Raw genomic sequence first — 56,513 nt, 5'->3', positions numbered from 1 at the left:
AGACGCGGACCGTATCGGAGTCGGTGAACAGCGGCTCGTTCGTGGTGATGTCCTCTGCCTCGCGCCACTGCGACGGTGGCTCGACCACTCCACCGGCATTCGACAGCGCCCGCATCAGGGCGGCCCAAGACTGTGTCTCGGAGTCAGGAGTCTCAGAGTCTTTCTGGTCTTCGGCAGTGCCGAGAGGCGAATCCGCCGATGCCGAACCCGAGGCCTCGCCATCGGCTGCTGCGGCCGAATGCAGCAGTTGGGCGCGGGCATGGGCGGCCATCTCCGGCAGCGTCAGCGGAGGAAGCTCATCCTCGTGGGTGATCGCATAGCCGTCACCCGCATCGGTGCCCTCGGCCGAGCCTGCGGCGAGCACGTCGAAGAACGGGGACGGTTCGGTCTCCGCGTCGGTGACTGCGGTGACGATCGCTCGTTGCTGGGCCCGGCTGAGCGCGGTGTAGAACAGCTCACCCTCTTCGCGCAAGTTCGTCCGTTTCGCGTGTGCGTGGTAGCCGGGATCGCCGGTGACCGTCTCACCCGAGTCGAGCACCGCCGTGAGATCGGTGAGACCGAGGATTCCGCCGCGCAGCTTCGGATTCGGCCAGACGCCGTCGTTGACCTCGGCGATGATGACCAGAGGCACACGCACATGGGCCAGCGACGACGGAGTTCCCACCAGGACGTGATCGGCGAACCCGGCGGTATCGGCCAGAGAGTCCTGGGCGATGTCCTGGTCGGCGACGATGCCGGCGAAGGAGCGCGCGGTGAATCCACCGCGGTCAGCGATCTTCTCGGCCAAGGCGAACAGTCGCAGCACCGAGTCGAGATAGCCGTCGACTGCCGATTCCGGGTCGCGCAGCGCTTCGGTCTGCCATCTTTCCGCGACGCCGGCTGCATCCCAGATGCTCCACAGCGCCTGGTGGGGGTCGCTCGTGCCGACCTCCGCCGCGGCGTGGAGCATTCGTGAGATAGTGGCGAGTCCCTGAGGGGACGATTCATCGATGGGGCTGCGCAGTGCCTGCGCCAGCGAAGCCGTGCTGCTGGGCGCAGGGAACCGCCTGCGGACGGCTCGACGGAAGCGGCGGATCTGCACGGGATCGAGGCGGACGTAGATGCTGCCGGCCAGCGTCAGCGCGAGTTCCGCGATCGATTCGTCATCATCGAAATCCGGAGTGGCCGACAGCAGGTCCAACAGCGGTGCGGTCGCCGGGTCGACGTTGAGCGGCTGCATCAGGGTCGCGATCGAGACCCCTGCGGCTCGCAGCTCGTTGGCGATCACACGTGCGCTCGATGAGTTACGGCAGATGAGGGCGACATCAGACCACGCGTGTCCCTGTTCGACGAAGTTCGTGATCCGCCGGGCCAGATACCGATGTCCGGAGGCGCTGCCTTCGAACACGTGCGTCTCCACGGGCGCCTCGGCCGCAGCCGCAGGTGGGGCCTCGTCCTCCTCCGGACGCGGGCGCGGCATGTGACCGGTCGACCAGCGAGTGGTGATCCTGGCCCCGAAGCCGTCGATGACCTTCGCCAGCGCTGGGTCGACATCCCACTGACGGTCGAGGACGACCGTCTCGAACGCCGCATCGTCCGAGGCTCGGTCGATGATCGACGCGTCCGCACCATGGAATCGCCCGGTCACCGTCTCGGGAGAGCCGAACAGAGCGATCGCACTCCCCCGCGCCCGCAGCTGTTCGAGGATTCCCCAACTGGCGGCGGGGAAGTCCTGAACACCGTCGGCCAGGACCACGGTGGGCACCCGATCGGGAGCAAAGGTCCACGATCGGCCGGCGGTCACCTCGGCGGGTTCACGGAAGATCTCGAAGGCGGCAAGCGCCAGCACGGTCGCGGAGTCGATGCCCCCGTAGCCGGGCATGGACATGATGCCCAGGTATTCATCGAGGATCTCGGCCACGGCCTGCCACCGCGGATCGGGGTTGTCTGCCAGGGCACGGTCGAGGGCTCCGCGACCGAAGTCGAAGACGTGCTCGGAAGTCTCGGACGACGCCTCCGGCATACGTATTCCGAAGTCGAATTCCATCACGCGGTTGAGCGCGTCGCGGACCTCGGTGCGGAAGGCAGAGGTCGACCGCACCTCGGCCGTGATCTCCGACGGCCACGCCGGGCCGCGGGAGCGACCGAGTTCGTGACCGGCGAGGAGGTCGGCGAGGAACACATCCTGATCCGCCCCTGAGATGAATTCGAGGTCGTCCCCGGTCCGCGTCGTATGTGCAGCACGGGCGATCCCGTAGGCGAATGAGGCCAGACTGCGGGCCGGAGCCGAGGACAGGACAGCATCGGCGGGCAGCTGGAGACGATTGCGCAGCACATCTGCGTGGTCACGATCGGGAGTGAGCACGAGGACGGATGCCGGCTCGACCGTCGCCACCAGCTGTGCATAGACCGACTCCAGCAGAGTCGTCTTCCCGGTTCCCGGTCGCCCGATGATATTCAGGCAGCCACCGGAGAGCAGAGTGCTGCCCATTCGCTGCGTCATCTCATCCATACTGGTATTCCATCACGGCCGACTGACATGAGACTTCCGGGACCGGAACCGGCGCGTCGTCGAAGCCAGCGCGCATGCCCGGAGCACGGCCCGACTTCGCGTAGCATTGAAGAATGTCGAGTCCACAACAGAGATTGCCCCGTGACCAGCGCCGCGACCAATTGGTGGGTGTCGCACGCTCCGTTTTCGCCACCCGTGGATATCGGACGACTTCGATGGACATGATCGCCGAGGCTGCCGGTGTGTCCAAGCCCGTGCTCTATCAGCACTTCGATTCCAAGCAGGACCTCTACCTGGCTCTCATCGATTCCTCGGCGGCGCACCTCGACTCCCGTCTGGCCGAGGCTCTGGGGTCGACCACCGATCCGCTTGAGCAGATCCACGCGACCTACCGTGCCTATTTCGATTTCGTGGTCTCACACCGCGAGGAGTTCGTCATCATCTTCAATTCGGATGTCTACGAGCCGAAGGCCGAGCAGAAGCTGCGCGCGCTGCGTGAGAGTTCGGCGACACGCGTCGTCTCGGCGCTGAAGAACTTCGCCCGCCTCGGCGACGATGAGGCGCAGCTGCTGTGTCGGGCTCTCATCGGCACCGCTGAGGTCGTCGTCAAACAGATCGACTCACAGCGCGGTATCGACGTCGACACGGCCGTCGCACTGCTCACCCAGATGAGCTGGGGCGGTCTGCGGTCGTTCGCCGAACGCTGAGTTCCCACCCGCCCCTCAGCCCTCAGCGGAATCCGTGGGGAAGAAACCCCTGCCTGCGGACGTTAAGCTGAGCACAGTCCAATCCGTCATCGGTCACCGAGCATCGGCACAAGGAGCACCATGGAAATCAAGATCGGCGTCAAGCAGACACAGCGTGAGATCATCGTCGAAACGGATGAGGATGCGAAGGCACTCGTCGCCCGCATCGAAGAGAAGATCCAGTCCGAGGGACTGCTGACCTTCACCGACACGAAGGGCCGTCAGGTCTTCGTTCCCTCCGCTTCGCTAGGCTACCTCGAGATCGGTGCCGAGACCTCGCGTCGCGTGGGCTTCAGCGCCTGAGTCGCACGCCTGAACACCAGCAGGGCCCCGGTCATCCTGGCCGGGCCCTGCTGCGTCCGCCGTGGATCACAGGTCAGCCGCTGGAACCTCCGTCCGCCGAATGATCGCGGGCCCGCCGTGGAAGCCGGTGTCGGAATGCGGAGTCAGGCGACGAGGCCGAGCGCCGACATCCGCTTCGAATGGTTCGACGTCACCGCCGGGATCAGTTCGACGACGAGATCTTCGTCGAGCCCGAGGAACGGGTCGGTGAGCAGACTGCGGGCCCGGCCCAGGGTCTCAGCGACGAGCTTGCGCCCCCACAGCGCCAATCGTGAGGCCAACTGTGTGTCGACGGCCACTTCGGTGGTCAGTCGATTGCGCGCATATTCGCTGGCACGTGTATCATCGAGAATTGCAATAGCCAGGCTGTATCCGGGCTCCGCGAGTTCGTCCACCGCCGTGCGGTAGAAATCACTCATGATTCCGTCGAAGACGAAACCCTTCATGAGGCTTTCGTACCAGTCGCGAGGACGAGTCCTTTCAGCCAGAGTGCTGAATGTCGGTTCGAAATGCTGACAGAGCTCGATCACATCCTGGCCCATCTGATCGATGTGCTGTGAGAGCTGTTCGAAGTTCGCGAATGACTGAGAGGCCAGCCGCGCCAGGATGACCTTGTCATCCAGATCCGCTGCGGTCGTCGCGTTTGTGGCCATACGTTCGAAACCGGTCAGCTCGCCGAACGCGACAAGCGCGAGCGTTGCAGCATCATTACCGGCCAATGAGACAGAATCGGGCATGGTTCAAGACTACCGGTTCGCACCATGACAAGCGCAGACGCGCTAAAAGGAGTTTGGAATATGGCGGAGACGGAAGCGGATTTCGCGGAACTGGGAGTCGCCGGACCGATCGTGGCCTCGCTGGCCTCGGCAGGAATCACCCACCCCTTCCCCATTCAGGCGCTGACGCTGCCCGTGGCACTGTCGGGAGCCGACATCATCGGGCAGGCGAAGACAGGCACCGGGAAGACCTTGGGATTCGGCATCCCCCTGCTCCAGCGCGTCATCGGCAAGACTGAGGACTCGTCGGTCACCTCCGACCCCGACTCGACTCCCGACATCGTGGGCGATGCCAAGGAGCCGCGGCTGCCGCAGGCCCTCGTCGTCGTCCCCACCCGTGAGTTGGCCAAGCAGGTCGCGGCCGATCTCGTCACCGCTTCGGTGCAGCGCGATATCGATATCATGACCATCTACGGCGGCATGGACTTCGATCCGCAGATCAACCGGCTGAAGTCCGGCGTCGACGTCGTCGTCGGCACCCCCGGCCGCCTCCTCGACCTCTATGGTCGCGGGATCCTCAAGCTCCACCGCGTCCGCACCGTCGTCCTCGACGAAGCCGATGAGATGCTCGACCTCGGCTTCCTGCCGGATGTGGAGAAGATCATCAACGCGGTGCCCGCGCACCGTCAGACGATGCTGTTCTCCGCCACCATGCCTGGCGCGGTCATCACCCTGGCCCGCCGCTATATGAATCAGCCCACCCATATCCGCGCTCAGGATCATGAGGATCTGTCGCTGACGGGCAAGAACACGACACAGTTCGTCTATCGTGCCCATTCGATGGACAAGTCCGAGCTCGTCGCCCGCATGCTCCAGGCCGAGGGCCGCGGTCGCACGATCATCTTCACCCGCACCAAACGCACCGCCGACAAGCTCGCCGCCGAGCTCGAGGATCGCGGCTTCGCGGTCAAGGCCCTCCACGGGGACCTCGGCCAGTCACAGCGTGAGAAGGCCCTGAAGTCCTTCCGCGAAGGTAAGGTCGACGTGCTCGTGGCCACGGATGTCGCCGCCCGCGGTATCGACATCGACGATGTCACCCATGTCGTGAACTACCAGTGCCCCGAGGATGAGAAGACCTACGTCCATCGCATCGGCCGCACCGGTCGTGCCGGCAATTCCGGTGTCGCCATGACTCTGGTCGACTGGGATGACATGCCCCGCTGGCGACTGATCAACAAGGCCCTCGGACTCGATTTCGACGAACCCGCCGAAACCTACTCGACGTCCCCGCATTTCTTCTCCGACCTCGGAATCCCGAAGGGCACCAAAGGCCGCCTGCCGCGCCAGCGCTCCGATGCAGAGGACGAGAAGTCCGCCGGAGAACGCAAGGGCCGCGGATCCGACCGTCGCGGATCCGGCCGCAGCCGTTCCGACTCTCGCCGAGGCGGCTCGTCCGAACGTCGTGACGCCTCGTCGGCAACTGGTGAGGACGGCCGCAAACCGCGTCGCCAGCGCAATCGTCGCCGCACCCGCGGCGGTAAGCCGGTCAACCGTGCGCAGGGCGGACAGTCGGGTCAGGGCGGCCCGGCGTCCGCCGACTCCAGCGAGGACTGATCCGTCCGCGGGCGAGACCGAGTCCCCGCACAACCCGACGAGGGGCCCGACCGCGTGGTCGGGCCCCTCGTCGATGTCGATGCCGGTCCTGCTCGTCCTCCAGTCTGTCGGACTTCTCGCGCTCGTGGCCGGTCTGTCGTATGGGCTCAGCCTTGAATGTAGTCGACCCCACCAGGCCGTGACGCGGCGCGTTCGAGCAGCTTTGCGAGCATATGGTCGGAGGTGACGTGCTCGCCGAGACGATTGGGTTTGCCCGTGCCGTGGTAGTCGCTCGAGCCGGTGATGATGAGGTCATGCTCATGCGCCAGCCGCCGCATCGCTTCGCGCTCCTGCGGAGGATTGTCCCGGTGGTCGACCTCGAGCCCGTCGAGGCCTGCGGCGATGAAATCGGTGATCGCCGAATCAGGGACCACCCGGCCGCGCATGGCCGCGCGCGGGTGAGCGAAGACCGAGACTCCCCCGGCTTCGCGAATGAGTCCGATCGCAGTGATCGGGTCGATCGTCGGCAGAGACACATGGTATTTTCCCTGGCTGGACAGAATCGACGAGAACGCTTCGGTGCGAGTTTCAACGACACCGGCTGCCACCAGCGCATCGGCGATATGCGGACGTCCGATCGTGGCGTCTTCGCCGGAGACCGAGAGCACCGCATCCATATCGATCGGATAGTCTTCGGCCAATCGTTCGATGATGAGGTGTGTGCGGTCGAGGCGGGCCCGCCTCGTCTCCTGCACGACTTCGGCCAGACCCGTATCGTACGGGTCGTGCAGGTACGACAGAAGGTGCACGCTGATGCCCTCGTAGCGGCAGGAGATCTCCATTCCCCGCACCAGTCCGAGCCCGTAGACTCGGGCAGCATCTTCGGCAAGGGTCCAACCGGCGGTGGTGTCGTGGTCGGTGAGTCCGACGACGTCGATGCCCTCCATCGAGGCTTCTGAGATGAGTTCGGAAGGAGTCTGGGTCCCGTCCGAGAATGCGGTGTGCACATGGAGATCGATGACCATGGTCACAGTGTATCTGCATCTGTCGTTCCGACTTCCACATGTGCACTCCATGTCACTCCACCCGTCTAGACTGGCGGCATGACAGAGCATAATCCAGAACTCGCAGACTCGACACAGCACCTCTCAGACCGCGTGAACAATCGCTCGCATCGACCGAATTCCACCGCCTTCCGCGACTTCGTCGCCTCCGGTTGGGATCGCACACCTCTCAATGCCGAGGCCCTCGCCGCCGCCGGTTTCACCCCGGCACGCCGGGATGCCGTCTCGGCAGCCTTCCCCGGTGAGCGGCTCGTCGTTCCCGCCGGCGGACTCAAGGTCCGCTCGAACGACACCGACTACCGTTTCCGCGCCCATTCCGCGTTCATCCATCTCACCGGCCTGGAGGCCGATTCCGAGCCCGACGCCGTTCTCGTCTTCGAACCCGAGGGCGACGGCCACGACGTGACACTGTACTTCCGTCCTCGAGCCGGCGCCGACACCGAAGAGTTCTTCTCCGATTCCCGCTACGGCGAATATTGGGTCGGACCCCGTGCCGACCTCGAGGCCATGTCCCACATGACCGGCATCGCCACGGCGGACTCCGCCACCGTCGATGACGCCATCACGAAAGATCTCGGTGCCATCTCCGTCCGCCTCGTCCGTCAGGCCGATGCTCGCATCGACGGAGTCATCGACCTCGCTCGCACCCAGGTCCAGGCCGATCTCGAGACGTCCGAGGCCGGAGATGCGGAACTGGCCCAGATGCTCTCCGAGCTGCGCCTGATCAAGGACGACCACGAGATCGCGCAGCTGCGCGAAGCCGTCGCCATCACCCGAGCCGGATTCGACAATGTGGTGGCATCGCTGCCGACCGCACTCGGACACCGCCGGGGTGAGCGAATCGTCGAAACCGCGTTCGAAACCGCTGCCCGCTCCGACGGCAATGGAGTCGGCTATGACACGATCGCCGCCTCGGGCAACAATGCCTGCACCCTGCACTGGATCCGCAACGACGGCCAGGTCCGGGACGGTGACCTCATCCTCGTCGACGCCGGAGCCGAAGCGGATTCGCTCTACACAGCGGACATCACACGCACCCTGCCCGTCTCAGGGACATTCAGTCAGGTGCAGGCGAAGGTCTACGATGCCGTGCTCGAAGCCTCCGACGCCGCCTTCGCCGTGGCCGCCGAACACACCGACCGTCCCGTGAAGTTCCGAGAGGTCCACGAGGCGGCCATGGAGGTCATCGCGACGCGTCTCGAAGAGTTCGGCGTGCTTCCGGTCTCCGCCGCCGACTCACTGTCGCCCGAAGGGCAGCAGCACCGCCGGTGGATGGTCCACGGCACCAGCCACCACCTCGGCCTCGACGTCCATGACTGCGCGCAGGCGAGAGCGGAGATGTACCTGGACGCCACCATCGAGCCGGGAATGATCTTCACCATCGAGCCCGGGCTGTACTTCAAGTCCGACGACCTGCTGCTGCCCGAGGAGTTCCGCGGCAATGGTGTCCGCATCGAGGACGACGTGCTCGTCACCGCCGACGGAGTGGAGAATCTCTCGGCCGACTTCCCCCGCACCCGAACCGAGATCGAAGCCTGGGTGCAGGGACGGGACCAGGTCCGCTGATGACCCCGGGTGCCGCCCGCAGGCCGGGTTCGGACGCGCGCTCCGGTCCGGTCCGCGGGCGCGGAATCCTTGAGATCCCCGGCATTCGCCTCGGTCATGCCGGTGAGCTCACCGAGACCCGCCTGACCGGGATCACCACCGTGTTGCCCCCACTCGATTCGACCATCGGCGTCGAAGTCCGCGGCGGCGGTCCCGCCACCCGTGAGACCGATGTCATCGCGCCGGGCACGCATTCATACGGTGCCGATGCGATCGTCCTCACCGGCGGATCCGCGTTCGGTTTGGGCGCCGTGTCCGGTGTCGTCGACACCCTCGCCGAGGCGGGACTCGGATTCCCCGCTCCCGGACTCGCCGATGCGGTCATTCCGCTCGTCCCCGCGGCCGCGATCTACGACCTCGGCCGCGGGGACGGTTCCCTCGCCCCGCCGCAGCCGGACGAGGGCACACAGGCGGCACGCGCGGCGCTCTCCGGCCGAACGGGCGAAGTCCGAGGCAGCATCGGAGCAGGCACAGGAGCTCGGTCCGGGTTTCAGACCCTGCGGGGAGGACTCGGTTCCTTCGCCGTCCGTCTGCCCAGCGGAACCACTGTCGCGGCTCTTGTGGCAGCGAATTCACTGGGGACGATCGGCACACCGTCGGGCGGTCTGTGGTTGGACCCGCTGCTGCGGTCGGTCGGTCTCGATCTGCCCGGGGTCCGCGGACTTCCCGCCGCACCGTCACCGGGTTCGGGATCCTCGGCGAAGAACACGACGATCGCGATCATCGCCACCGATGCGCGACTCGATCCGGCCCAGACCACACGGATGGCCTCGGGAGCACACGCCGGCATCTCGCGAGCCGTGCAGCCGTCGCACACTCTCTTCGACGGCGATACGGTCTTCGGCATCGCCACCGGAGCCCAGGATCTGCCCGCCGATCGTGACGCCGCCACCCGAGAGCTCGTGATGATCTCCGCGGCGGCGGCCGATGCGCTGAGTTTGGCTTTCCTCGACGCCCATGCTTCGGTGACACCCGTCGACAGTGCTTGGGGGCAGCCGCCGACGCTGAGCGAGATCGCACCTGATTTCACCTCGGAGTTCAACACTCTCTGATTACGGAGACGGGGCCCGCCGTTCGGCGGGCCCCGCTCCTCTCAGTTCTCCGCAGTTTCCAAGCGCCATCATCCGACGGCCACGCGGAGCTGCAGCTCCTTCTTCAGCGCTCAGTCGTTGCGAGCCGACTGAGCCTCTTCGGAGTCGAGACCCTTCGGGTCTCGGACTTCCTTCTTCTGCTGCGCATCGAACCCATCCTGACGCAGCAGCTTCTGCGATTCGGTCTTCGCGGCCGCCTCATCCTCGACCACGGTGAACCGGATCGACTCGGTGAAGTCACGACCGTAGCGGTCGGTTCCGGTCACCTCGGCGGTGTGGGTGCCCAGGTCGAGGTTCGAGGGGATCTCGGTCCGCCACAGGTGCGAGCTCGACTGGCCCACATTGCCGGACGTCCGCAGGTTCTGTGACGCCGTGTACGGATCGGTGTATTCCCAGCCCTTGGCCAGGGCTTCGCCTTTGCCCGGCTGAGTGTGCTCGGACTGCTTCGGCGCCTTGCCGTCGAAGCTGACCTCGACTCGTGCGTCCGAGGTGCCGGCGAGGAAGCTCGAGGTCAGCCAGGTCTCACCCTGCTTGAGGTCCTCGCGGGTGACGACGCGTTCGGAGATCTCCTTCGGAGCAGTGCCCTCCTTGTCCGCGTCCTGCCACTCCTGGGCCTTCTGCGCCCAGTCACGCCACTCTGGCGAGTTCACGCCGAGCAGCAGCTGATGGTGGTCGGATTCGCCTCGCACGGTGTAGCGTTCGCTGCGCGAAGCACCGTCGTATTCGAGGGTGAGCACGCCCGGTTCCGAAGCGTCCTGAGTGAACGAGTACGGCAGCCCGTCGGCATTGAGTCCGCCGGAGTACCAGTCGCCGGAGACGGCACCGGCGACGATCTGCGTATTCGGCAGCTTCTCGATCCCGGCTGCAGCCCATTCCTTCCGCGTCTCGCCAGCGACGAGGTTCTCCTGAGTGTGCGTGTGTCCGCCGACGGTCACCGCGTTCGGGTAGTCGGCGATGACGCCGTAGAAGTCCTTCGCATTGTCGACGACGACCTCTTTGTGCGTGAGGATCGGCGCGTGGGTGGCGACGACGACCTGCGCGTTCTTCGGCACGTTCTTCAGATCGTTCTCCAGCCAGGTCAGCTGATCCTGACTGATCTTCTCCTTGTACTTCTTCCGGTTCGCCTTGCCCTCGTATTCGATGCTGTCGAGGACGACGAAGTGGGTTTTGCCCACGTCGTAGGAGAAGTACGAGGGACCGAACTGGTCACGGAACGTGTCGAGGGCGTGAGCGTCGTCGACCGCGTCGTAGTCCTGGTCATGGTTGCCCGGGGCCACGCGCACGGGTCCGTTCATCTGGGAGTAGATATCGCGCAGTTCATCGTTGAGGCTGAGGTCGTCACCGACGTTGTCGCCGAGCAGAAGCACCCCGCAGGCCCCGTAGTCGCTGCGGTCGGCGAGGTCGCCGACGGCACCGTCGCGGGCGTAGCCCATCTCGGTCGTGTCATACGCCTGGGTGTCGGAGGCGATCGGGCAGTTCTGCTCGCCCTTCGCCGAGGCCTGCGATTCGATCATCGGGAAGTTGACGGCCTTCGGCGTGTCCCCGGACGGTTCGATGCCGCCGTATTTGAGGTCACCGGAGCCTTCGGGCAGGTGGTTGTAGCTGAACTGTGCGACCTTGTCCTCATCGACGGGAACCTGCCAGCCGGAGGGCTGAGTGATCGAGACGGTCATGTTGTCTCGCACGGTCAGCTCGTAGCGTCCGTCTCCATCCGTCTGGACGACGTCGACTCCGTTGCTCACCGCAACACCGGAGATGCCCTTCTCATCACCATCGAGCTTCGAGTTCTCGTTGACGTCGTCGAAGACCTGACCGGTGAACTTCTTCGGATCGTCGGCCTTGCCGCGGTCGACCTGGACGTGGCCTTCGTAGAGTTCAGCCGGTGCGTCCGCGGCCGACGCCTTCGTGGGCGAGAGAAACGGGGCGAAGAGCGCGAGCGCGGCGCAGGCTCCCAGGCCTGCGGCGGCGATGCGCGGGCGGATTCGTCGTGTCTGCATGGATTTCTCCTGTATTCGACTGTGGCGGGTTCTGCCGAGAGATGACCCTAGGGAGGCGGAGCGACAACGAGATGAAGCAGACAGGACGGCTTGATGAATAGGAGAAGAGTCCGGGTGGAACCCGACACCCAGTGCGTCCACCTGCGGCGAATGTGATCTGGATTCAATTCCTGGAAGCGACCACTGAAATCTCCACCCACCACGTAGTCTGAGACCATGAGTGGTCCACCGAAAAGAGTCTTCGTCGCTCGACTCGTCTCCGCCCCCGTGTTCGACCCACTCGGCGATCAGGTCGGCCGTGTCCGCGACGCTGTCCTCGTCTACCGTGCGACGATGCGGCAGCCCCCCCGTGTCATCGGCCTCGTCGTCGAGGTGCCGGGACGGCGACGTGTCTTCGTGCCGATGGGCCGGGTCACCGCAATCGATTCCGGTCAGGTCATCACCACCGGTCTGGTGAATATGCGGCGCTTCGAGCAGCGCGAGTCCGAGACTTTGGTGATGAATGATCTGCTCGACCGGCGCCTGCGGCTGCGGGAGGACAACTCACCGGTGCTCATCGAAGACGTCGGCATCGAGCAGCAGGTGAACAAAGACTGGGAGGTCACGCGCCTGTTCGTGCGGCGCGTGCCCGAACGCAGCGCCTTCGCCGCGTTCCGCCGCCGTGGTGAGACCAAGCAGATCGATTGGACGGACGCCGACCATCCGGTGGATTCCGAGGTCGACCAGGAAGCCACCCAGCTCATCGCCGCCTATCAGGACACGAAGCCTGCCGACCTCGCCGATGTGCTCTTCGAGATGAACTCGGCCCGGCGCCTTCAGGTGGCCCGAGCCCTCGATGACGAACGTCTCGCCGATGTGGTCGAGGAGCTTCCGGCCGAGACCCAGATCGAGATCCTCACAGGACTCGACACCGAACGTGCCGTGACCGTGCTCGAAGAAATGGCACCCGATGATGCTGCCGACCTCCTCGGTGAGCTCAGTGATGAACAGGCCGAACGGTTCCTGACGCTGATGGAGCCCGACGAGGCCGAAGATGTGCGGACGCTGCTGGCCTACGATGACGACACCGCGGGCGGCCTGATGACGACCGAGCCCGTGATCCTGACCCCGGAGGCCACGGTCGCGGAGGCGCTGGCCCATGTGCGTCGGGAAGACCTGCCGGCTGCTCTGGCCGCTGCGGTCTTCGTCTGCCGGCAGCCGGTGGAGACCCCGACGGGCAAGTACCTGGGTCTCGTCCACATCCAGGAGATGCTGCGCCATCCGCCGCACGAGGCGGTGGGCATCATGCTCGACACCGAGGTCGAACCGCTGTCGCCGGAGACTCCCCTCGGCGAGGTGGCGAAGCTGCTGGCCGCGTACAATCTGGTGTCGGTGCCGATCACCGACGACAACGATCGCCTCGTCGGTGTGGTCACCGTCGATGACGTCCTCGACGAGCTTCTGCCCGAGGACTGGCGAACCACCGGTCGTGACGATCGCAGCAGGGGGTAGAGATGGCCGTCGATGATTTCGAGATCCCGAGGTCGAGCAAACGCCGACTGCCGAGCTTCACCGTCTCCCCCGAGACCTTCGGCCGCGGAGCCGAAGCCTTTGCCCGGTTCATGGGCACTCCGGCGTTCCTCGTCGGGATGACGGTGTTCTGTGCCGTGTGGCTGCTGTGGAACACCCTGCTGCCCGAGTCGTGGCAGTTCGACCCGAGGTCGCTGAACTTCACTCTGCTGACCCTCATCCTCTCCCTGCAGGCCTCCTACGCAGCTCCGCTGATCCTGCTCGCGGAGAACCGCAGCACAGACCGGGACCGCGTCGAGTTCGAACACGATCGGCAGCGCGCCGAACGCAACCTCGCCGACACCGAGTACCTGGCACGGGAGGTCGCGGCGCTGCGCATCGCCATGCGTGAGGTCGCCACCCGCGACTTCATCCGCTCTGAGCTGAAAGATCTGCTCAAGGAACTGGAAGAAGAGAAGCAGGACGGCCACCGCGCCGAGGATCTCGACTCCCAAGCCTCGGAACAGCGCCGAGGCGACCCTCGAGGCGGATGACGAGACGCCCGCCGAAGCGGTAGTGTTGATGGCCCGGGAGCACTGTTCCGGGAAGGAAAGGACGTGGGCATGACTGGTCCCTCTGAGGGCGCCGTGAGAGAGGCGCTGACCGGGGTCATCGACCCTGAGATCCGCCGCAACATCATCGAACTCGATATGGTCGAATCGATCGACATCGAAGGCGGCAAGGTCACCGTCACCGTTCTCCTCACGATCGCCGGGTGCCCGCTGAAGGACACGATCACCAAGGACACGGAGGCCGCAGTGGCCCGGGTCGACGGGGTCACCGAGGTCGTTGTCGTGCTGGGCACGATGAGCCCCGAACAGCGCAAGGCGATGAAGGAGAAGCTGCAGGGCTCCGGCACCCGCGACATCCCGTTCAACCGCCCGGAGTCTCTGACCAAGGTCTATGCCGTTGCGTCCGGAAAGGGCGGAGTCGGCAAATCCTCGGTGACGGCGAATCTCGCCGTGTCCCTGGCGGAGAAGGGGCTGCGCGTCGGCGTCGTCGATGCCGATATCTACGGCTTCTCCATCCCCGGCATGCTCGGACTCTCCGGAAAGCCGACCCGAGTCGATGAGATGATCCTGCCGCAGATCTCCCACGGTGTGAAGGTGATGAGCATCGGCATGTTCGTCCCACCGAATCAGGCCGTCGTCTGGCGCGGTCCGATGCTCCATCGCGCCCTGCAGCAGTTCCTCACGGATGTGTTCTGGGGCGACCTCGACGTGCTCCTGCTCGATCTGCCTCCCGGCACAGGAGATATCGCGATCTCCGTGGCACAGCTGCTTCCCGCATCCGAACTCCTCGTCGTCACCACACCTCAGTCAGCGGCCGCTCAGGTCGCCGAACGCGCCGGATCCATCGCCACACAGACGAAGCAGGCGTTGGCGGGAGTCATCGAGAACATGTCGTGGATGGAGATGCCCGACGGCACTCGGATGGAGGTGTTCGGATCCGGCGGAGGTGCCAGTGTCGCCGAGAATCTCACCGCCACCGTCGAACGCGAGGTTCCGCTGCTCGCTCAGATCCCCTTGGACACCCGTCTGCGGGAAGGATCGGATGCCGGCACCCCGGTCGTTCTCGGCAGCCCCGAGTCTCCTGCCGCGCAGGCCTTCGACGCTCTCGCAGAGTCGCTCAAGCGACGCAGTCGGGGCCTGCCCGGCAGATCTCTGGGCCTGAGCCCGGTGTGAGTCGGCGCCGTCGCCTCGGCACTGTGAGATCACCCCGGGTTCAGGTGGATTCGGGGTCGAACGGCGCCGCAGCCCCGCGGTCGCGCAGGGTGGCCTGGGCCTGGAACCGTTCGATGGGTGACCGCTCCCGGGTGGGGGCCGCCTCGGTGTCGGTCTGAGTCGACGTTGCAGCGCCTGCGGACTCAGTGGGCGACGATTCCTGAGTTGCACGTTCCTGACGTTTGGATTCGCGGATGGCCGCATCCTCTTCGACGAGGGCCTCACGCACGATCCGGCGCGGATCGTACTGACGCGGGTCGAGCTTCTGCCAGTCCACGTCCTTGAAGTCGTCGCCGAAATCGCGTCGGACGTTGTCCTTCGCGCCTTCGGCCATGCGGCGCATCTGTCGCACGAAATCCCGCAGCTTCTGAGCGTATTCGGGCAGGCGTTTGGGTCCGATCACGACCAAGGCCACAACGACCAGAATCACCATTTCGGTGCCGTTGATACCGAACATGATCTCAAGTCTACCGTGGACGGCGCTAGCATCGACTCATGGTCAGCACAGGTTCGACAATCCGATCCCGCCGGGAGGCCCAGTGGACGAGATAGCCGTCGAACGGGTGCTGCGCATCGTCGAACTCGTTCCCGCCGCTCGTGTCGTCGCCTACGGCACGGTCGGTGCCGTCGCCGACTGCTCACCCCGCTACGTCGGTCGGGTGATGCGGGAATTCGGGTCGAACGTCACGTGGTGGCGAGTCGTCAACGCGGCCGGGATCCTGCCGCCGGAGATCTTCGCCCGAGCCCGCATCCACTGGGATGCTGAGGGCACTGCGCACTCACATGCGCGCGTCGAACGCGAAGCGTTCCTCGATGTCGACGAACTCGATCGGCTGTGGCGCGCCCACGGAATCGAACCCGAATGCGGTTAGACTTGGGAGAACTCAGCACCAGAAGGGAGGGGCCGGTTGGCACGCGAAAATGCAGGTGATCTCACCTTCTCGGAACAGTTCAACGGTCCCGATCCGCTGCTCGACGCCGCTCGCACCCATTCACATGAGTTCGGGATCGCGCCGGTCTCCCAGACCACGGCGAAGACCCTGACTCTCCTGGCGCGCCTCCTCACACCGGTCGCAGCTGTCGAAGTCGGCACCGGAGTCGGAACATCGACCCTGTCGCTGCTGCGCGGAATGCCCACCGCCGGGATACTGACGTCGATCGACACGAATTCCACGACCCAGAGCGCCGCGCGGGATCTCGTCGACATGGCCGGGATCAGACCTGGTCGGCTGCGTCTGATGAGCGGCCGCGCCGAAGAGGTGCTCAAGCGACTCGCCCCGTCGGCCTATGACATGGTCTTCATCGACGTGGAGCCGGGCAGCCTGGAGAGGATGATCGAGCCCTCTCTGCGGCTGCTCGACGCTCAGGGGCTGTTGGTCATCCACAAGACTCTGCTCAAGGGCGCCGTCGCCGATCCCGTCGATCGCAGTCCTCGCACTCAGGCTGCCCGCAGCTCGCTCAATCGCATCGCAGAACAGGAAGGCCTCGAACGGGTGCTGCTGCCCATCGGCGAAGGGCTGCTGCTTCTGCAGAAGGCCCGGTGAAGCGAGCACAGCAGAGACTTACAGGTAAGTCTCTGCTGTTCGTGAGTCTCCGCTCGGCCGTATGCTGCGGCCGTCGGCTCAGAGCCCCAGTGTTTGGGCGAGGGTGTCGTGGAGTCCGGTGGCTTCGTCTCTGCTGAGTTCGATCACCAGGCGGCCTCCGCCTTCGACTGGAAGCCGCATCACCATGCTTCGGCCTTCTTCGGTCACTTCCAGAGGTCCGTCGCCGGTGCGGGGTTTCTGGGCTGCCATATGGGCTCTTCCTTCCGTTGTCATGCAAAGACGGTTCACACCAGGTGGACCGAATGATGTACTTAAGATTATTCCATGATCCGCGCGTTCCCGGTAACTCTTCGCAACTCTTCCACCCTGCGGGCAGTCACGGCGCAGATCGGCTGACGGTCACGGAGGCAGGTCGGCGGGCGGAGTGAAGTGCCACAGATAGGCGACCCACACGATCTGAAGCAGGATACAGGCGACCAGCAGCACGGCCCGATAACCTCGTGAGCGTACCAGCGCCAGTGTCAGCGCCAACGGGAACAGCGGCAGCAGCAGCCGCAGGGTGGAGGTCTGCGGATTGAAGAAGATGAGCAGGTACAGCCCGTAGCCGAGGCAGAACAGCTGCAGCGTCCGACCCATATGCGCTCCCGCCGGTGAGAAGATCAAGGCGAGCATTCCGGCGACGACGATGACGAGCAGCACCGGTCCGAGCGGACCGATGAGGCTGATCGACCGGGCCACCCACTGGACGACGAAGCTGGTCTCGCCGGTGTGCCAAGCCGCCTCGGTGTCGGTATAGGCGGTCAGCGATCCGGTCGCCCACCACGCATGGATCGGGTGGATGAGTGCCGCTGCGCAGGAGGACACGCCCAGCGTCCAGGACCGGACCACCTCGCCGGTCGGATACGGATCGCTGCGGCGGCGAAGGAAGCGGTCGATGAGGTGGAAGAGCATGAAGAACGAGAACGCGACGCCGATCGGCCGCGACAGATCCATGAAGGCCACGACCGGGATCGCGGTGAGGTACCGGCGCTCGACGACGAGGAAGAGCGCCGTCGCCTGCAGCAGAAGGGTCAGAGATTCGGCATATCCGGTGGAGAAGATCGCGGCGGGCGGGAAGAACATGACAAGAGCCAGTCCCGTCAGCGCCTGGCCGGCATCGACGTACTTGCGGAAGAGGTGGAGGATGACGATCGACGCCAGCCCCGCGGCGATCGTGGACGCGATCGGCGAGATGACCTCGTAGCTCAGCCCCGTGAGGTCTGAGACAGTGGCGACGATCGAGGGATGCAGCGGATAGAACGCCCATTGGTTCTCCGCGACAGATCCGGATTCGTCGACCGGCAGAACGCGAGGATACCCTTCGTCGGCGACACGCACGTACCAGCCGCCGTCCCAGAAGTTGAGGAAGTCATTAAGCGTCGTCGTCACCGGTGACGACGACCAGTTCGCCGGGTCCTGACGTTTGAGGACCGCGGCGAAGATCGACATGCTCACGACGCGGGAGACGAAGTACACGGAAACCGCCTGCAGCCACACGGGCAGGCTCATGAACAGAGCGCTGAGGCGGCTGCAGCGCGAGGAATCGAAGACTTCGGGGGCGAGGGTGATTCCGGGCAGATCTGGGGGGCGACTCATCGTGGTCCGGCAGCCGTTTCCGGTCCGTCAGAGGCAGCTGCGGATTCGAGTTCGATCAGGCGTGCGCGCAGCATCGACATGGCCTCGTCGACGTCGTCCATCCGGTAGCCGCGCAGGGCGGGCCGGAATCGCACCGATTCCAGGTCCTCGCCGGTGAACTCCGCAGGCAGCCCGGTCCAGCGCTCTTCGGCCTCGTCGATGGTTTCGGAAGAGAAGACGTTGAAGGTCGCTGCGACGACGAATACGAGGACGAAGACCGCGGCCGCGACACCGATGACAATCCACAGAGGCATGCCCCCATTTTCGCATAGGCGCCTGCGCGGAATGCTCAGCGCAGGCCGCGCACGGTGTGTTTCGGTGCCGCTTCACCGGTGATCGCCACGGTCACGTCGATCGCGTCGGCAGTGGCTCTCACGTCGTGTGTGCGGATCAGCGCCGCTCCCTTCTCGATGGCCAGCGCGGTTGCGGCGATCGTCCCGTACAGTCGATCCTGTGGACCGACCTCGCCGATGGACTCTCCCACGAAATCCTTCCGTGAGATCGCCAGCAGCACCGGGTAGCCGGTGGCGGTGAACCGTTCGAGTTCGCGCAGCAGCCGCAGCGAATGGTACGTGTTCTTCCCGAAGTCCGGAGTGGGGTCGATGATGATCCGGTCTTCGCGGACCCCTGCCGCACGGGCCGCCTCGGCGAGCTCGATGACGCCGGAGACGGTGGAGTCGACGACGTCACCGGCCTGCAGACCATAGCGGTTGCGGTGGGCGTCGGTGCGCGGATCCAATCCGCCTGTGTGGGAGCAGACGATGCCGACATCATTCCGGGCGGCCACCTCGGCGAGCTTCGGGTCGACCCCTGCCCAAGTGTCATTGAGCAGTCCCGCGCCGGCCCTGCAGGCTGCCTCGGCCACCTCATGGCGCCAGGTGTCGACGCTGATGAGCACGTGCGGGTGGGAGCCCGCGACGGCTTCGATGGTCGGGCACACGCGGTCGATCTCCTCGGCCACGGAGATCTCCCGACCGCGGCCGGCGCGCACACCTCCGATATCGACGATCTCGGCACCGGCGGAGGCGGCGGCCCCCACCGCAGCGATCGCCTCATCGAGGGTGGCGGCAGATTCGTAGAAGGAATCGGTGGTGCGGTTGATCACGGCCATGATCGCCGGGGTTCCGCGCCGGGCCCGGGACAGCTCGAACCGTTCGGCCTCCGGCTGGCCGGCGGCGTCACCCCTCACGGTCGGCCGTTCGCAGATGACGACACCGCGGAGTCCGTGCGGTGTCCCGGTCCGATCGCGGCAACGACTTCGTCGATGTCGTCGGTGAGCGTGAACATGTCCAGATCCGCTTCGCTGATCGTCCCAGCGGCCAGAAGGGTGTTCTGCATCCAATCGACGAGCCCGCGCCAGTAGTCAGCGCCGACGAGCACGATCGGGAATGACGTGATCTTGCCGGTCTGGACCATGGTGAGGGCTTCGAACAGCTCGTCGAGTGTGCCCAGGCCGCCGGGCATGACGACGAATCCGCGCGAGTACTTGAGGAACATGGTCTTGCGGACGAAGAAGTAGCGGAAGTTCACGCCGAGTTCGACGTGCTCGTTGAATCCGGTTTCGAAGGGCAGCTCGATGCCCAGCCCGATGGACACTCCCCCGCCCTCACAGGCACCGCGGTTGCCGGATTCCATGATTCCGGGTCCCCCGCCGGTGATGATCGCGTTGCCGCTCTCCGCAAGGCGGCGGGCGATCTCTCGGGTGTCCGCATACGCCCGGGTGCCGGCTTTCAGACGGGCAGACCCGAAGATCGACACGGCCGGGCCGATCTCGGCCAGCGAGCCGAATCCTTCGACGAACTCGGCTTGGATGCGCATGACCCGCCACGGGTCCTCATGCACCCAGTCGGTGCCGGACTTCGATTCGAGGAGACGCTGGTCCGTCGTCGTCTTCGGCACCTGGTCACCGCTGAGACGCAGCGGGCCCTTGCTGTAGTAGCCAGGGTCGCCGGTAGGGTCGTCCGTCGAATCGTCTGTCGGGTCGCCGGTCGAATCGTCTGTCGATCTGGTCATCTCATTCACCGGCCCTGAAGGTAGCTGCGCAGAGTTGCGGTGGCCTGGTCCACCTCGGCGACTCTCACATGCTCATCCGACTTGTGAGCATACAGCGGGTTGCCGGGACCGAAATTCACCGCCGGAACTCCCAGTGCGCTGAATCGGGACACATCGGTCCAGCCGAGCTTCGGGGCCGGGGAGAGTCCGAGCGTATCGATGAAGTCCTGGGCGATGGCCCTGTCGAGTCCGGGGCGCGCACCTTCTGCGGCATCGGTGACGACGACGTCGAATCCGGTGAAGAACTCGCGCAGGAAGGACTCTGCCTCGGCGGCGGATTTGCTCGGAGCGAAGCGGTAGTTCACGGACACGACGCATTGGTCGGGCACGACATTGCCGGCGACTCCCCCGCGGATATTCACCGCGGACAGGGATTCGCGGTAGTCGAGGCCGTCGACCGTGACGGTGTCGGTCTCGAATTCGGCGAGACTGGTGAGCACCTCGGCGGCGGAGTGGATGGCGTTGACGCCCATGAATGCACGTGCCGAGTGGGCGCGGACTCCGGTGGTGGTGACGTCGACGCGGATGGTTCCGTTGCAGCCGCCTTCGACGGAGGCGTTGGAGGGTTCGCCGAGGATCGCGAAGTCACCGGTGAGCCAATCGGGGTGATTGCGGGAGACGCGGCCGAGCCCGTTGCGTGAGGCATCGACCTCTTCGTGGTCGTAGAAGACCCAGCTGACGTCGCGATTAGGTGCAGTCAGCGCGGCCGCCGTGGCCAGCTGCATCGCCACTCCGGCCTTCATGTCGCAGGCGCCCCGACCCCAGATGACCTCATCAGCGGGGTAGTTCTCTCCGGTCATATGGGTGCGCACAGGCGGAAGATTGTCCTCGACGGGAACGGTGTCGAGGTGGCCGGCGACGACGATGCGCTCGGCCAGCCCCAGGTCGGTGCGCGCGATGATGGTGTCTCCGTCGCGGAGGATCTCCAGGTCCGGGCCCGGCCCTGCGCTGATCCTCTCCAGCACGTCGACGACGGCATCTGCGAGGACGGTTTCGTGCCCCGACACGGATTCGATGGCGCACAGACGACCGGTGAGTTCGGCCGGGTCGCCCAGTGCGGCGAACAGGTATTCACCTAGGTCTACGGCGGGCGCGAATATGGCATCAGTCTCAGCAGATGGATCGACAGTCATGTCTCTTAGCCTAGTACGGCGCCACCGTCTAGGCTTGAGGCATGACAGAACGCATTGTTTCCGCACGCGGACTCGCCACGATCCATTCCGACACCGTCCTCTCCGTCTGGTACCCCGCCTTGAGCACCGGTGATACCCACGACACCGCCGAGGCGGCCGCCACCGCCCGCGCCGCCGACGACGGACTCGACGCGCTCGGGGGAGCCGATGAGGCCCGCGGCACCCGGTCAGAAGTCGTCACCACCACAATCGATCTCGACGCCGGTCCCGCCTCGGCGGCCGATGCCTACCTGCGTCTGCACGCACTGTCCCACCGCGTCGTGACCCCCAATGACGTCAACCTCGACGGCATCTTCGGGCATATCGCCAATGTCGTGTGGACCTCCTTCGGCGCCTGCTCGCCCGAGGACTTCGAGGCCACTCGCGCCAAACTGCTCGCCCGCGGTCCCGTCGCCGTATACGGACTCGACAAGTTCCCGCGGATGACGGACTTCGTCATCCCCTCCGGTGTGCGCATCGCCGATGCCGACCGTGTCCGTCTCGGCGCCCATCTTGCTCCCGGCACCACCGTCATGCACGAAGGCTTCGTGAACTTCAACGCCGGCACCCTCGGTTCGGCCATGGTCGAGGGCCGCATCTCGCAGGGCGTCGTCGTCGGCGACGGATCGGACATCGGCGGCGGAGCTTCGATCATGGGCACGCTCTCCGGCGGCGGCACTCATCGCATCTCCATCGGCTCGGGCAGCCTCCTGGGTGCCAATGCCGGAGTCGGCATCTCCATCGGCGATGACTGCATCGTCGAAGCCGGTCTCTACATCACTGCAGGCACCCGCGTGACGGTCGCCGGCGAAGGCGATGCCGTGGTCAAGGCCGCCGAACTCAGCGGGAAGAACAACATCCTCTTCCGCCGCAATTCGGTCACCGGCGCCGTTGAGGCGATCGCCCGCGACTCCAAGGGCATCGAGCTCAACCCCGACCTGCACTGAGTCAGACGCCGCACTGCCGCTGAGGGCGCGTTCACATCATGTGGACGCGCCCTCAGCGCATTCACTCCTCGCCGACGCCAGGCATCCCACATGCTTCGCGACGAGTCACCCTGCCGGCGGCAAAACACCGTGCGAGTGCCATATCGCCCGGTTACTACAGGGGATTGCGGAACGAAAGGTGATGAATGCACAAGCAGCTGTATGAACAGTCACCAGCGGTGAGAGTTGCTGCCAGCGGCAGAAGCAACGTGGTGCCTTCGACAGTTCTTCGCCGGGAAGCCCCGCATCACCCACCCGTACTTGCATACCACAGTGTTCCTGCAGGTGGATGTGGCAGGAAGGATGATGGATGCGTCAGCACCTGTAGGACAAGCCTCCTGCGACGCGAAGTGGCACTACCGGTGCGGGATGGGGAAAGAGCGGCTGCACGAGACGGCAAGTGAATGCGCAACGGCGCCGGGCAGAAGATTCTGCCCGACGCCGTTGCGTCTGCCGGGACTCAGCGTTCGCTGATGTCCTTGTAGTTCCGGTTGTATTCGCCCGTGTAGATCTGGCGGGGACGGCCGATCTTCGTCTCGGGGTCCTTGATCATCTCGCGCCACTGAGCGATCCAGCCAGGCAGACGACCGACCGAGAACAGCACAGTGAACATATTCGTCGGGAATCCGAGGGCCTTGTAGATGAGGCCCGTGTAGAAGTCGACGTTCGGGTAGAGCTTGCGCTCGACGAAGTAGTCGTCTGCCAGCGCGATCTCTTCGAGCTGCTGAGCCAGCTCGAGCAGCGGGTCGCCGCCGGAACGGGCGAGAACCTCGTCCGCGGTCTTCTTGATGATCTTCGCGCGCGGATCGTAGTTCTTGTACACGCGGTGGCCGAAGCCCATGAGACGAACGCCGTCTTCCTTGTTCTTCACGCGTTCCATGAACTTCTTCGGTCCGTCATCGGAGGCCGCGATCTGTTCGAGCATCTCGAGCACGGCGGAGTTCGCGCCGCCGTGCAGCGGTCCGGCCAGGGCGTTGACGCCGGCCGAAATCGACTGGAACACGTTGGCCTGCGAGGAGCCGACGAGACGAACCGTCGAGGTCGAGCAGTTCTGCTCGTGATCGGCGTGGAGGATGAAGAGCTGATCCATGGCCTTGACTGCCAGCGGATCCGGTTCGTATTCCTCAGCGGGAACGCCGAAGTTCACGCGCAGGAAGTTCTCGACCAGGCTCAGCGAGTTGTCCGGGTGGATGACCGGCAGCCCCATGTTCTTCCGATGCGCAAGTGCAGCGATGGTCGGCATCTTCGCGAGCAGACGGAAAGACGACGTGTCGATCTGGTCTTCGTCAAAGACATCGAGGTCATCTTGGTAGAACGTCGACAACGCCGCGACGGCAGCTGCAACCATGGGCATCGGATGAGCGTCGTACGGGAACGCACGGAAGAAGCGCCTCAGGTCCTCGTGGACGATGGTGTGCCCGCGCAGGCGAGCGTCGAAGGCATCATATTGTTCCTGAGTCGGCAGCTCACCGTAGATAAGGAGGTAGCAGACTTCGACGAAGTTCGACTGTTCCGCGAGCTGTTCGATCGGGTACCCGCGGTACTGCAGCTCACCGTTGTCACCATCGATGTAGGTGATGGACGACGAGGTGGTTGCAGTGTTGGCAAACCCTGGATCGTATGTGACCGCGCCGGTCTCTTTGAGCAGAGAACCGATACGGTATCCGTTGTTGCCCGCTGTTGCTGACACCTCGGGCAGTGTCAGCTCCGTATCAGCGATCCTGAGGTTCGCCTCCGAAGTCATTCGATCTCCTCACCGTTGACCGACCCCAAGAACTTCCTGAGGTGTTTTGCACAGTTCTTTCACAGACTACCGACAACTGCGGGAATCAGAAAATCACTGCACGCTTCATTTACTGGTTGGTAATACTTCTGACCAGGGCAGATAACTGTTTTTCGCCCTGCATGAAGTCTGAGCAGGAACTTTGCGGACGCTCGGAAACCGTCGACTTCCCCGCGCCGTGCCCCGCGCTCGCAATCATCTCGCGGCGGCCCGAAGCCGCTCGGCAGCGGCTCGAATGCGTTCGTCGGTGGCGGTCAGCGCAATTCGCACATGGTCGGCGGCTGCCGCTCCGTAGAACTCGCCTGGACCCGCCACGATGCCGAGTTCGGCGAGGTCGGCAAGGGACTCCCAGCAGTTCTTGTCCGCGGTCGACCACAGGTAGAGACCGGCGGTCGAATGGTCGATGCGGAATCCGTACGCTTCGAGACCAGTTCGCAGCTGCTCGCGCCGCGACCGGTAGGTCTCCTTCTGCGCCAGCACGTGCTCGGTGTCTCGGAGCCCTGCGACCATGGCTTCCTGAATCGGGAACGGCACGATCATTCCCGCGTGCTTGCGTGAGCGGGTGAGATCGGAGATGAGCTCGGCGTCGCCGGCGACGAACGCCGCGCGGTAGCCGGCGAGGTTCGACTGCTTCGACATCGAGTACACACTCAGCACGCCGGCGTTCGACTCCCCTGCGGCCTTGAGCACACTCGGCGCCGGCTCATCGGATTCCCAGTTGAGCAGTCCGTAGCATTCGTCCGACGCCACGACGACTCCGGCGCCGCGAGCACGGCGAACCACCTCGGCGAGGGGGTCGACGTCGAGGACCTCACCCGTCGGATTGCTCGGGGTGTTGATCCACAGCAGACCGACGCCGTCCAAGGAGGCTCCGTCGACGACCTGAGCTGCGTCGATGCGGCGGCATTCCACCCCGGCGATGGTCGCCCCCATCTCATAGGTCGGGTAGGCAGCGGAGGGGCAGGCGACGGACAGTCCTCGCTCGCGCAGTCCCAATAGGGTCGGCAGCCAGGCCACGAGCTCCTTCGAGCCCACAGTCGGCAGGATCTCCGTGGCGGGATCGAGCCGAACCGAATGCCAGTTCTCGTACCACCAGGCGACGGCTTCACGAAGCTGTGCTGATCCTGCGGTCGTCGGGTAGCCGTGCGCATCCCCTGCGTCCGACAGCGCACGCCGGATCACCTCGGGGGTGGGGTCGACCGGAGTGCCGATGGAGAGGTCACACACTCCCTCGGGATGCTCGGCGGCCCGGTGACGGTATTGCGTGAGACGGTCCCAGGGGTAGTCCGGGAGGTTCAGTCCGAAGGCGTTCGTCATCGGTCAGTCGTCGTGGTTCTGCGGCGGCAGAGCGGAGATGATCGGATGGTCCTTGCCGGTGTTGCCGAGCTTCGCGGCACCGCCGGGCGAACCGAGGTCATCGAAGAACTCGACATTGGCCTTGTAGTACTCCTCCCACTCATCGGGCACATCGTCCTCATAGAAGATGGCCTCGACAGGGCACACCGGTTCGCACGCACCGCAGTCGACGCATTCGTCGGGGTGGATGTACAGGCTGCGTTCGCCCTCGTAGATGCAGTCGACGGGGCATTCGTCGATGCAGGCCTTGTCCTTGAGGTCGACACAGGGCTGGGCAATGATGTACGTCACTGGGCTGACTCCTCGAAAGACTCACAGATGGTGCGCATGTACCTCCCACAATACGCCTCCTCTCGATTCCCGTGACCACCGGTCCCAGGTGATTCGCATTGCATCTGACCTCGCCGCTGCCGCCTGCGCCCGACCGGGACGTGCGTGTCATAGGGTGGAAGGGCATCAATTTCGCGGAGGAAGGCCAGAAGTGGACGATCTGCAGCCCGGCAGACGAGTGGTCGTGCGGTATTCCCTCGACCCCGGTGATACCCATTCGACGTCGGATGCCCTCGGCGTGGTCACAGCCGTCGACGAGGCGGGGCTCGAGATCGATACCAAGCGCGGTCCCCTGCGCATCGCACGCGACCAGATCCTTCTCGTCCACGAGGTGCCCCCGGCTCCGACGAAGGCCGGGCCCACGCATGAGGTCGTCTCTGCCGTGGATCTGCGGCGCATCTCGGCCGCCGCCTGGCTTCCTCACGACGTGTCCTGGCTGCACGTGGAGAATCTGCGCAACGAAGGCACCGAGGCGGCCGCCGAGGTCAGCCTGCTGCAGAAGGGCTGGCTGCTGCGCCATTCGGAGTCCGCGACCCGCCGAGCCAATTCGTGTCTGCCCATCTCCGACACCGGTCTCGGGTGGGAGCAGGGGCTCGACGCCGTCGAGGAGTGGTATCGAACCCGAGGCGAGCCCGGTCGCGTTCAGATCTATTCGGCCGACGATTCGGCCGCACTGGCTCCCGAGTGCGACGGGCTCGCTCCCCTGCTCTCGGCCCGCGGCTACACCCCCTCAGAGGCCACCCTGCTGCTCACCGGCGCCACGAGCGAGGCAGCCGGCGGCGTGTCTTCCCCCGCCGAGGCGGCCGCTGCCGGTCTGCTCATCGACGTGAACGATGCACCGTCCTCCGAGCACTTCGCCGCGTGGACGTCGCAGCGCAGCCCTGGTGAGGAACCGGGTTCGGCTGAGGCGTTCAAGACACTCATCGAAGCCGATCAGCCGTGTGAGTTCGTCACTGCCTACGCCGAGCATCCCGACGGATCCCGATCGATGGTGGCGGCATGCAGAGTGGTCGAGCGCAGCAAATGGGGAGTCATCACCAACCTCATCACCCGTCCCGATCTGCGGCGCCGCGGTGCCGGGCGCTCGGTGGCCGCAGCTGCGGCGGCGCTGCTCGCTCAGCGCGGGGTTCGGTCCTACCTCGTCGACATCGAGTCGAGCAATGAGGCATCGTTGAACCTCTTCGCCTCTCTCGGCGCGACTGTCCGCCATCGGTCCTGGTACGCCGAAGCTTACTGACCGGTCAGCCGGCCGGAATCCTGCTGCGAGGGCTCAGCCCTGGCATTCGACCTTGTTCACCGGCCGGTAGACCGTGGTGAATCCGTCCTTCGTGGTCTGACCCGAACTGATGTCCTTCATGGTCCGGGTGATCCGGATCGACCAGCCGCCCTTCGGCGACTGCGGGGTGCACGACGGTCCGCTTTCGGTGATCGAACCCGGTGAGGTGTGGTTGAACCGATCCGAGGCGCCGGCCGACACATCGTACTTCTTGACGCCGAAGACCTTCGCATGGACCTCTCCGTCCTTGAGGTACATGTCGAGAACGACCGGGGTCTTCGAGTTGTTCGTGAACTTCATATCGATCGAGGACCAGTCGAGGGTCGACTCGCGGCCCTCCGGATAACGGGAGATATAGCGCGAATGCGCCTGGTGTTCGTCGAGGTCGAATCCGGCGAAGAACGCGGCATTGAACAGTGTCGTCGACACCTGTGAGACTCCGCCGCCGTAGTCTTCCTTCATCTGACCTTCGGAGATCACGCCGGCAGGCTTGTAGCCGTTCGCCGCTGTGCGCTGGCCCAGAGCTTCGTTGAGGGAGAACTGCTCGCCGGGCTGAAGCACGGTGCCGGAGACCTTCTTCGAAGCCACCCGCAGGTTGGTATCGCGGTTGGGTTCGGAGTTGTACCCGGTGGAGAAGTGAGACACAGTGTCGGAGACATCGGCCTTCTTCGCATCTTTCGTGGTGAATTCGGGTTTGACGGAGGCCAGGGTGACGCTCGGTTTGTCTTCCTTGCCGTTGATGGCGTCGGTGACCGCTCCGGTCAGCTCCTTGGCCTTGATGCCGATGCCGTCGCGAGAGGGCACGACCTCGGGCTTGCCGTCCTTGATCTCGAAACTCGCGTCCTCGGCCGGTCGCCCGATGTCCTTGTTCGCAGCCAGCACGGATTTCTGCAGAGCTTCCTGGTCGAAGACGGGCGTGAGCTTCGAGTCCTCGGCTTCGAACGTCAGAGTCTTCGCAATGGTCTTCGGGGACACGGTGAGGTCACCGCCCTTGACCTCGGAGTCCGCATCCTTCCCAGGCTTCGCCGTGATCGTGAGGTCCTTGCTCACGGCGTCTTTCGCGAATCCGTCGGCCATGTCTTCGGCTTCGGCCGTGGTGATGTCGGGTTCGACGCTCGTCGGGCTGACCGGCAGAGCATCCTCGGTGCGTAGCCAATGATCGTCGACGGCGGAGCGCACGGCGGCGGTGTCGACGGTCTGCCCGCTCGTGCCGTCCTTGACCTTCGGGGTGGTCTTGTCGAACTCGAGTTCGGCGTCTGTCGGTTCGACGGCCAGTGATTCGGTGACCGTCGCCGTTGCCTTGTCGAACTTCTCCTCATCGACCTTGATGACGGGGTCGACGTCGTCATCACCGAAGAGCCGGTGCCAGATGACGGTGGGATCGAGGCTGAAGCCGGTGATGCGCTCGACTGTCGCTTCCGCGTCGAAGGTGATTCCGGCCTTCTCCGGGTCGAGCTTAGCGGTCGGCTCTCCGGCCTTTAAGACGATGGCCTTCTCCGCATCATCGCGCAGATCATTGCGCAGGGTGGTCTCGGCGTCTGTCGCGGACTTGCCGCCGATGTCGATTCCGGCCACGGTCGTACCCGGTGCCAGCATTCGCCCGCTGAAGAAGCCGATCACTACGTAGACGGCGGCAAGCACGAGAACGGCCATGAGGATGATGGGCCAGATCTTCTTCTTGCGGGCATCGCTGTCGGACGGGTCGGGCCCGCCTGCGTTCGAGGTTCCATCGGAAAAGGTATTGGTCGGCATCATTCTCCCGAGGGTGTCGATAACGACTGATTCGGTGCGGTTCGCACGAGTCTAGCGAGTGCGATCGTGCCCGCGCACGTTGATGAAGGAGAAGGCAGCGGCCAGGACCATCGGTCCGAGCAGCCACACAACGGAACGCAGCAGTCCGGTGACGATCATATCTGCGCCGGGCAGCCACTTCGGCTGGCCGAAGACGAAGGACAGTACGGCGATGATCACGGCGGCGACCAGCATCGGGGCGCTGCTGCGATACATCGTCTTCAGATGCCACAGGCCCGCCGCGGACAGAGCCAGGGCCAGCACGAGTCCCCAAGGCAGGATGATCGGGGTCTCGCCGAGGTTGACCACAGTGACGTTGAGATGCTGCATGGTGCCGAGGAAGGCAATGAGCAGGCCGAGCACAGCGGAGTGGAGGTAGGCGAAGATCCCCGGTTTCCGCGGTGCGCGACTCCGTCGCAGGGGCTGAGCCGCTGTATTCTCCTGAGCTTCGACCGCTGCGATGTCGAGGCCGGTGAGCACGTGCGGGGCCGGTCCGGTGTTGAGGATCTCGGACGGGATCGGAGTGCCTGCCCCGATCGAGAAGTATTCGCGGTCGCCGATCCTCTGACCGACACCGTTCGACAGGGCGAAGAAGCCGCCGGACACGCTCACCTGGGTGCGATGAGCCTCGAGTGCCGCCCGTTTGGCCGACAGCACCGAGGCGACGTCCTGGTCGACGACGATCTGACCGACCGGTGGTTTGGCCGGGATCGTCTCGGCGGCAGCGAAACCGGTCTCGGCGAACCCGTCCTGGTTGGGGTCGAACGATCGGCGGGCCACCTCGGTGGGGGTGTCGACGCACAGGAGCCGACCGGTCCGCCACTCGGCGAGGTCGACGGCCAGACTCGTGGCCTCGTGCACGCGCACATGATCGGGGTGGCCGTAGCCCCCGTTGGCGGCGTAGGTGATGACCGCATGCGGTTCGAAGGCATCGATGACGGCGGCGATGTGTCGGGCCACCGTCGTGATGTCAGCTGCGCACAGGGCATCGTCGGTCATCGACACCGCTGGTCGGGCGTGCCCGTCCGGTCCCCATTCCATGCCCGAATCCTCGAAGGTGCGCGTGGTCCCGCCGAGGAACGCGTGCAGTCGCACCCCGAGGGCGCGCATCGCCTCGGCGATCTCCTGCTCCCGGGCCCGGGCGAGACCGGCCCGGTCGCCCTCGAGCTGCTTCAGCTCTGCGGGGATGACCTCGCCGCCCTCACCGCGGGTGGCGGTGAGCACCATGACCTCGGCACCCTCGGAGACCAATGCGGCGATCGTGCCGCCCGTCGTGATCGTCTCATCGTCGGGATGAGCGTGCACGAGGAGGACGCGTGGCGTAACAGTCATTGGTTCCTGGGTGCTCGAGGTCATTCGGTGCTGCCGGATCAAGGATTCCGGCTCAGGCGTTCTGGCGGCGCATCTTCGCGTAGAGCTTGGCGCGTTCCTTCTGATCGAGTTCGACCTTGCGGATGCGGATGGCACCCGGGGTGACCTCGACGCACTCGTCCTCACGAGCGAACTCGAGGCTCTCCTCGAGAGTCAGCTTGCGCGGCGGAGTGAGGTTCTCGAAGCTGTCAGCCGATGCCGAACGCATATTCGTCAGCTTCTTCTCCTTCGTGATGTTGACGTCCATGTCGTCGGCGCGGGAGTTCTCGCCCACGATCTGGCCCTCGTAGACCTCGGAGGTCGGTTCGACGAAGAAGGTGCCGCGGTCCTGCAGGTTGATCATCGCGTACGGGGTCACCGTTCCGGCGCGGTCGGCCACGAGAGAGCCGTTGATGCGGAACTCGATATTGCCGGCCCACGGTCCGTATCCGGCCGAGATCGTGTTCGCGATTCCGGTGCCGCGGGTCTCGGTGAGGAACCGAGTGCGGAAGCCGATGAGGCCGCGGGCGGGAACCTTGAACTCCATCCGCACCCAGCCGGTGCCGTGGTTCGTCATCGTCGACATGACGCCCTTGCGTGCAGCCAGCAGCTGAGTCACAGCGCCGAGATAGTCCTCCGGCACGTCGACCGTGAGCTCTTCGAAGGGCTCGTGGACCTTGCCGTCGACCTGTTTGGTCACGACCTGAGGTTTGCCGACCGTGAGTTCGAATCCTTCACGGCGCATCTGCTCGACGAGGATGGCCAGAGCCAGCTCACCGCGACCCTGGACCTCCCAGGCGTCAGGGCGTTCGGTCGGGACGACCTTGAGCGAGACGTTGCCGACGAGCTCCTGGTCGAGGCGGTCCTTGACCATGCGGGCGGTGACCTTCGTGTTCTTCTCACGGCCGGCCAGCGGGGAGGTGTTGATACCCACGGTCATCGAGATCGCCGGATCGTCGATGACGATCGCCGGCATCGGCTTCGGATTGTTGATGTCGGTGAGCGTGTCACCGATCATGATGTCGGGAATGCCGGCCACGGCGACGATGTCACCGGCCGAAGCCTCCGTGGCGGGCACTCGGTCGAGGCCCTGGGTCTCGAGCAGCTCGGTGATCTTCACCGAGCTGATCTCGTCACCGCGTGCCCAGGCGACCTGCTGGCCCTTCTTCAGCGTGCCGCCGAAGATGCGCAGCAGCGCCAGACGACCGAGGAACGGCGAGGCATCGAGGTTCGTGACGTGTGCCTGGAGAATGCCGTCGGAGTTGATCTCCGGTGCCGGGATCGTCTCGAGGATCGTCTTGAACAGCGGTTCGAGGTCGGGGTTGTCCGGGACCGCTCCATCGGCGGGCTGTTCGAGGGAGGCGGCACCTGCCTTCGCGGAGGCGAAGACGACAGGAACGTCGAGGACCGAGTCGACGTCGAGGTCGGGGACTTCGTCGGCGAGGTCGGAGGCCAGTCCCAGGAGCAGATCCTGGGCATCCTCGACGACTCCGTCGATGCGGGCATCGGCACGGTCGGTCTTGTTGATTACGAGGATGACGGGCAGCTTCGCGGCCAGCGTCTTGCGCAGGACGAAGCGGGTCTGCGGCAGCGGACCCTCCGATGCGTCGACGAGGAGGACGACGCCGTCGACCATGGACAGCCCGCGTTCGACCTCTCCGCCGAAGTCGGCGTGGCCCGGGGTGTCGATGACATTGATGACGATGGGGTCCTCGCCGGCCGAAGGACCGTTGTAGAGGACAGATGTGTTCTTCGCGAGAATGGTGATGCCCTTCTCACGTTCGAGGTCGCCTGAATCCATGACGCGTTCGGCGAAGTCGCCGTGTTCGCTGAACACACCGGTCTGCCGGAGCATGGCATCGACCAGCGTGGTCTTGCCGTGGTCGACATGTGCGACGATTGCTACGTTTCGGCGGTTGTCCCGTCGTGTGATGGCTTCAGTCATCTAGAACCTTTTTGAGATAGAGAGATCGGTCCAGCCCGGACCCAAAAGACAATTGTACGGCCACCCGCACGCTCTCGCGTGCAGGTGGCCGTCAGCTGGGGCGAACTCAGGCGTTCATCGTGGCCTCGAGGACCGCGTCGCGGGCCTCGCGGCGCTTGCGCTGCTCCTTCGGGTCCGGAACCGGAACCGCAGACAGCAGACGCTGTGTATAAGGGTGGACCGGATTGGACACGACCTGTGAGGACTTGCCGATCTCGACGAGGTAGCCGTGGCGCATCACCGCAATACGTTCGGCGATGCGTTCGACCACGGCCAGGTCGTGGCTGATGAACAGGCACGCGAAGCCGTACTCCTGCTGCAAACCTTCGAACAGGTCGAGGACCTTCGCCTGCACGGACACGTCGAGCGCCGACGTCGGCTCATCGGCGATGAGCAGCTTCGGTCGCAGAGTCAGAGCACGGGCGATGCCGATGCGCTGGCGCTGACCGCCGGAGAGCTCATGCGGATAGCGGTTGCGCATCGAGGTCGGCAGTTCGACCGCGGTCAGCAGCCCCTCGACCCGCTTGCTCAGCTCCGGGCCCTTCAATCCCTCATGGAGATAGAGCGGCTCACCGATCGACTCCCCGACCGGCAGTCGCGGATTGAGTGAGGAGCCGGGATCCTGGAATACGATTCCGACTTCCTTGCGCAGAGGCCTCATCTGCTTATTGCTCAGGCCTTTGATGCTCGTGCCGTTGACGACCATATCGCCTTCGACCGTGGGCAGCAGCCCCAGAGCTGCGCGCCCGATCGTGGTCTTGCCCGAACCGGACTCTCCCACCAGGCCCACGACTTCGCCCGGGGCGATCATGAGGTTGATGTGGTGAGCGGCACGGAAGGCCTTCTTCCGACCGATCGCGGGATACTCGATCGCGGCGTCACGCAGCTGCAGTGCCGAAGGCTTCGAGAAGTCCGCCTGCGAACCGGGATGGTAATACGTGTCCGTGGAGTCCATCTCGATGTCGGGGCGATCCGGTTCGGTCGCCTGGGCACGCGCCTCGGCCACGGCCATATCGGCCGCCCCGGCCTCGGAGAGAGCGTCGCCGCCTTCGCCGGCCTCCGGCCGCCCCACCGGGTCATCTACGTGCGAGACCTGGTCGGAGCTGATATCGGACAGCGAGGCTCTGACATCGCCGACACTGCCGCCGAATACTTCGCCTTCGTTACCCGCGCCGAGGTGGGGCACAGCCTCGAGGAGCTGCTTCGTATACGGATGCTGCGGATGATAGAAGATCTCCTCCGCGGTGCCCGACTCGACCACCTTGCCGGCGCGCATGACGATGATGCGGTCGGCCATATCGGCAACCACGCCCATATCGTGCGTGATGAGGATGATCCCGGCATCGAGCTTCGACTTCAGCTCACGCATGAGCTTGAGGATCTCGGCCTGCACCGTGACGTCGAGCGCCGTGGTCGGCTCATCGGCGATGAGCAGCTTCGGCTGACAGGCCAGAGCCTGCGCGATCATGATGCGCTGACGCTGACCGCCGGAGAGCTGGTGCGGGAACGAATGGAACCGGTCTTCGGGATCCGGGATCTCGACGAGCCGCATGAGCTCGAGGGCTCGTTCCTTGGCTTCCCTGGGTCCGATGTCGAGGTGGACGCGCAGCGTCTCCACGATCTGGTACCCGGCGGTGTAGACCGGGTTGAGCGCCGTCATCGGCTCCTGGAAGATCACGGAGATGTCGTTGCCGCGCACGGCCTGCATCCTCTCCGGCGGCATCCCGATGAGCTCACGTCCGCCCAGCTTCGCTGAGCCCGTCGCGCGGCCGTTGCTCGGCAAGAGGCCGAGCAGGGACATGCTCGACTGCGACTTGCCGGAACCGGATTCGCCGACGATCGCGAGCACTTCACCGGCGTTCACGGTGTAGTCGAGGTGCTCGGCGGCCATCCACCATTCGTCGCTGACCCAGAACTGGACTCCGAGGTCGTTGACCTCGAGGATCGGGGAGCCCTTCTTCGGTTGGGTATCTGCTGTCTTCCCGGCCATCACTTCGCCTCCTTCTGTGCCATGCGCTCGGCCTTTTTCATCTTTCTCCAGCTCGGGATCGTCTTCATCCGCGGGTCGAACGCATCGCGCAGGCCGTCGCCGATGAAGTTCACGCACAGAGCGATGACGATGATGAACAGGCCGGGCCACCAGAACAGCCACGGGCGTGTGGCGAAGGAGGTCTGGTATTCGCTGATGAGCTGACCGAGCGAGATGCCGGGCGGTTTGATGCCGAAGCCGAGGTAGCTCAGGGAGGCTTCGAGGACGATCGCCTGGCTCATGATCAGTGTCGTGTTGACGATGATGACGCCCATGGCGTTGGGCAGCATGTGCTTGAACATGATTCGGAAGTCGCTGGCTCCGGCCACACGGGCCGAATCGACGAACTCCCGTTCGCGCAGAGACATGAAGTCACCGCGGACGAGTCGCGCGAGGCCGACCCAGAGGATGCAGCCCAGCGCCACACCGAGCAGCGGGCCGTTCGCTCCGCCGACGAGCACACCGAGGATGGAGCCGACCACGATAACCGGCAGGATGACGAAGCCGTCGGTGATGCGCATGAGCACCGAATCGACCCAACCGCGGTAGTAACCGGCGACCGCGCCGACAACTGTGCCGATGATCAGGCACACGATGCCGATGATGAACATGACGACCAGGGAGATCTGCGTTCCCTTCATCACCCTGGCGAAGTTGTCACGACCGATCTCATCCTGTCCGAACGGATGGTCGCCGAGCGAGAAGAAGTTCGCCAATGACCACGTGGGGGCACCCCCGGGGTTGACCACGGGCCCGGAGGCCGTATGGCTGAACTTCCACCAGCCTGGCACAGCACCGAAGCCCTGTGCGCTGAAGGCGAAGATCGCCACCAGCACGAGGACGACGATCGAGATCATCGCGCCTTTGTGGCGAAGGAACTTGCGCAGGACGATCTTGCCCTGGGAGAGACCTTCGGTCTCCTTCGACTCGATCGCATTGTCCCCGACTTCGTCGAGGGCGAGAGCGTTCTGTTTGTCGTTGTTGGTACTCATGCGTTCACTCGGATTCTCGGGTCGAGGACGGCGTAGAGGAAGTCCGCGACCAGGTTGGCGATGATGGCGAGCAGGCCGGTGATGAGGATGTAGGCCATGACCGGATCAAGCTCCGCGTTGCGCAGCGAGTCGATGAAGAGCTTGCCCATGCCGTTCCAGCCGAAGATCGTCTCCGTGATGACGGCGCCGCCGATCATCGTGATGATGTCGACAGGGATGACCGAGGCCAGCGGCAGCAGCGCATTGCGCAGTGCGTGGCGCATGATCACCGTACGTTCGTTGAGGCCTTTGGCTCGTGCCGTGCGGATGTAGTCCTGTCCCATGACCTCGAGCATCGAACCGCGGGTGTAGCGGGTGTAGGAGGCGAAGGAGATGAGGACCAGCGCGATCGACGGGAGCAGCAGGTGAGTGAACGAGTCGAGGTTCGTGATCCAGAAGTCTCCGTCGATGTTCGGCGCCGACGCGCCGATCGTCGCGATCGGACGATTGTTGATGGCCGGGTCATCGGAATACTTCTGCCAGCCCTGAAACACTTTGTCGGCGAAGATGAGCACGGCCACGATGATGGCGGTGAAGCTCGTTGTGCGTGCGGTGTCCCAGGGATCCGGACCGCGGAACGCCAGACCGATGCCGATCGCGACGGCGATCGCCACGATGAAGAGCCCGAACATCCACAGCCAGTTCATGTCGACGTAGTAGAAGAGGTTCATCAGCGGCCAGTACAGGAGCGCGCCGACGACGACTGTGGTCAGCGAGGCGTAGAGCACCCGGCGGTTCTTCAGCCCCGTCGACAGATACGTCATGACGATGGCTGCGCCGGCTCCGATGACGATCACACCGAGGAGGCCGATCGACGGGTGCTGCATCCAGCCGCTGGCGAGGATGTAGTAGATGGTGGCGAAGGTGATGAGGGCTGCGGCGAGGAAGGTGATGATGCGGCGCTTCGCGCTGCCGCCGAGCGCACCCATCCAGAACAGTCCCATGGCCACACAGCCGATGATGATCGGCCACCAGGATTCCAGGGTCGGATCGTTGATGAAGTTGTTGATGTCGATCGCCCCGTACTGCTTGAGCAGCACCGCCACCCAGAAGACGGGCAGCGAGTAGAGGAGGAACGAGACGAAGGTGATGAAGTAGTCGAAGCCCGAGTACTGGCGGATCGCCGAGATCATGCCCACGGCGATGCCGAGGATGATGGCCACGATCGTCGAGGCGGTGATGAGCTTGATCGTGTTGATGATCGCACCCTGGAGCTGGTCGGTGACCTCCTGGCCCGACTTCCAGGCGATGCCGAAGTCACATTGGCCGATGGCGCAGCCGCCGACGCCGGCCAGCCACTTGAAGTAGCGGACGATCGCGGGGGTGTCGAGGTCGAGGAGCCTGCGACGCGACTCGTAGAGGGCCTCGATGTTCGGTGAGGTGCTCGCACGCAGGTCCCAGAAGAAGTCGAGGGCGACGTTGAGCAGCAGGTAGAGGACGAAGGTGACGACGAGCAGCACGAGCGCCGTCGACAACAGTCGTCGGAGGATGAATCTGATCATAATGGGGCTTCCGTTTCAATCTTCCGAAAACGCCGCTGTGGGGACCACACAGTGATCCCCACAGCAACAAGGCTGGAGAAGAACCGATCGCGTCAGACGCGGATCAGTTGACTTCCCACTCCCAGTAGTTCCAGAAAATTGTCGGCGAAACAGTAGTCGACTTGGCATTCTTCAGCTTGTCCCGGTAAATGACGAGCTCTGGATGCTGGAACAGCGGTGCGCCGAAAGCGTCCTCGGTCAGCTGCTTTTCCAACTCGGTGGACAGCTTCGCATGCTCGGATTCGGGAGCTCCGACGATCTTGTCGAGAATTTTGTCCGTCTTCTTGTTCGAGTAGCCGCCGTAGTTGTTCTGAGCACCGGTGCGGTAGTTCGCATCGGAATCAGTGATACCGGTCGACTCCGATTGCCAGCCGAACAACGAGACGTCGTAGGTACCGTCGCCGAGGCGGGTGCCCCAGTTGACATCGCCGACGTCCTTGATCTTGAAGCCGGCCTTCTCGGCCGATTCCTTGATCAGCTGGAACTCCTGCTGACGACGCGAGTTCGTATTGTCGTACATGACGCGAACTGTCGGGCTGGAGACTCCGGCCTCCTTGAGCAGCTTCTTCGCACCGTCGACGTCGACTTCCTTGAGGTCTTCCATACCGTTGCCCTTGACGATCTCGTCGTACATTGGGGAGCCGGGAACCTGATTGAAGGAGTCACGAGTGACGGCCTTGTCATTGAGGGGCTTGATGATCTTGTCGACGATGTCCTGACGAGGGACGGTCCTGAGGAAGGCCTGACGAACCTTCTTCGCCTTGTCCTCGTCTCCGCCGTTGGCGGCCGGGTCGAAGGGTCCCTTGTTATCGAAAGTGAAGTCGACATGCTCATAGGTCGCACCATCGGCAGAATCGACGTTGACGCCGTCGATGTCTTCCGCGGCAGAGAGCACGTCCGCGGTCGCCTGCGGCTGGGTGAAGTCGACCTCGCCGTTCTCGATCGCCTGAACCATTGCCATCGGATCTCCGTTGTAACGGACGGTCACGGTGTTGACCTTCGGCTTGGTCGGGCCGGTGTACTTGTCATCGAGTTCGAGGGTGACGTACTGGCCCTCTTCGAACTTCGTCATCTTGTACGGGCCGTTATGCACGAGCAGGTCCTCGTCCTCCGGCATCGAGGTGAAGTCGAACCCCGTGTTCCAGGTGTTCGAGATCTTCGAGAGCTTCTCGGTGTCCTTGTCCTTGATGGCCTTGAGGATCGCTTCCTTGCCCTTATCCGGGTCGTCGATCCCGAGAGCCTTCTTCGCAACAATATGGGAGGGAACTCCCACTCCGTTGGGCCCGATGCCGGCGAATCCGGTCTGCCAATCTGCGAACGGCTTGGAGAACTCGAAAGTGGCTTCCTTACCGTCGTCAGAGATCTCGGGGAAGTCCTTGACGAGTTTAGGGCCGATAGACGCCGAGTCGAAATAGACCGTCTTCGCGTCGTTCTCCTTCACCGATCCGTCGTCTTTGTTGTTCGATTCGACGGTGTTGAAGTTCGACGACGTGGCCGCCCAGGTCAGAGCGAGGTCCGCTGCGTCGACAGGGGTGCCGTCCGACCACTTTGCGTCGTCGTTGAAGGTGTATTTGATCTTCAGCGGGTCATCGGAAACCTTCTCAAGGTTGCCGAGGGCACCGTCCTGGACCTCGAGGTTGTCGTCGTAGTAGCCGAAGTTGTCATTCATCATATAGGTGAGAATGGCGTTCGACACAGCGTTGCCGTTGGCAGTCTGTGTGTTCATCGATCGGAACGATTCGTTCCAACCGATGTTCAGCTGGGAGTTCTTCGAAGACTCTTCGTCATCGCCTCCGCCAGGGGGTGTGCAGGCGGTGAGCACCATTGCGGCGGCAGCCACAGAGGCACCAGCCGCGAGGAAGCGCTTGTTCACGTTCTCTCCTTGTTGTTCTAGGGCGAGTCACCCTCGTACTTGCACCCCAAGTCCGGAGTGCATTCCGGTCACAGGCAACGGGTCGGCAGGGGCCGAGACACGTGTGACCGCGTTCATGTTTTTCACATGGAATGCATCAAAGTTAATCCACCGGTGACTGTGACGGAGTCCACATAATGAGCAAATTTCCGAATCGTTACCGTTTCGAGACCAATAGAACAGACAACTTTTGTTCAGTCTCAATGGATAGGATGATCAGGTGGCTGACAATGAGACAGATCGCAATGAAACCGAGCCGACCGTCGTGCGGACGACGAGTTCGACGGCCCTCTTCTTTATCGTCGGCGGCCTCTGTGCCTTCGGTGTGCTCTCGATCGTGTTCGGCGATTTCACGCTGCGTGGTCTGGCCGCCGCGGGTATCCCGCTGGCCGTCGGCACCTTGGTCTTCGTCTTCTATCGGCATCCCCGCGTCGAGCTGCACCGACAGCAGCTCGTCCTGGTCAACCCTCTGCAGACCGTGACGATCCCGTGGAATCTCGTCGACGGCTTCGAGACACACTTCGGTCTGAGTGTGCGCACTCATGAGAAGAAGTTCGCCTCATGGCCGCTGGCCGGCAAGGGCAAGAAATGGGAGAAGGATGAACAGGGCAGGCGTCAGCTCGTCGAGGACCCGAGCCCGGCCGTCGATGCCGTGCTCGATCGCTATGCGGCGCTCAGCGACGCAGAGCTGGCCAACCCCAGCGGACAGCGTGTCATCGAGACCAGGTGGAACATCGGCATCATCGCCGTCGGTCTGTCAGCCATCGCCTGGGCGCTCATCGGCTTCGCGGCGCTGCCGAGCTGAGGTCACCAGCCGCGTTCACGCCACTCCCCCAGTTTCGGACGTTCCTCACCCAGGGTCGTCGAGTCCCCGTGTCCGGGCAGGACGAGAGTCTCGTCCGGAAGTTCGCCGAAGACCCGCTCCTCGAGGTCGTCCATGAGAGAGGTGAAGTCCTCCGCTGACCAGGTCTTGCCCGGCCCGCCCGGAAACAGCGAATCACCGGAGAACAGGATCGTCTGACCTCCGTCGCTCAGAAGCAGTGCGATCGAGCCGGGAGTGTGCCCGCGCAGTGCGATGGCCTGAAGGACGAATCCGCCGAAGTCCCCGACATCGAGGTGATCGACAGGGTGCGCGATCTCCACTCCTTCCGCCTCGGTGATGGCAGCCGCGTCCGCGGCACCGGCGATCGTCATCGCCTCCGGATAGTTCGCCGAGGTGGCCGGCAGCGCCCGAATATGATCCCAGTGCTGGTGGGTGGTGATGATCGCCCGCAGCGTGGGTTCGGCCTCGGTGTCCTGTGCGCTCAAGCCGATGAGTTCGGTGATCGCCTCGGCGTCATCGGCGGCGTCGATGAGCACCTGGGAACCTGTCTCTTTGGCGGTGAGCAGATAGACGTTGTTCGCCATCTCGGAGACCGCGATAGAGCGGATGATGACGTGCTCGGTTTCGATCGTGTTCATTTCCACGCTCCTCAATCTGTGCTGTATGCTGCGAACTGTTCAGGGACAGGTCACCAGGCTCCGCGGGTGTACTGCGGAGGGTAGGGTCCGGGTTCGACTCCGAGGACGTGGGCGGCGCGCTGCGGCCACGAGGGTTCGCGCAGAGCGGCTCGGGCCATGAAGATCGCATCAGCCTGTCCCGTGCCGAGGATGGTCTCGGCCTGCTTCGGATCGGTGATGAGTCCGACGGCGCCCGTCGGCACCCCTTCGGCACGAATCGCGGCGGCCAGGGACACCTGATAGCCGGGACCGATGGGAATCCGCACCGGGTAGTTGCCGCCCGAGGAGACGTCGATGAGGTCGGCCCCGACCTCCGACAGTGCACGACTGACCTCGGCGGCTTCAGCGACGTCGAATCCGCCCTCGGTCCATTCGCTGGCCGAGAGGCGCACGAACACCGGCACATCGTCACCGACTTCGGCTCGCACGGCCGCATAGACCTCGTGAAGCAGACGGGACCGGCCGGCAAGGTCGCCGCCGTATTCGTCGCTGCGCTGGTTCGACAGCGGCGACAGGAAAGAATGGAGCAGGTAGCCGTGGGCGGCGTGGAGTTCGACGAGGTCGAATCCGGCGTCGATCGAACGGCGGGCCGCAGCTGCGAAGGCGGCGACCACCTCGGCGATGTCGTCCTTCGTCATCTCCACGGGCTCGGCCAGCTGCGGATAGGCGATGGGGCTGGCACCGAATGTGGGCCACCCGCCCTCCGACTCGGGAACGCTGCCCTTCGGTTCTCCTGAGAAGGGTCGATAGGTGCTGGCTTTGCGGCCGGCATGGGCGAGCTGGATGCCGATGACAGAACCCTGCGAATGGACGAAGTCGACGACGGCCGACCATGATTCGGCTTGGTCGTCGTTCCAGATCCCGGCGTCCTGCGGTGAGATTCGGCCTTCGGGGACGACGGCGGAGGCTTCGGTGAGGATGAGCCCGAATCCGCCCTGCGCCCGAGCGCCGAGGTGGACGAGATGCCAGGAGCCGGGCATTCCGTCCTCGGCTTCGCAGGAGTACTGGCACATCGGGGCCAGCCAGATGCGATTGGGAATCTCGGTGCCGCGCAGTGTCAGCGGTTCGAACAGCTCAGTCATGCCACCAGTCTGCCAGTTCCGCCCGAGCTCAGACAGTGATCCCGAATACCGGAACGGCGAGCAGGTACACGGTCGCGGTGATGAGGACGATGCCGATGACATTGAGCCACAGGCCGCCCTTGACCATCTGCGCCACGGTGACATAGCCGGAACCGAAGGCGACCGCGTTCGGCGGGGTGGCGACCGGCAGCATGAAGGCACACGTCGCGGCCAAGGCGACGGGAATCGTCAGCAGCAGCGGGTCGAGGTCGAGTCCCATGGCCACTCCCCCGACGACGGGAACGAACGTCGCCGCCGTCGCAGTGTTCGACGTCAGTTCCGTGAGAAAGAGGATGATGGCAGCGAAGATGGCGACGACGAGGACCGTCGGCAGAACTCCGAGACCACTCGTGGTCTCACCGATCCATTCGGTCAGCCCCGAGTCAGAGAACTGAGCGGAGAGCGCGAGTCCGCCCCCGAAGAGCAGAAGGACTCCCCAGGGCAGCTTCTCCGCGGTGTCCCAGTCGAGGAGCCGCACGCCGCGGTTCGCCCCACCGGGGATGACGAAGAGCAGCAGGCCAACGGCCATGGCGATGCCTTCGTCGCTGATCGGCGGTTCCTCGAAGATCAGAGGCAGCGAGATCCAGCTGACGGCTGCGAGAACGAACATCGCGAGCACGAGCTTCTCACCTGTGGACATCGGGCCGAGTTTGGCCAGTTCCTCACGGATCAGTTCACGTCCGCCGGGAATTTTGTCGATCTCCGGTTTGAACAGCACCTTGACCAGCAAGAACCAGGCGATGGCCATCATCACCACCGACAGCGGCACACCGACGATCATCCACTGGCCGAAGCCGATGGAGATGTCGTGGGTGTCCTTGAGGTAGCCGACGAGGAAGAGGTTGGGAGGAGTGCCGATGATGGTGCCCACCGACCCGATCGATGCTGAATAGGCGATGCCGAGCATGAGGGCGGTGCCGAAGTTCGACTTCACGACCGCGCCGATGCCTGTGTCATCGCCGCCGTCGCTCGGGTCCTCGGCTGCGCCGTCGGTTGCTCGCCCGTCCTTGCTTGGTGCGCCTGCGTCGCCGCCCAGGGCTGTGCCGATGACTTTCGACACGATCATGAGCACCGACATTCCGATCGGCAGCATCATCACCGCAGTCGCCGTATTCGAGACCCACATAGAGATGAACCCAGTGGCGATCATGAATCCGGCGATCATCGGCCCCGGCCTGTCGCCCATGATGCTCAGCGTCACGAGTGCGATGCGGCGGTGCAGATTCCACCGTTGCATGGCAAGGGCGATGAGGAAGCCGCCGAGGAAGAGGAAGATGATCGGGTTGCCGTAGGAGGCGCCGACGGTCTCCATCTCCACGTCCGTGCCGAGCACGGGGAACGCCACGAGCGGGACGAGGGACGTCGCCGCGATCGGCAGCGCTTCTGTCATCCACCAGGCTGCCATGAGCACCGCGACTGCCGCAGTCAGTTTGGCTCCATGACCGACGTCGGCAGGCATGATCGCGTAGATCAGGGCGGAGAAGATGAGGCCGAGCAGGAATCCGGTCCAACGGATTCGGAGGGTGGTACGGCTGATGCCGGGTTCTCGTTCCCCGGGAGAGCGCAGATCGATCTCGGTGGATGTGAACTCAGCGGAATTCGGGCGCGGGGACATTCTCACTCCTCTTCGAGCAGGTGTGCCTGTGCTTTCGCACAGCCTACTCCAGATGTGATCCCGCTACCGGGAGAATCGCCCGCGCTCCGTGAGCGCATGGATGCTTCGCGGCCTTTCGCCGCAGTGGCTCCTACAGCTGGCCGCAGAACTCCTGGATGTGGTCGACAACGATATCGGGGTGTTCGACCATCAGCAGATGAGCTGCGTCCGGGATCGTGACGAAGTGCGCGCCCTCAATCTGCTCGGCCATCGCCGACATCGCCTCCGGGGTGCAGCCGGGATCCTGGGCGCCGGCCATGACCAGTGTCGGGGTGGTGATCGAGCCGAGCTTGCCGCTCACGTCATAGGTCTTCAGCGCCGACGCGGCCGCGATATAGGCCTCGTCGTCGACCAGGGCGAGGTCGGACAGGATGAGGTGCCCGGTGGCGATGTCCTCGCCGAGGAATCCGGCGGCGAACCATCGATCGGCGGTGTCATCGACGAGGCTCTTGGTTCCGTCGGAGCGGACCTCAGCGATACGTTCGTTCCAGGATTCCGCGGTCCCGAACTTCTCCGCCGTCGCACAGGCGACGAGTCCGGTGAGTGTTTCGGGATGGTTGAGTGCCAGGCTCAGTCCGACGGCCCCGGAGATCGAGACTCCGCAGTACGTGAAGGACTCCACCCCGAGTTCGGCGAGGGACTCGACGACACCCGAGGCCAGCTGCTCAACCGTCAGCGGTGGCGCCGCCTCGGCGAGGGAATCCCCGTCGGGAACGGTGTGTCCGGGAAGGTCGGTGAGGTAGATCTGGAAGTCGTCGGCCAGGCGCGCGGCGACGGACGTCCACAAGGGCATACGGGTGCCCAGAGCGTTGCCGAAGACGAGGACGGGGGAACCGGGATTGTCGTTGAAGGCACGGACGGCGATGCGCATGGAGGCTCCTTGAGAACTTCAGGTGCGAGAGGATTTCGACTGGATCGACGGAAATCGACGAACTGGATTCGACGGGGAAGCTGCGTCGGGATCGGTTAGGAGTCTGTCGTTGACAGCCTACCGCCGGAGTACTCGAGATAACAGCTCGGGCACAGCGACTCGTAGGTCACGGAATTGCCGTCGATGGCGACCTGATCGCCGTCGAAGATGAACGCTCCGTCGACGAGACGGCCGTTGAACATCGCCTTGCGACCGCAGCGGCAGATCGTCTTGAGCTCTTCGAGGGTGTGGGCGATCTCGAGCAGCCGCGCTGAACCGGGGAACGCCTTCGTCTGGAAGTCCGTGCGGATTCCGTAGCACATCACCGGCACCGAGGCGGTGGTGGCGATCCGCATGAGCGAATCCACTTGGACGGGGCTGAGGAACTGCGCTTCGTCGATGAGCAGACAGGCGACCGGGATCTTCGGGGCGTCGATGGACTCGATGAGAGCATCGTGGTCGACGTAGTCGGCATGTTCGGCGTAGATCCGCTCGACGTCGCCGTCGGCGGGGATGACGAAGTCGACCTCACGGGTGACGCCCAATCGGGACACGATCTGAGATGCGCCCTTGGTGTCGATCAGCGGCTTGGCCAGCAGCACGCGCTGGCCGCGTTCCTCGTAGTTGAAGGCCGCTTGCAGAAGAGCGGTCGACTTGCCGGAATTCATCGCCCCGTACCGGAAGTAGAGTTTGGCCACTGTCGTCCTCTTTCTGTTGTCCGTGCCGACACAGAAGACTACCGGGTGCCTCCTGGAGATGTGAGCACCATCATCGGGCGGGGCCGCCTACCGAAATGGCCCAGAAGGTAGGATGGAGGGCGATAAACCCCAAGAAGATGCGGAGTGGTCCTTAACTATGGCTAAAATCATTTACACGCGCACGGATGAAGCGCCGCTTCTGGCGACGTATTCGCTCAAACCGATCATCGAAGCCTTCGCCACGTCGGCCGGTGTCGAGGTTGAGACCAGGGACATCTCTCTCGCCGCACGCGTGCTGGCCCAGTTCAACGACCGTCTGCCTCAGGACCAGCAGGTCGGCGACGCACTCGCGGAGCTGGGGGATCTCGCCAAGACCCCCGATGCCAACATCATCAAGCTGCCCAACATCTCGGCTTCCGTCCCGCAGCTGAAGGCGGCGATCACCGAACTGCAGTCCCAGGGCTACGACCTGCCCGCCTACCCGGAAGAGCCTTCGACCGATGAGGAGAAGGACGTCCGGGCACGCTATGACAAGGTCAAGGGTTCGGCCGTCAACCCGGTTCTGCGTGAGGGCAACTCCGACCGTCGTGCTCCGCAGGCCGTGAAGAACTTCGCCAAGGCCCACCCGCATTCGATGGGCGAATGGTCCAAGGACTCGAAGACCCGCGTCGCCACCATGGGCTCGGACGACTTCCGCGACAACGAGAAGTCCGTGATCATCGACGCCGATGACACTCTGTCGATCCGACTGCGCACCACCGCGGGAGAGACGACGGTCCTCAAGGAGTCCCTGCCCGTTCTGGCCGGTGAGATCGTCGATTCGACGAAGATGAATGCCGCCGCCCTCGACGAATTCGTCAAGGACCAGATCGCCGCGGCCAAGGCCGACGGCGTCCTCTTCTCCGTCCACCTCAAGGCCACGATGATGAAGGTCTCCGACCCCATCCTCTTCGGCAAGGTCATCGAGGCATTCTTCCCCGACGTCTTCGCCGAGTACGGTGACGTCCTCGCCGAGGCGGGACTGACCTCCGACAACGGACTGGCCGCCATCCTCGCCGGGCTCGACACCCTGCCTGCCGACGCAGCCGCCGGAGTCAAGGCCGGAATCGAGAAGGGACTGGCCGACGGGCCCGACCTGGCCATGGTCAACTCGCACAAGGGCATCACGAACCTCCACGTGCCCTCCGACGTCATCGTCGATGCCTCTATGCCGGCGATGATCCGCGTCGGCGGCAAGATGTGGAACAAGGATGACCGGACCCAGGACACCCTGGCCGTCATCCCCGACTCCTCCTACGCCGGCGTCTACCAGACCGTCATCGAGGACTGCCAGGCCAAGGGCGCCTTCGACCCGCGGACCATGGGCACCGTGCCCAATGTCGGTCTCATGGCGCAGAAGGCCGAAGAGTACGGCAGCCACGACAAGACCTTCGAGATCCCGGAGGCCGGAACCGTCGAGGTCGTCAACTCCGCCGGCGATGTGCTCATGAGCCACGAGGTCGCTGCCGGTGACATCTGGCGCGCCTGCCAGACGAAGGACATCCCCGTCCGCGACTGGGTCAAGCTTGCCGTCACCCGGGCCCGCCTGTCCGAGACTCCGGCTGTGTTCTGGCTCGACGAGACCCGCGCCCACGACCGCAACATCAAGTCGAAGGTCGAGGAGTACCTGCGTGACCACGACACCGAGGGCCTGGACATCCGCATCATGAACCCGGTGGAGGCCACCCAGTTCTCCATCGACCGCATCCGCGAGGGCAAGGACACCATCTCGGTGACCGGCAACGTCCTCCGCGACTACAACACCGACCTGTTCCCGATCCTCGAGCTCGGCACCTCGGCGAAGATGCTCTCCGTCGTTCCGCTCATCGCGGGCGGCGGACTGTTCGAGACCGGTGCCGGCGGCTCGGCTCCGAAGCACGTTCAGCAGCTCGTCGAGGAGAACCACCTGCGCTGGGACTCCCTCGGTGAGTTCCTCGCCCTGGCAGAGTCCTTCCGTCACGAGTTCAACGTCCACGGAAACGAGCGGGCCGGCGTGCTGGCCGACACCCTTGACGCCGCGACCGGCAAGTTCCTCGAAGAGAACAAGTCGCCGTCGCGCAAGGTCGGCGAGATCGACAACCGCGGCAGCCATTTCTACCTCACTCTGTACTGGGCGCAGCAGCTGGCCGAGCAGACCGCGGACGAAGCTCTGGCCGAGGCCATCGCACCGGTGGCGAAGGCACTGGCTGAGAAGGAGGACGCCATCGTGACCGAGCTCCTCGAGGTTCAGGGCAGCCCGGTCGACCTGGGCGGCTACTACTACCCGAACGATGCGAAGACCGAAGCCGTCATGCGCCCTTCGGCCACGCTCAATGAGATCATCTCCTCGCTGAGCAAGACCGTCTGATCGACTGGACGAGTCATCGGGTGATCATCTGATCGTCCGATAGGAACGACAGAACGAGTCCCGGCAGTCATCTGCCGGGGCTCGTTCTGTCGTTCCTGAACTCTCCTTCTCTGTTCCTGACCTCACCGCCCTATCAGCAGTTATGATGGGGCGCATGAGCACTCAAGACCCGCGTGGCGATTCGCAGACGCCCGAAGAGCTCCTGGCCGAAACCGATTCAGTCCTCGGCAGTGATACTCCCTCGACGGGCGAGACCGCTGCGGTGGATAAGACTCGGGAGATGTCCCCGCACGAGCAGCATGAACAGACGCAGCCTCCGGCGGGACACACCGGTGAGCTGCCGTCGACGAAGGCGGGGTCAGGAATGTCGGCGGGCATGTGGATCTCCCTCATCCTCGGCGCCGTCATCGTCGTCCTGCTGCTCATCTTCATTCTGCAGAACAACGTTCCGGCCGAGTTCAAGTACTTCGGCTGGCAGTTCGAACTGCCCCTGGGCGTGGCCATGCTCTTCGCTGCGATCGGGGGCATCCTCATCGCCGGGATCATCGGTTCGGTGCGGATCTTCGTCCTGGGCCGCAAACTGAAGAAGATCAACAAGGCCCTGGGCCGCTGATCGATGGCGCACCACCCCAGCTTCACCGAACTGCGCACAGACCTTCCCGTCACCCTCGTCCTCGCCGATACCTCGGCGGAGGCGGCGTGGGCACGCGATGACGATTCCGTGCTCACCGACCAGGAACGCAACTATGCGCAGGAATTCGGCGCCGAGGCGGCCGCCACCTGGTCTGCCGGTCGTGTCGTCCTCCGCCACGTCCTCGGAGCGCATCTGGATCAGGATCCCGCTGCGATCGAGATCCGCCTCGATTCAGCGGGCAAACCGCGTCACGACGAGTGCGAGTTCTCGGTGTCCCGGTCTCGTCGCCTCGTCCTCATCGCCGTCTCCGACGATCCGGTCGGACTCGACATCGAACCGATCCCCGAGCGCGGGGTCGCGCTCGAGGCGATGCAGCTGCTTCACGAAAGAGAACGGGCTGAACTCGACGAGCTTCCCGACGACGACTTCGCTGCCGGTTTCGTCCGCGTGTGGGCGCGGACCGAAGCCTTCCTCAAAGCACTGAGCACCGGCCTGGCTCGCGACCCGGGTCTCGACTACATCGGTGCCGGGCCGCACCCGAACTCACCGCACCCTGATGTCGACATCCACGATCTCGCCGACGGCATTCCGGACGGTCATATCGCGGCCGTCGCGTTCAACCGCTGAGCTCGTCACCCTTCGCAACTGGCGGTCAGGGGTTCTGCGGCTCTTCTTCGCTGAAGGACGGGCCGTTCTCGCCGGTCGTGAAGACCACGGCGATGGCCAACGAGCCTATTCCGACCAGTCCGAAGAGGATCCAGGCCCCAGCAGGGTTGCTGGCAGCGGCGAGGATGAGGCCGACGACAACCGCGACGATGAGAAGGGCGTCGAAGACCATCGGGAACTTCAGATAGCGCCTCTCCCCCTTGGTCACGGCATAGGAGATCTGGGTGGCCGCGCTGAGGAAGAGCAGCACCAGAGCGGTGATGACCAGCCAGCGTGGGGCGAGGAAGAAGTCCTCGAGTCCGCCGAGGAAGATGAAGCCGGCCACGGCCAGTAACAGCTTGATGATGCCGTCGACTGCAAATCCGGAATTCCTCATGACTGAATCCTACTCAAGAGGGTCTTCATCTCTCCCAAGGCCTCCCGCAGCACAGCTGCCTCGACATTCGAATGCGCGATGACCAGACCGTGCCTGACTTCATCGCCGCCGGTCCAGCCGCGGGCCAATGAGGCGACGAGGATGCCGCGCTCGGCCAGCTCACGCAGCAGTGTCGCGGCCTGTTCCTGAGACGTTTCGATGACGAGCGTGCGTCCCTCGTGGACCAGCCCGGGGATCGGACCGACTTCGGACACGACCTCCTCGGCGGCCCGGAGTCTCCGCCGTCCCCGGGAGATGCGACGACGCAGCCCACCGGAGCCGAGGTAGGAGGCGATGGCCATCTGCAGAATCGGCGAGTAAGCCGGCCCGAGTGCCGCGCGCAGGCTCATGAGCTCCTCCGAGATCGGTCCGCGAGCGATGACGTACCCGGTCGATACGGCCGAGGTCAGCAGGGCAGAGAAGGTGCCGATGTGGATGACCTGCGCGCTGCTGCCGGTCGATGAGGCGAGATCGAAGAGGGTCGGCAGCACGGTGCGGGTGAACCGTGCCTCACTGTCGTAGTCGTCCTCGATGAGGAGCGCATCACCCCGCGCCGCCCAGTCGAGCAGGCGGGCACGCTGATCGACCGGCATCGGTGTTCCGTGCGGGAACTGGTGATTCGGTGTCACGACGGCCGCAGCCACATCGGCCTGTGCCGACGAGGAGCCGACCGAGTCCAGGGGTACGAGATGCTGGTCGGTCATCGCCTGACGCAGACCAGGGAAACCGGGATTCTCCACGGCGATGGAGCCGGAGACGCCGACGCTCAGCAGCAGACGCAGACCGTCGCGAGACCCGCTGGTGAGGATGATCTCGTCCGGATCGACGGCCATTCCGCGCGTCAGCCGCAGATAGTCGGCGATCGCCCACCGGGCACGGGGCTGGCCCAAGGGATCGATCGGACCCGGGTCGAGGTCGAGCGATTCCCTCCAGGCCCGCCGAAAGGCCGGTTCGCGCAGGGGATCGTCACCGCCGAACCCCGGGCGCAGATCGACATAGTTGCGCAGGCGCCGCCTCGGCGAGTCCGGAACTCGATGCCTGGGACCCACCGTCGTCGAGGCGGCGGGCAGGTCGGGATTGATCCGCGTGGCCGATCGTTCGGCGGCGATGAGGAACCCCTCCACAGCGAGCTGCGCATACGCTGTCTCCACACTGCCGCGAGAGATTCCGAGATGCTTGGCCAACCGACGGCTCGACGGCACCGCATCCCCGGGCCGCAGAGTCCCGTTCGAGATCAGACGCCGCAGCTCCTGAGTGACCTGGTCAGGCAGCGGAGCCGGCAGACTCTTGTCGACGATTACCGGCAGAGCGATGCCCTCTGCCTGAGTGCCGTCCTGTGACTTCGTGACCATGAGTCGATGATAGGGCGACCTTTTGATTCTGGCCTAAAATACTTCCATGTTTCTGGCTCTCTTGTTGTGCCACTCATCGGTTTAGGCTGGTCGGGAACGGCCGTTCACCCCCGAAGAATCACGATCCCTCCGACTCCCTGGCAGCAGACAGATAACGCTCTGGCCTGCTCCCTGCGTCAACCCGGATCGGCTCCGCGACAGTGAATGGATCTACACCACAATGACCGAAACACAGACCCTGCTCAACACCGGACTGGCTCAGATGCTCAAGGGCGGCGTCATCATGGACGTCGTCAACGAAGAGCAGGCACGCATCGCCGAGGCGGCGGGAGCCTCCGCCGTGATGGCACTCGAACGCGTCCCCGCCGACATCCGCGCACAGGGTGGGGTCGCTCGGATGAGCGACCCTGACCTCATCGACTCGATCATCGGCGCCGTATCCATCCCGGTGATGGCCAAGGCCCGCATCGGACACTTCGTCGAGGCCCAGATACTTGAGACCCTCGGTGTCGACTACATCGACGAATCCGAGGTCCTCTCCCCTGCCGACTATGTCAACCACATCGATAAGTCCGTCTTCACAGTGCCGTTCGTCTGTGGTGCGACCAACCTCGGTGAGGCACTGCGCCGCATCCAGGAGGGCGCATCGATGATCCGTTCGAAAGGCGAAGCGGGCACCGGCGACGTCTCGGAGGCGATGCGCCACCTGCGTACCATCAACTCCGAGATCCGTGCGCTGGGGGCGAAGAGCGAAGACGAGCTCTACGTCGCAGCCAAGGAGATCGCCGCTCCGTACCATCTGGTCAAGCAGGTCGCCAGCCTCGGCCGTCTGCCGGTCGTGACCTTCGTCGCCGGCGGCATCGCCACCCCGGCAGATGCGGCGATGATGATGCAGCTCGGTGCCGACGGCGTCTTCGTCGGCTCCGGCATCTTCAAGTCCGGCAACCCGGAGGCCCGTGCGAAGGCCATCGTCGAGGCGACCACGCACTTCGACGACTCGGACGCAGTGGCCAGGGCCTCACGTGGGCTCGGCGATGCGATGGTCGGCATCAACGTCGCCGATGTCCCCGCACCGCACCGCCTGGCCGAGCGCGGCTGGTGAGAGTCGGCGTCCTCGCCCTCCAGGGAGCCTTCCGTGAGCATCTGCTCATGCTCGGCTCCCTGGGGGTCGACACCCTCAAGGTCACCAAGTCCGAACACCTCGCCGGCCTCGATGCGCTGACTCTGCCCGGCGGAGAGTCCACGGCCATGGTGCGCATCGCCGCCGGCACGGATCTTTTCGCGAAACTGCGCGAACGCATGTCAGGCGGTCTGCCGGTCTTCGGCACGTGTGCTGGGCTCATTCTCCTGGCCGACCGGCTCAGCGACGATTCGCTGGGCGGATACGACCGCCTCGGCGGCCTGGATGTCACCGTGGCCCGTAACGCCTACGGTCGACAACGCGAGTCCTTCACCGCTCCGCTGGCTGTACGTGGGCTGGACGAACCGGTCGAGGGCACATTCATTCGGGCCCCGCAGATCCTCGAACTCGGGCCCGACACCGAGGTGCTCGCCCGTCATGACGATGTGCCCGTCCTCGTTCGGCAGGGTTCGGTGTGGGGAGCCAGCTTCCATCCTGAGCTGGGCACGGACCTGCGGATCCATGCAGAATTCCTCCATCACCTCGGTGCTGCTGTGTAAATTCCTCAACTCCGACGAGGGAAAAGCCGATCTCGAAGGCTTCGGCGGGGCGTCGAAGGCCACCGTCGGCGTCATCCTGCGCAAGATCTCCGAACTCGCGGCCCAGGGCGGCGACGTGTTTTTCGGCGAACCGGAATTCGACACCGCTGATCTGCTGCGCACCGACGACAACGGTGCCGGAATCGTCTCTGTGCTCGAACTGCAGAAACTCAGTCAGTCGCCGGCCCTGTTCTCCACGTTCATCATGTGGCTGCTGGCCGACCTGTTCCAGGACCTGCCGGAGGTCGGCGACCCGGACAAGCCCTCGCTTGTGTTCTTCTTCGACGAAGCCCACCTGCTCTTCGCCGGCCCGTCGAAGGCCTTCCTCCAGTCGGTGACGCAGACCGTGCGGCTCATCCGCTCGAAGGGCGTCGGCATCCGGGAAGAAGTCGGCGAAGAAGGACGACGAGAACCTGTTTTCCCAGGTGGTGAAGTCCTCGGCGTTCAAACAGTTCACAAGGACCGCGGCACGCGAGATCGCACGCGGAATCTTCGGCACCTCACGACGCCGGCGCTGATACCCGCAGTGTCTTCTCGCCGGCGCTCACCCGCAGTTCCAGGCAGTCGCCGATGAGGTCTCCGTCGAGTTGTGCCGGTACCGGTGACTCGACGGTGACCGTCGTCTCGGTCGTGCGGCGATAGTTCATGAGCGGGTGGGTGTCCGGTCTGCCCTGCAGGCATGCCGCGGCGATTCCTGCCCAGGGTCGGCACCGCGCCATGGGTGAGTGCGGGAACGGACCGACGGTGAGCATGGAGAAGGTCTGAGCACCGATCCGCGCTTCGGGGAACACGGCGATGGGTCCTGCAGGCCGGGTCACCTTCGAGACCATCACCGACCACACCTGTCCCGAGGCGATTCCTTCCTCTGCGCCAGCGGTTCCCTCCCGTGTGCTTGCGGTGTCTGCCGTGCTCGCGGTGAAATCTGCGGCGAAGAGGGCCCGCGCGGCTCCCCACGCATAGCCGAGCAGCCCGAGCGAGGCATGGTGGTGGGCGACGGCCCGGGCGTCTCCCCCGATTCCTGCGAGACTGATGAACTCGGTGCGATGTCGAGCGCAATCAGCCGTCTGGAAATCGGCAGTATTGATCGGAACGTTCCGGAGGTTCGGCGGATCGCCGGCACGGATGATCGATGCGATCGTGCGCATGCAATGGTCGATGGCGTGCCGGGAGGATCGGAGGCCGATATGGCGGCTGAGCACGTTCGCGGTCCCGGTCGGGACGAGGAATGTGGGAGTCCCTGCCTCGGCGAGCACCGCCGCCGTCGCTCGGATGGTGCCGTCACCACCGAGGAGGATGACGGTGTCGGCTCCCCACGCGATGAGCTGTTCGGCCTGCCACCGACCGGAGCGTTCGACGCTGGTGGTCATGCTTCGGTACTGTGCGCCGACATTGCGCAGTTCCGGCACGAGCTCGGCATACGCCCGCAGGGTCGCCGGGTGTTTGGGGTTGAGGATGATCCCGACGGCGATGCTCTTCGGTCTCGATCCCGGTCGGTCAGCCGCGGCCATCTGGCCGGCCAACGGTGTGCGTGTCGAGTGGAGTTCGTCCATCGTCGGTCGTCTCTGCGTTCTCAGACGAAGGCCGGATGTGTTGCACTCACCGAGTCGACAGCCTCCAGGTCAACTCTCTCCCCTGGGAATGTGTCGACAATGACTCGCGGACCGGTCTTGCGGGGTGATCGCTTCCACGTGGCGCGCGCACGCGTGCCGGTCAGAACTGTGTTCTTGAACATTCCGTTGCCTCCGGGAACAACGAGTCTTTCGTGGGCAGGGTCGACAGTGGCGCTGCGATCCTTGTACCCGAGGATGATCTCGTCGAATCCCGGCAGCAACATGGTCTCCTGCGCCGCAGTCTCCCATTCGGCCAGCCGGTCCTCCAGATCCGGTGCGTGCGCGTAGTCGGTGCCGTCGATGTCGGAGCTCACAATCTCACCGGCAACGATTCCGGCCTGAATGGCCCTTCTCATCCTCGTCTTCGGCAGTCCCGTCCAGCGTGTCGCGTCGTCGACCGTGACCGGGCCGTGGCTGGTGACGAAGCGTCTCATCCATTCGCGGTCGGCCGCCTCGGCGTCCAGGTCTGTGGGTGTGGGCACCCAATCGGCGGTGAGCACGTATTTCATGTCGTCCTTGCCCTCGATCATGGGGGCTTGGACGATGATGTTCTGCAGCGCCAGGGACGTGATGAGGTACCGGGCGTGGCCGTATTCGTCTCCGGCGCCGATGGGAGCGAATGCGTCGAGCAGTTCGTCGCGCGTCAGCGGTCCCCGATCCCGGATGGCCGCTGTGGCGAGTTCCGCCGCCTGATCGAGCATCGCGTCGGTGATGCCGAAGTGCTCACGCCGCTTGGCCGTGGATTTCATGGTCCGTGCCCCGGTCAGGCCGAGGATCCATCCGATGTCCTTGGCCGTGGTCAGGTGGATGGTGCCGCGTTGGGTCCAGGAACGCACGATCTCTCCCGAATCGATGGCGGCTCGGACGGCAGCCACACCGTCAGTGACATCCGGTCCTGAGCGCAGGGCGACGGAGGCCAGTGCTCCCCCGAGGGCTTGGGCTTGAACGCAGCCGAGATGCTCGACGACGGCTCCGGCAGGTGAGAGTTCGGATCCTGTCGGTGACTGAGGTGGAGGTCCGATGAGTCCCTGCGAGATCAGCCGGGCTGCCGAGATCTGATGTGCGTCCATGGTCCAACGTTAGTGCACGCCGGTGACATGGCGGTTGCGAAAAGACGTCAAACCGGGGATGCAGGACGGTGATCGCAAAGTCGAACAGGTCAGCCCATGATGTCGATGAGTCCGGGCACCCGCACGCGCGGCAGGCTGCCCGAGGTGGCGAACTCTCCCCAGATCCGGCGCAGCTCGGGACCGGCGATATCAGTGGTCGCACCGTAGTCGAGGAAGGAGTCGTGCCAGATCTCGCCGGGGAAGATCAGCGGCAGGTCTCCGGAGTGGGCGGCGTCGAAGAAGCTGCCGTCCCCGCGGGAGACGATGAGCAGGCGGGCGCCCTGACCGCCGGACATCCGGTGGCGGTCATAGAATTCGCGTCCGGCCCGGGTATAGACCGCCGCCGTGACGCCGGAGATAAGGGATTCGAGCATCGGGGAGGTCAGCGGGCGGTCGTGGAGGCGACGCAGCGCGGGAACGAAGCCGGCGAAGAAGGCGATTTCGCGTTCCGTGCGGGTCATGAGCACGTCGAATTTCGGGGCGACTGCGGCCCAGGCCTCGGCTGCCTTCGTTCGTGATGGCAGCGGGTACCGGCCGTAGCGGACTCCGAAGCACATTCCGGCGTGCAGGCCACCGACGAGGGCGGCCTTGTGCACTTCCTCCTGCGCTCTGAGAATGTCATCGATGCTGGCTGCCGGGTCGATCTTCTGGGCGACTTTCCCCATCGCCCAGTTCATTGCATCCGTGCCGCCGGCCAGTCCCAAGGGAGCTGAGGCCATGAGCACCCGGCGGAAGAGCCCTGCGGTGCCGTCGGCGATCATGAGGTGAGCGCAGGCGTCTGCTCCGGCGCTCTGTCCGGCGACCGTGACATTGTCCGGGTTACCTCCGAAGGCGGAGATGTTCCTCTGCACCCAGCGCAGGGCGGAGATCTGATCGAGGACTCCGAGGTTGAGGTGTTCGTCTCGCCCGGTTCCGAGGTATCCGAGGACTCCGAGGCGGTAGGTCACGGAGACGACGATGATGTTCTGTTCGGCGGCCAGGGCGTGCGGATCGTAGATCTCCGCGTCTCCGGCACCGGCGACGTAGGCTCCGCCGTGGATCCAGACGAGGACGGGAAGTCCCGCCTCGGTGGCGGAGCCCTTCGGCATGGTCACGCTCACGCGCAGACAGTCTTCGCTGATGGGAAGCCCACCGAGTTGGTCGAAGGTCATTCCGGCGTTCGGGTCGCGGCGCAGCTGCGGGCTGGCCGGGCCCGGTTGACCGCCGTCGATGACGTCGACCGGAGGTTCATCGACGGGAGGGAGGAAACGACCTGCGCGGGCATAGCGGATGCCTCGTGCACGGATCACATCTTCGCTGACATATGCGCGCACGCGCCCGCACGGGGCCGCGATGTCCCGTGTCTCCTCCATACGGTCAGCTTACTTGCTGGGTTCGACCGGAGGCTCGGCCGACCAGGGGAAGACGATCCACTGATCGGTGCGCTTCCACACGAAGTCCGGGTCGATGATCGACGCGGACTTCGCATAGATGACGGCCGACTGGGCTTCCGCGCCGTGTTTGCGCAGCAGTTCGAGGACGAGAGCCAGGGTGCGTCCGGAGTCGGCGACGTCGTCGACGACGAGCAGCTTCTTGCCCTTGATCGCTTCGATGTCGAGCATCGGGGCGAGCAGGATCGGGTCGGGCAGGGTCTCGTGGACGTCGGTGTAAAACTCGACGTTGATGGCGTCGGAGAGCTTGAGCCCCAGCGCATAGGCCAGTGCTCCGGCGGGCAGCAGTCCACCGCGGGCCACGGCGATGACGATCTCGGGATCGTAGTCGGAATCCGCGATGGTCTGCGCCATTTCCCGCGCCGACCGGCCGAACATGTCCCAGCTGAGAATCTCTTTTTCGTCGAGATCGGTCGAATCGGCGTGGTAGGCCATGGATGCTCCTCGTGTCTGCCCGTTTGTGGTTCGAGCTTCAAGGATACGCCGTCGCCGGTTCAGCGCAGAAATACCTCGAACCCGGCCATTTCCTGGGCTTGTGAGCCGGTATGAGCCGGCGGGTTCGGGTTGACCCAGTATTCGCC

At 64.5% G+C, this 56,513-nt stretch carries 51 protein-coding genes and 1 pseudogene (2 of these 52 running past the window's edge); 19 read left to right on the top strand and 33 right to left on the bottom strand.

Annotated elements, in window-relative coordinates; genetic code table 11:
- Window positions 1-2,491, bottom strand: partial view of a PD-(D/E)XK nuclease family protein gene (locus ACTIIH_RS01285; protein WP_441450132.1) — the 5' portion only. It extends 758 nt beyond the left edge of the window; the window shows 2,491 of its 3,249 coding nt (coding positions 1-2,491); the start codon lies at window positions 2,489-2,491; the stop codon falls past the left edge of the window.
- A gap of 113 nt (window positions 2,492-2,604) precedes the next feature.
- Here ACTIIH_RS01285 and ACTIIH_RS01280 point away from each other — a divergent pair, with 113 nt between their 5' ends.
- Both ACTIIH_RS01280 and ACTIIH_RS01275 read left to right on the top strand, forming a co-directional pair.
- Entirely contained in the window at window positions 2,605-3,198 is a 594-nt protein-coding gene (locus ACTIIH_RS01280) for a TetR/AcrR family transcriptional regulator (RefSeq protein ID WP_441090449.1), read from the top strand.
- A gap of 120 nt (window positions 3,199-3,318) precedes the next feature.
- On the top strand, window positions 3,319-3,540 hold the full coding sequence (locus ACTIIH_RS01275) for a DUF3107 domain-containing protein (RefSeq protein WP_169252078.1): 222 nt from the start codon (window positions 3,319-3,321) through the stop codon (window positions 3,538-3,540).
- Window positions 3,541-3,683: 143 nt separating this feature from the next.
- On the opposite strand, the gene ACTIIH_RS01270 is transcribed toward ACTIIH_RS01275, so the two are convergent.
- On the bottom strand, window positions 3,684-4,316 hold the full coding sequence (locus tag ACTIIH_RS01270) for a ferritin-like fold-containing protein (protein ID WP_441450131.1): 633 nt from the start codon (window positions 4,314-4,316) through the stop codon (window positions 3,684-3,686).
- 60 nt (window positions 4,317-4,376) lie between these two features.
- Here ACTIIH_RS01270 and ACTIIH_RS01265 point away from each other — a divergent pair, with 60 nt between their 5' ends.
- Window positions 4,377-5,909, top strand: a complete 1,533-nt coding sequence (locus tag ACTIIH_RS01265) for a DEAD/DEAH box helicase (RefSeq protein ID WP_441450130.1) — start codon at window positions 4,377-4,379, stop codon at window positions 5,907-5,909.
- A gap of 146 nt (window positions 5,910-6,055) precedes the next feature.
- Here the strand turns inward: ACTIIH_RS01265 and ACTIIH_RS01260 are convergent, their stop codons facing one another.
- On the bottom strand, window positions 6,056-6,913 hold the full coding sequence (locus tag ACTIIH_RS01260; RefSeq protein ID WP_169252075.1) for a PHP domain-containing protein: 858 nt from the start codon (window positions 6,911-6,913) through the stop codon (window positions 6,056-6,058).
- Between the two features lie 78 nt (window positions 6,914-6,991).
- On the opposite strand from ACTIIH_RS01260, the gene ACTIIH_RS01255 reads away from it, so the two are divergent.
- Together ACTIIH_RS01255 and ACTIIH_RS01250 are read left to right on the top strand one after the other, a co-directional pair.
- The gene (locus tag ACTIIH_RS01255) at window positions 6,992-8,518 is read left to right on the top strand and encodes an aminopeptidase P family protein (protein ID WP_441090453.1); all 1,527 of its coding nucleotides are present in this window, start codon (window positions 6,992-6,994) and stop codon (window positions 8,516-8,518) included.
- A complete protein-coding gene (locus ACTIIH_RS01250; RefSeq protein WP_441450129.1) occupies window positions 8,518-9,609 on the top strand; it encodes a P1 family peptidase in 1,092 nt (363 codons plus the stop codon). The genes ACTIIH_RS01255 and ACTIIH_RS01250 overlap by 1 nt, the downstream gene beginning before the upstream one ends.
- A 110-nt stretch (window positions 9,610-9,719) precedes the next feature.
- Here the strand turns inward: ACTIIH_RS01250 and ACTIIH_RS01245 are convergent, their stop codons facing one another.
- Window positions 9,720-11,645 carry a calcineurin-like phosphoesterase C-terminal domain-containing protein gene (locus tag ACTIIH_RS01245; RefSeq protein ID WP_441450128.1) on the bottom strand — a complete coding sequence of 642 codons (1,926 nt, stop codon included), beginning with the start codon at window positions 11,643-11,645 and terminating at the stop codon, window positions 9,720-9,722.
- Window positions 11,646-11,861: 216 nt separating this feature from the next.
- On the opposite strand from ACTIIH_RS01245, the gene ACTIIH_RS01240 reads away from it, so the two are divergent.
- The 3 genes from ACTIIH_RS01240 to ACTIIH_RS01230 all read left to right on the top strand — a co-directional run bounded on the left by ACTIIH_RS01240 (window position 11,862) and on the right by ACTIIH_RS01230 (window position 14,878).
- Window positions 11,862-13,136, top strand: a complete 1,275-nt coding sequence (locus tag ACTIIH_RS01240; RefSeq protein WP_441450127.1) for a magnesium transporter MgtE N-terminal domain-containing protein — start codon at window positions 11,862-11,864, stop codon at window positions 13,134-13,136.
- A 2-nt stretch (window positions 13,137-13,138) separates the two neighbouring features.
- Complete coding sequence (locus ACTIIH_RS01235; RefSeq protein ID WP_441450126.1) at window positions 13,139-13,687, top strand: DUF1003 domain-containing protein; 549 nt, start codon at window positions 13,139-13,141, stop codon at window positions 13,685-13,687.
- A 69-nt stretch (window positions 13,688-13,756) separates the two neighbouring features.
- Window positions 13,757-14,878 (top strand): Mrp/NBP35 family ATP-binding protein, encoded by a 1,122-nt coding sequence (locus ACTIIH_RS01230; RefSeq protein WP_441450125.1) that lies wholly within the window; start codon window positions 13,757-13,759, stop codon window positions 14,876-14,878.
- 40 nt (window positions 14,879-14,918) lie between these two features.
- Here the strand turns inward: ACTIIH_RS01230 and ACTIIH_RS01225 are convergent, their stop codons facing one another.
- Window positions 14,919-15,374: a twin-arginine translocase TatA/TatE family subunit gene (locus ACTIIH_RS01225; RefSeq protein ID WP_441450124.1), complete on the bottom strand. Its 456-nt coding sequence runs from the start codon at window positions 15,372-15,374 to the stop codon at window positions 14,919-14,921.
- A gap of 82 nt (window positions 15,375-15,456) precedes the next feature.
- On the opposite strand from ACTIIH_RS01225, the gene ACTIIH_RS01220 reads away from it, so the two are divergent.
- Together ACTIIH_RS01220 and ACTIIH_RS01215 are read left to right on the top strand one after the other, a co-directional pair.
- On the top strand, window positions 15,457-15,789 hold the full coding sequence (locus ACTIIH_RS01220) for an MGMT family protein (RefSeq protein WP_441450123.1): 333 nt from the start codon (window positions 15,457-15,459) through the stop codon (window positions 15,787-15,789).
- A 36-nt stretch (window positions 15,790-15,825) separates the two neighbouring features.
- The gene (locus tag ACTIIH_RS01215) at window positions 15,826-16,461 is read left to right on the top strand and encodes an O-methyltransferase (RefSeq protein WP_441450122.1); all 636 of its coding nucleotides are present in this window, start codon (window positions 15,826-15,828) and stop codon (window positions 16,459-16,461) included.
- A gap of 78 nt (window positions 16,462-16,539) precedes the next feature.
- Here the strand turns inward: ACTIIH_RS01215 and ACTIIH_RS01210 are convergent, their stop codons facing one another.
- The 6 genes from ACTIIH_RS01210 to dapE form a co-directional block, all read right to left on the bottom strand.
- Entirely contained in the window at window positions 16,540-16,710 is a 171-nt protein-coding gene (locus tag ACTIIH_RS01210) for a DUF3117 domain-containing protein (protein ID WP_064485784.1), read from the bottom strand.
- Window positions 16,711-16,860: 150 nt separating this feature from the next.
- Window positions 16,861-18,096, bottom strand: a complete 1,236-nt coding sequence (locus tag ACTIIH_RS01205; protein WP_441450121.1) for a hypothetical protein — start codon at window positions 18,094-18,096, stop codon at window positions 16,861-16,863.
- Window positions 18,093-18,389 (bottom strand): DivIVA domain-containing protein, encoded by a 297-nt coding sequence (locus ACTIIH_RS01200; protein WP_441090462.1) that lies wholly within the window; start codon window positions 18,387-18,389, stop codon window positions 18,093-18,095. Before ACTIIH_RS01200 ends, ACTIIH_RS01205 begins: the two co-directional genes overlap by 4 nt.
- 35 nt (window positions 18,390-18,424) lie before the next feature.
- A complete protein-coding gene (folP, locus tag ACTIIH_RS01195; protein ID WP_441450120.1) occupies window positions 18,425-19,324 on the bottom strand; it encodes a dihydropteroate synthase in 900 nt (299 codons plus the stop codon).
- A complete protein-coding gene (locus ACTIIH_RS01190; protein WP_441450119.1) occupies window positions 19,321-20,148 on the bottom strand; it encodes a TIGR00730 family Rossman fold protein in 828 nt (275 codons plus the stop codon). Before ACTIIH_RS01190 ends, folP begins: the two co-directional genes overlap by 4 nt.
- Before the next feature lie 5 nt (window positions 20,149-20,153).
- A complete protein-coding gene (gene dapE / locus ACTIIH_RS01185; protein ID WP_441450118.1) occupies window positions 20,154-21,320 on the bottom strand; it encodes a succinyl-diaminopimelate desuccinylase in 1,167 nt (388 codons plus the stop codon).
- 41 nt (window positions 21,321-21,361) lie between these two features.
- On the opposite strand from dapE, the gene dapD reads away from it, so the two are divergent.
- Complete coding sequence (gene dapD / locus ACTIIH_RS01180; RefSeq protein ID WP_441090466.1) at window positions 21,362-22,306, top strand: 2,3,4,5-tetrahydropyridine-2,6-dicarboxylate N-succinyltransferase; 945 nt, start codon at window positions 21,362-21,364, stop codon at window positions 22,304-22,306.
- Between the two features lie 499 nt (window positions 22,307-22,805).
- On the opposite strand, the gene ACTIIH_RS01175 is transcribed toward dapD, so the two are convergent.
- The 3 genes from ACTIIH_RS01175 to fdxA all read right to left on the bottom strand — a co-directional run bounded on the left by ACTIIH_RS01175 (window position 22,806) and on the right by fdxA (window position 25,775).
- Window positions 22,806-24,089 carry a citrate synthase gene (locus ACTIIH_RS01175; RefSeq protein WP_101544913.1) on the bottom strand — a complete coding sequence of 428 codons (1,284 nt, stop codon included), beginning with the start codon at window positions 24,087-24,089 and terminating at the stop codon, window positions 22,806-22,808.
- Window positions 24,090-24,323: 234 nt separating this feature from the next.
- Entirely contained in the window at window positions 24,324-25,445 is a 1,122-nt protein-coding gene (gene dapC / locus ACTIIH_RS01170; protein WP_441450117.1) for a succinyldiaminopimelate transaminase, read from the bottom strand.
- A gap of 3 nt (window positions 25,446-25,448) precedes the next feature.
- A complete protein-coding gene (gene fdxA / locus ACTIIH_RS01165; RefSeq protein ID WP_025776980.1) occupies window positions 25,449-25,775 on the bottom strand; it encodes a ferredoxin in 327 nt (108 codons plus the stop codon).
- A 190-nt stretch (window positions 25,776-25,965) separates the two neighbouring features.
- Here fdxA and ACTIIH_RS01160 point away from each other — a divergent pair, with 190 nt between their 5' ends.
- Window positions 25,966-27,051, top strand: coding sequence for a GNAT family N-acetyltransferase (locus ACTIIH_RS01160; RefSeq protein WP_441450116.1), 1,086 nt, complete (start codon window positions 25,966-25,968; stop codon window positions 27,049-27,051).
- Window positions 27,052-27,084: 33 nt separating this feature from the next.
- On the opposite strand, the gene ACTIIH_RS01155 is transcribed toward ACTIIH_RS01160, so the two are convergent.
- The 7 genes from ACTIIH_RS01155 to ACTIIH_RS01125 form a co-directional block, all read right to left on the bottom strand.
- Window positions 27,085-28,845, bottom strand: coding sequence for a VanW family protein (locus ACTIIH_RS01155; protein ID WP_441450115.1), 1,761 nt, complete (start codon window positions 28,843-28,845; stop codon window positions 27,085-27,087).
- Window positions 28,846-28,893: 48 nt separating this feature from the next.
- Window positions 28,894-30,213 (bottom strand): PIG-L family deacetylase, encoded by a 1,320-nt coding sequence (locus tag ACTIIH_RS01150; RefSeq protein WP_441450114.1) that lies wholly within the window; start codon window positions 30,211-30,213, stop codon window positions 28,894-28,896.
- A gap of 52 nt (window positions 30,214-30,265) precedes the next feature.
- Window positions 30,266-32,176, bottom strand: a complete 1,911-nt coding sequence (gene typA, locus ACTIIH_RS01145) for a translational GTPase TypA (protein ID WP_441450113.1) — start codon at window positions 32,174-32,176, stop codon at window positions 30,266-30,268.
- Between the two features lie 106 nt (window positions 32,177-32,282).
- Window positions 32,283-34,205 (bottom strand): ABC transporter ATP-binding protein, encoded by a 1,923-nt coding sequence (locus ACTIIH_RS01140; RefSeq protein WP_441450112.1) that lies wholly within the window; start codon window positions 34,203-34,205, stop codon window positions 32,283-32,285.
- A complete protein-coding gene (locus tag ACTIIH_RS01135) occupies window positions 34,205-35,236 on the bottom strand; it encodes an ABC transporter permease (protein WP_101553887.1) in 1,032 nt (343 codons plus the stop codon). The genes ACTIIH_RS01140 and ACTIIH_RS01135 overlap by 1 nt, the downstream gene beginning before the upstream one ends.
- A complete protein-coding gene (locus ACTIIH_RS01130) occupies window positions 35,233-36,777 on the bottom strand; it encodes an ABC transporter permease (protein ID WP_101553886.1) in 1,545 nt (514 codons plus the stop codon). Before ACTIIH_RS01130 ends, ACTIIH_RS01135 begins: the two co-directional genes overlap by 4 nt.
- A gap of 103 nt (window positions 36,778-36,880) precedes the next feature.
- Complete coding sequence (locus ACTIIH_RS01125) at window positions 36,881-38,689, bottom strand: ABC transporter family substrate-binding protein (RefSeq protein WP_441450111.1); 1,809 nt, start codon at window positions 38,687-38,689, stop codon at window positions 36,881-36,883.
- Between the two features lie 259 nt (window positions 38,690-38,948).
- On the opposite strand from ACTIIH_RS01125, the gene ACTIIH_RS01120 reads away from it, so the two are divergent.
- Window positions 38,949-39,533: a hypothetical protein gene (locus tag ACTIIH_RS01120; RefSeq protein ID WP_441450110.1), complete on the top strand. Its 585-nt coding sequence runs from the start codon at window positions 38,949-38,951 to the stop codon at window positions 39,531-39,533.
- A gap of 2 nt (window positions 39,534-39,535) precedes the next feature.
- On the opposite strand, the gene ACTIIH_RS01115 is transcribed toward ACTIIH_RS01120, so the two are convergent.
- The 5 genes from ACTIIH_RS01115 to ACTIIH_RS01095 form a co-directional block, all read right to left on the bottom strand.
- Window positions 39,536-40,189: an MBL fold metallo-hydrolase gene (locus ACTIIH_RS01115; RefSeq protein ID WP_101553883.1), complete on the bottom strand. Its 654-nt coding sequence runs from the start codon at window positions 40,187-40,189 to the stop codon at window positions 39,536-39,538.
- Between the two features lie 50 nt (window positions 40,190-40,239).
- Entirely contained in the window at window positions 40,240-41,310 is a 1,071-nt protein-coding gene (locus tag ACTIIH_RS01110) for an NADH:flavin oxidoreductase/NADH oxidase (protein ID WP_441450109.1), read from the bottom strand.
- A gap of 28 nt (window positions 41,311-41,338) precedes the next feature.
- Window positions 41,339-42,964: an SLC13 family permease gene (locus ACTIIH_RS01105; RefSeq protein ID WP_441450108.1), complete on the bottom strand. Its 1,626-nt coding sequence runs from the start codon at window positions 42,962-42,964 to the stop codon at window positions 41,339-41,341.
- Window positions 42,965-43,094: 130 nt separating this feature from the next.
- Window positions 43,095-43,874, bottom strand: a complete 780-nt coding sequence (locus ACTIIH_RS01100) for an alpha/beta fold hydrolase (RefSeq protein WP_441450107.1) — start codon at window positions 43,872-43,874, stop codon at window positions 43,095-43,097.
- Window positions 43,875-43,969: 95 nt separating this feature from the next.
- A complete protein-coding gene (locus ACTIIH_RS01095; protein WP_173153758.1) occupies window positions 43,970-44,611 on the bottom strand; it encodes a thymidine kinase in 642 nt (213 codons plus the stop codon).
- Between the two features lie 157 nt (window positions 44,612-44,768).
- On the opposite strand from ACTIIH_RS01095, the gene ACTIIH_RS01090 reads away from it, so the two are divergent.
- The 3 genes from ACTIIH_RS01090 (at window position 44,769) to ACTIIH_RS01080 (ending at window position 48,258) form a co-directional block, all read left to right on the top strand.
- Window positions 44,769-46,997: an NADP-dependent isocitrate dehydrogenase gene (locus tag ACTIIH_RS01090; RefSeq protein WP_441450106.1), complete on the top strand. Its 2,229-nt coding sequence runs from the start codon at window positions 44,769-44,771 to the stop codon at window positions 46,995-46,997.
- A 154-nt stretch (window positions 46,998-47,151) separates the two neighbouring features.
- On the top strand, window positions 47,152-47,610 hold the full coding sequence (locus ACTIIH_RS01085) for a LapA family protein (protein ID WP_441090478.1): 459 nt from the start codon (window positions 47,152-47,154) through the stop codon (window positions 47,608-47,610).
- 3 nt (window positions 47,611-47,613) lie between these two features.
- The gene (locus ACTIIH_RS01080; protein ID WP_441450105.1) at window positions 47,614-48,258 is read left to right on the top strand and encodes a 4'-phosphopantetheinyl transferase family protein; all 645 of its coding nucleotides are present in this window, start codon (window positions 47,614-47,616) and stop codon (window positions 48,256-48,258) included.
- A 25-nt stretch (window positions 48,259-48,283) separates the two neighbouring features.
- Here the strand turns inward: ACTIIH_RS01080 and ACTIIH_RS01075 are convergent, their stop codons facing one another.
- Window positions 48,284-48,673: a hypothetical protein gene (locus ACTIIH_RS01075; protein ID WP_441450104.1), complete on the bottom strand. Its 390-nt coding sequence runs from the start codon at window positions 48,671-48,673 to the stop codon at window positions 48,284-48,286.
- On the bottom strand, window positions 48,670-50,064 hold the full coding sequence (gene pdxR / locus ACTIIH_RS01070) for a MocR-like pyridoxine biosynthesis transcription factor PdxR (protein ID WP_441450103.1): 1,395 nt from the start codon (window positions 50,062-50,064) through the stop codon (window positions 48,670-48,672). Before pdxR ends, ACTIIH_RS01075 begins: the two co-directional genes overlap by 4 nt.
- A gap of 220 nt (window positions 50,065-50,284) precedes the next feature.
- On the opposite strand from pdxR, the gene pdxS reads away from it, so the two are divergent.
- The 3 genes and pseudogenes from pdxS to ACTIIH_RS01055 form a co-directional block, all read left to right on the top strand.
- Complete coding sequence (pdxS, locus tag ACTIIH_RS01065; RefSeq protein WP_441450102.1) at window positions 50,285-51,166, top strand: pyridoxal 5'-phosphate synthase lyase subunit PdxS; 882 nt, start codon at window positions 50,285-50,287, stop codon at window positions 51,164-51,166.
- Window positions 51,163-51,744, top strand: coding sequence for a pyridoxal 5'-phosphate synthase glutaminase subunit PdxT (pdxT, locus tag ACTIIH_RS01060; RefSeq protein WP_441450101.1), 582 nt, complete (start codon window positions 51,163-51,165; stop codon window positions 51,742-51,744). The genes pdxS and pdxT overlap by 4 nt, the downstream gene beginning before the upstream one ends.
- A pseudogene (locus ACTIIH_RS01055) lies at window positions 51,743-52,162 on the top strand (helicase HerA-like domain-containing protein); the annotation flags it as partial. The gene pdxT and the pseudogene ACTIIH_RS01055, both read left to right, overlap by 2 nt.
- A 121-nt stretch (window positions 52,163-52,283) precedes the next feature.
- Here ACTIIH_RS01055 and ACTIIH_RS01050 read toward each other — a convergent pair.
- From ACTIIH_RS01050 to ACTIIH_RS01030, 5 genes are all read right to left on the bottom strand, one after another.
- Entirely contained in the window at window positions 52,284-53,333 is a 1,050-nt protein-coding gene (locus tag ACTIIH_RS01050; RefSeq protein ID WP_441450100.1) for a diacylglycerol/lipid kinase family protein, read from the bottom strand.
- Between the two features lie 20 nt (window positions 53,334-53,353).
- Entirely contained in the window at window positions 53,354-54,463 is a 1,110-nt protein-coding gene (locus ACTIIH_RS01045; protein WP_441450099.1) for a winged helix DNA-binding domain-containing protein, read from the bottom strand.
- An 89-nt stretch (window positions 54,464-54,552) separates the two neighbouring features.
- Complete coding sequence (locus tag ACTIIH_RS01040) at window positions 54,553-55,854, bottom strand: carboxylesterase family protein (protein ID WP_441450098.1); 1,302 nt, start codon at window positions 55,852-55,854, stop codon at window positions 54,553-54,555.
- A gap of 9 nt (window positions 55,855-55,863) precedes the next feature.
- Window positions 55,864-56,367, bottom strand: coding sequence for a phosphoribosyltransferase (locus ACTIIH_RS01035; protein ID WP_025778180.1), 504 nt, complete (start codon window positions 56,365-56,367; stop codon window positions 55,864-55,866).
- Window positions 56,368-56,426: 59 nt separating this feature from the next.
- A protein-coding gene (locus tag ACTIIH_RS01030; protein WP_441450097.1) for a DUF2087 domain-containing protein crosses the window boundary here: on the bottom strand, window positions 56,427-56,513 show its end. 393 nt of this gene lie beyond the right edge of the window; 87 of the gene's 480 nt are visible here — the last part of the coding sequence; its start codon lies off the right edge, out of view; the stop codon is at window positions 56,427-56,429.

Origin of the sequence: Brevibacterium sp., from assembly GCF_052105255.1 — a bacterium.
In the GTDB taxonomy this organism is placed as follows: Bacteria; Actinomycetota; Actinomycetes; order Actinomycetales; family Brevibacteriaceae; genus Brevibacterium; species Brevibacterium linens_B.
The sequence above is the reverse complement of the archived record's forward strand: the minus strand, read 5'-3'. Positions and strand labels throughout refer to the sequence as shown.

What these genes read in the sequence shown, in the direction of transcription:
- ACTIIH_RS01280 (WP_441090449.1), top strand. Translation starts at nt 2,605, where the DNA reads ATGTCGAGTCCACAACAGAGATTGCCCCGTGACCAGCGCCGCGACCAA.
- ACTIIH_RS01275 (WP_169252078.1), top strand. Translation starts at nt 3,319, where the DNA reads ATGGAAATCAAGATCGGCGTCAAGCAGACACAGCGTGAGATCATCGTC.
- ACTIIH_RS01270 (WP_441450131.1), bottom strand. Translation starts at nt 4,316, where the DNA reads ATGCCCGATTCTGTCTCATTGGCCGGTAATGATGCTGCAACGCTCGCG.
- ACTIIH_RS01265 (WP_441450130.1), top strand. Translation starts at nt 4,377, where the DNA reads ATGGCGGAGACGGAAGCGGATTTCGCGGAACTGGGAGTCGCCGGACCG.
- ACTIIH_RS01260 (WP_169252075.1), bottom strand. Translation starts at nt 6,913, where the DNA reads ATGGTCATCGATCTCCATGTGCACACCGCATTCTCGGACGGGACCCAG.
- ACTIIH_RS01255 (WP_441090453.1), top strand. Translation starts at nt 6,992, where the DNA reads ATGACAGAGCATAATCCAGAACTCGCAGACTCGACACAGCACCTCTCA.
- ACTIIH_RS01250 (WP_441450129.1), top strand. Translation starts at nt 8,518, where the DNA reads ATGACCCCGGGTGCCGCCCGCAGGCCGGGTTCGGACGCGCGCTCCGGT.
- ACTIIH_RS01245 (WP_441450128.1), bottom strand. Translation starts at nt 11,645, where the DNA reads ATGCAGACACGACGAATCCGCCCGCGCATCGCCGCCGCAGGCCTGGGA.
- ACTIIH_RS01240 (WP_441450127.1), top strand. Translation starts at nt 11,862, where the DNA reads ATGAGTGGTCCACCGAAAAGAGTCTTCGTCGCTCGACTCGTCTCCGCC.
- ACTIIH_RS01235 (WP_441450126.1), top strand. Translation starts at nt 13,139, where the DNA reads ATGGCCGTCGATGATTTCGAGATCCCGAGGTCGAGCAAACGCCGACTG.
- ACTIIH_RS01230 (WP_441450125.1), top strand. Translation starts at nt 13,757, where the DNA reads ATGACTGGTCCCTCTGAGGGCGCCGTGAGAGAGGCGCTGACCGGGGTC.
- ACTIIH_RS01225 (WP_441450124.1), bottom strand. Translation starts at nt 15,374, where the DNA reads ATGTTCGGTATCAACGGCACCGAAATGGTGATTCTGGTCGTTGTGGCC.
- ACTIIH_RS01210 (WP_064485784.1), bottom strand. Translation starts at nt 16,710, where the DNA reads ATGGCAGCCCAGAAACCCCGCACCGGCGACGGACCTCTGGAAGTGACC.
- ACTIIH_RS01205 (WP_441450121.1), bottom strand. Translation starts at nt 18,096, where the DNA reads ATGAGTCGCCCCCCAGATCTGCCCGGAATCACCCTCGCCCCCGAAGTC.
- ACTIIH_RS01200 (WP_441090462.1), bottom strand. Translation starts at nt 18,389, where the DNA reads ATGCCTCTGTGGATTGTCATCGGTGTCGCGGCCGCGGTCTTCGTCCTC.
- ACTIIH_RS01190 (WP_441450119.1), bottom strand. Translation starts at nt 20,148, where the DNA reads ATGACCAGATCGACAGACGATTCGACCGGCGACCCGACAGACGATTCG.
- dapE (WP_441450118.1), bottom strand. Translation starts at nt 21,320, where the DNA reads ATGACTGTCGATCCATCTGCTGAGACTGATGCCATATTCGCGCCCGCC.
- dapD (WP_441090466.1), top strand. Translation starts at nt 21,362, where the DNA reads ATGACAGAACGCATTGTTTCCGCACGCGGACTCGCCACGATCCATTCC.
- ACTIIH_RS01175 (WP_101544913.1), bottom strand. Translation starts at nt 24,089, where the DNA reads ATGACTTCGGAGGCGAACCTCAGGATCGCTGATACGGAGCTGACACTG.
- dapC (WP_441450117.1), bottom strand. Translation starts at nt 25,445, where the DNA reads ATGACGAACGCCTTCGGACTGAACCTCCCGGACTACCCCTGGGACCGT.
- ACTIIH_RS01155 (WP_441450115.1), bottom strand. Translation starts at nt 28,845, where the DNA reads ATGATGCCGACCAATACCTTTTCCGATGGAACCTCGAACGCAGGCGGG.
- ACTIIH_RS01150 (WP_441450114.1), bottom strand. Translation starts at nt 30,213, where the DNA reads ATGACTGTTACGCCACGCGTCCTCCTCGTGCACGCTCATCCCGACGAT.
- typA (WP_441450113.1), bottom strand. Translation starts at nt 32,176, where the DNA reads ATGACTGAAGCCATCACACGACGGGACAACCGCCGAAACGTAGCAATC.
- ACTIIH_RS01140 (WP_441450112.1), bottom strand. Translation starts at nt 34,205, where the DNA reads ATGGCCGGGAAGACAGCAGATACCCAACCGAAGAAGGGCTCCCCGATC.
- ACTIIH_RS01135 (WP_101553887.1), bottom strand. Translation starts at nt 35,236, where the DNA reads ATGAGTACCAACAACGACAAACAGAACGCTCTCGCCCTCGACGAAGTC.
- ACTIIH_RS01130 (WP_101553886.1), bottom strand. Translation starts at nt 36,777, where the DNA reads ATGATCAGATTCATCCTCCGACGACTGTTGTCGACGGCGCTCGTGCTG.
- ACTIIH_RS01115 (WP_101553883.1), bottom strand. Translation starts at nt 40,189, where the DNA reads ATGAACACGATCGAAACCGAGCACGTCATCATCCGCTCTATCGCGGTC.
- ACTIIH_RS01110 (WP_441450109.1), bottom strand. Translation starts at nt 41,310, where the DNA reads ATGACTGAGCTGTTCGAACCGCTGACACTGCGCGGCACCGAGATTCCC.
- ACTIIH_RS01105 (WP_441450108.1), bottom strand. Translation starts at nt 42,964, where the DNA reads ATGTCCCCGCGCCCGAATTCCGCTGAGTTCACATCCACCGAGATCGAT.
- ACTIIH_RS01100 (WP_441450107.1), bottom strand. Translation starts at nt 43,874, where the DNA reads ATGCGCATCGCCGTCCGTGCCTTCAACGACAATCCCGGTTCCCCCGTC.
- ACTIIH_RS01090 (WP_441450106.1), top strand. Translation starts at nt 44,769, where the DNA reads ATGGCTAAAATCATTTACACGCGCACGGATGAAGCGCCGCTTCTGGCG.
- ACTIIH_RS01085 (WP_441090478.1), top strand. Translation starts at nt 47,152, where the DNA reads ATGAGCACTCAAGACCCGCGTGGCGATTCGCAGACGCCCGAAGAGCTC.
- ACTIIH_RS01080 (WP_441450105.1), top strand. Translation starts at nt 47,614, where the DNA reads ATGGCGCACCACCCCAGCTTCACCGAACTGCGCACAGACCTTCCCGTC.
- ACTIIH_RS01075 (WP_441450104.1), bottom strand. Translation starts at nt 48,673, where the DNA reads ATGAGGAATTCCGGATTTGCAGTCGACGGCATCATCAAGCTGTTACTG.
- pdxR (WP_441450103.1), bottom strand. Translation starts at nt 50,064, where the DNA reads ATGGTCACGAAGTCACAGGACGGCACTCAGGCAGAGGGCATCGCTCTG.
- pdxS (WP_441450102.1), top strand. Translation starts at nt 50,285, where the DNA reads ATGACCGAAACACAGACCCTGCTCAACACCGGACTGGCTCAGATGCTC.
- ACTIIH_RS01050 (WP_441450100.1), bottom strand. Translation starts at nt 53,333, where the DNA reads ATGGACGAACTCCACTCGACACGCACACCGTTGGCCGGCCAGATGGCC.
- ACTIIH_RS01045 (WP_441450099.1), bottom strand. Translation starts at nt 54,463, where the DNA reads ATGGACGCACATCAGATCTCGGCAGCCCGGCTGATCTCGCAGGGACTC.
- ACTIIH_RS01040 (WP_441450098.1), bottom strand. Translation starts at nt 55,854, where the DNA reads ATGGAGGAGACACGGGACATCGCGGCCCCGTGCGGGCGCGTGCGCGCA.
- ACTIIH_RS01035 (WP_025778180.1), bottom strand. Translation starts at nt 56,367, where the DNA reads ATGGCCTACCACGCCGATTCGACCGATCTCGACGAAAAAGAGATTCTC.